We start from the raw sequence: 57671 nt of genomic DNA, 5'->3' as shown, positions 1-57671 counted from the left end.
TCGTCTGCGAGGTGAAGCCGCCCGCACCCGCGACCCCGCCGAGGTCGAACTCGAGCACGTAGTCGTCGGGCACCGCTCCCGCGAACGTGTACGCCCCGGTCGACGAGGTCGTGGTCACCGCCAGCAGGGTCGTGCCGTCAGCGGCGTAGAGACGCACGACCGCGCCCGCGACGCCGGGTTCATCGGGGTCCTGAAGCCCGTCCCCATCGGCGTCGAACCAGACGAGGTCCCCGATGATCGCATCACCGAGGAGTCCGGCATCGATGCTGTCCTCGACCTCGGCTGCGGACAGCGCCACGGCGACCGCACCGGTCGTAGGGTCGACGTCGCTGCCATCGGCCGTGGACAGCGTCTGCGTGGTGAAGGTCGTCCCCGGCGGGGCGAGCACGACGAGCGTGTAGGTGCCCGGAAGCACGTCGTCGATGACGTAGCTGCCGTCAGCGGCGGTGGCGGTCGACGACAGGAGGGTGATCCCATCCGCGGACCGCAGTTCAACGGTGACGCCACCGACACCGGGCTCGGTCGCATCCTGGATGCCATCGGCGTCGATGTCGTTCCAGACGAGGTCACCCACGGACGCATCGCCGAGAACACCGGCGTCGACGTCGGCGTTCGCCTCGCCGGCGGCGAGCGTGACGCCGACCCTCCCGTCTGTGGGGTCGGGGTCGGAGCCATCGGCGGTTCCGGTCGTGCGTGTCGTGAAGCCCGCGGCACCCGACACGCCGGCGAGGTCGAACTCGACGACGTAGTCGCCCCACAACAGGCTGCTGAACCCGTACGTGCCGGTCGCGTCCGTCGTCGTGGTGTCCAGCACCGTGAGGCCGTCGGCGGTCAGCAGGCGGACGGTCACGCCCTCGACTCCGGGCTCCCCCGTGTCCTGGATCCCATCGCCGTCGATGTCGTTCCAGGCCAGGTCACCGATGGAGGCTGAGCCGACGACGCCGGCGTCGATGTCGCCGCTGGTCTCGCCAGCCCCGAGGACGATCACGTCGGTCAGGCCGGTGACCGGATCGGGATCGGAGCCGTCGACCGTCCCGATCGTCTGTGTCGTCAGCGACCCGGTTGGCACGACGAACGCGACGATGTAGTCGCCCGGCAGGAGGTTGGCGAACGTGTAGGTGCCGTCGGCCGCCGTGATGGTCGACGACAGGACGCTGGACCCGTCGGAAGCACGCAGCTCGACCGCGACGTCCTCGACCGCTCGTTCCGTGGGATCCTCGATCCCGTCCTCGTCGGCGTCGTGCCACACGGTCCCGGTGATGGCCGCGTCGCCGAGGACGCCGGCATCCCAGGTCATCGCCTGCTCGCCGTCCGACAGCGTGAAGGTGGTCGTCTCGGCCGAGACCGGATCGGGGTCGCTGTCGACATCGTCCGCCCCGGCGTCCTGGGTCGTGAACCCGGCGACGCCCACGACTCCACCGAGGTCGAACGCGACGGAGTAGGTGCCGGGGGCCACCTCGCTGAACCGATAGGAACCGTCCACCGCGGTCGTGGTGGTCTTGACCAGGGCGGGATCGAGCAGCGACACCACGACCCCGCCCACGCCCGGCTCGCCCGCGTCCTGGACACCGTCGGCGTCGATGTCGTTCCAGACGAGGTCGCCGACCGCGGGGAGGGCGAAAGCGACGTTGTTGCCGGTGGAGGTGGTGGCGAAGCCGCTGAACGGGAGCACCGCGGGACCGGGCGGAGGGGGATCGGTCAAGGCGGCGCCGGCGGGAAGGGCCGGGTCGCTGTCGTCGACGACGATGAACCCGTCGACGTCACCCGAACCGAGGAACGCGTAGGTCCCGTCACCGCCGGTCGTCGTCACCTGTCCGAGCTGGTCCCCCACGGGGTCGAACGCCCCGTCGCCGTCATCGAGCCACAGCTCCACGGTGACGCCCGCGATGCCGCCTTCCCCGGCGTCGAGCGCCCCGTCGCCGTCGTCGTCGAGGAAGACCGTCCCGGAGACGGTGTTCGCGGGTGCGGCCATGCAGGCCAGCGCCTCGTGGTCGGCCCCGACCTCGAAGTTGAGGTCCCCGGTGTCATCGTCTGCGTCGATCTGCGTCGCTGCGCCCGTCGCCTTGTCCACCTGGAAGAAGGCGCTCTGCAGGTCCGGGGGGTTGACCGGATCGCCGCCCGTGCTGGCGTAGAGCGTCCCGTCGCCAGCGAAGTCGAGACCTTCGACGTCGAGCAGGTTGCTTCCACCGACGGTCAACGTCCCGACCACCGACGCGACCCCGGTGGCCACGTCGATCGTGACGAGCTGGTCCGAAGCGGCGCTGCCGCTGGCGATGCCGTACAGCACGCCCGTCGTCGGGTCCATGGCGAGGTCGTCGATGTCGGTCTGCGTCCCGGTGACGACGGCGTAGTCCTCGAGGGTCGAGTCGCCGTTGACGTCGAACCGTCCGGCGATAGGGGTGCCGGTCGCGCGGTCGATCGCGATGAGCAGGTCGGCCGCGCCGTTCCGCCTGACCGATCCCCAGAGCAGGTCGCGGAAGGCGTCGTACGTGAGGCCGTCGGTGTCGGCGAACGACTGCGATCCGTCGGGACCGGACCCCGATCCGAGCGAGCCGATGCTGGTCCACGCCGCCGTCGTGTCATCGATGCGGCCGAGCTCGCCGCCCCCCGCGTGCACCCCGTAGATCCGCAGCTCGTGCGGAGCCGCCGGGGCAGGCGCGATGGCGATCGCCTCGATGTCGGTCTTGACGGTGGCCCCGGCGGCGACCTGACCGATGTCGGAGGTGCCTCCACCGGAGCGAGGGACCGACACGAGGTGGTCGATGTCGTCGGCCACGGCGTAGCAGAGGCCGGGGTCCACGGCCGCCGCGGCGGGGAGCACCACGATGGCGGGCACGACGAGGAGCAGGGCGAGCACGCTCGCCAGGACGCGGACCGGGGGCCCCCACGTGCCCTCCTCGCGTACTCCCACCGTGACCCCTCGTGTCCGTGGCGACCAGCCCGGGGTCACCACGCTGCGCTCCTGCGTTCATCACTCGGCGCTGACGGGCAGCACCAGCCGGACCGGATATGCCGGTCTCCACCTACGTCATCGGTCAGGAACCCGCCTCACTCAAGCAGAAGCGGCATGATCGCGGGCGGAAGCGCGCACGCTCACCGCCCCGAGGTGGCTCCCTCGAGGTCACCCTCACGATCGAGGACGCGCAGCAGGTCACGTTCGGCGGGTACGCCGCTCGTGCGAGCCAGGATCTGACCGCGGCGGTCGAGGACGAACAGGGTCGGGACGCGGAGCACGTGGTGCGTCCGAGCGAGGTCGAGGTGATCCGCGGCGTCCACGTAGACCCAGCGCAGGTCGCTGCGACGCTGGCTGACGCGCTCGAGCACGCCCCGGACCGTCGCACAAGGGGCACAGGTGGGCGACCCGAGCAGCACCGCGAACGCGTCCGCGGCGCCCGGTTCGAGCCCGACCGCTCGCAGCTGCGCCGGTTCGAAACGGCCGTCACCCGCACGGACGCGCCCGTCACGCCGCTGCCACCACAGGCCGAGCGTGGCCGCGACCACGACGACCCCGAGCACGATCAGCAGGCGTACCAGCACGCTCAACCCGCGGTCGAGGGCGTGCGCAGGCGCTTGCCGAGCAGGTACAGCTCGCAGCCGACGCAGATGCCGGTCAGCGCCAGCAGGGCGGACAGCGCCAGCACGATCCCGACGAGGATCCAGCCGAGCACCTCAGCCCCCGCCAGCAGGGCCACCAGACCCGCGCCCGCGACGACCAGCCCGCACAGCTGAGCGAAGCGCGGCGGCGCCTCAGGCTCGACCTCAGGTGGAGGCCCGAGGTCGAACCGGTGCTTCACGGCGCGGAAGAGGTTGCCGTACGGCGAGTAGCGCAGGCCGAACAGGGTCGGGACCGCGAAGGCGAGCACCTGCCAGCCCACGAGGGCGGTGCCGACCGGACCCTGGACCGTCAACGCGATCGCGAGGACGGTCATGGTCAGCGCCGCCGCGAAGCGGGGGCCGCGGACGTCGATGAGCAGGTTGCCGTCGTCGTCGTAGGCGAGTTGTCGGGCCACGGGTCCCTCCTCCGATCAACCAGGGGTGGTGGTGCGTCGCACCACGGCGTCGTCACCGGCGAGGTGGATGCCGCACTCGGTCTTGCCCAGGGCTGCCCACCGTCCCCCGCGCGGATCCTCGCCGAGCGCCGTCGGGCGGGTGCAGGGCTCGCACCCGATCGAGCGGTAGCCGTCGGCGACCAGGGGATGCTCGGGCAGATCGTGGTCGCGCACGTAGGCGCTGATGTCGTCATCGGACCAGGTCGCCAGCGGGGCGACCTTGACCAACCAGCGGTCGTCGTGGCGGCGGGCCTCCACGACGGGGGTGCCGGCTCGTTCCGGGGTCTGCGCTCTCCGCACGCCCGTCGCCCAGCCGTCGAAGTTGGCGAGCATCTTGCGCAGGGGCAGGGTCTTGCGCAGACCGCAGCAGGTATCGGGATCGCGCTCGTAGAGCCGCTCGCCGTAGCGCTGGTCCTGCTGTCGCACGCTCAGCTCGGGGCGCACATCGAGGACGGTCAGACCGAGCTCGCGGGCCAGTTGGCGCCGGTACGCGAGCGTCTGGTCGAAGTGGAAGCCGGTGTCGAGGAACAGCACGGGGACCTCGGGTGCCACCTGCGCGAGCAGGTGCAGGAGCACCGCGCTCTCGGCGCCGAACGACGAGGTGGCGACGAACCGTGGGACGACGTGCGCGGCCCAGGCCACGATCCGGTCCGCCGGCTTGTCTTCGAGCGTCTCGGCCGCTTCCTCGGCGAGTGCGCGGATGAACGAGGCCTCGGTGTCGTCCTCGACGGCACGGAAGCGGTCGTCCTCGTCCGGCGCCCCGCCGTTCAGCGTCGCATCGACCGACGCACGGAGCGCGGCACGGTCGGCTGCGGTGATCAACGTCACGTCGGTCTCACGTTGTCGCGGAGGTCAGGGTCACGTCGTGCCCGGTGAGCAGGTCGGCGAACCGGTCGCCGGGGATCAGCTCGACACCGGACACGAGATCACTCGTGCTCAGCCCGCGCACGGCGACGTCCTCCGCCAGCGCGAACACCTGGACGCCGCTGGCGAGCAGCGCGCGCACGTCCGAGCCGGGTGTCGCGGCGGGGACCTCGACGCCGGCGACCGTGACCCGGGCCACGCGCGGATCGTCGAGCGCGAGCTCGACGCCGCGACCAGCCAGGACGATCGTGAGCTCGAGCTCCTCGGCCAGCGCGTACGCGTTGAGGTCCAGGGTGGGATCGGTCTCCCGGGCGGCGCCGGCGTCGGCGCCGCGGACGACGGACAGCACGCGCTTCACGGCGCCACCCCCAGAGCCACGTCGCCGTCGAGGATGAACCTCCACAGGTCACCGCCCGAGCCCTCGACGACCCCGGCGACCGGTCGCCCGGCGGCGCAGCGTCCGAACGCCTCGCCGTCGACCACCCAGGACGTGAGCCCGCCGTGCACTCCCTGTCGGAGCAGGCCCTCGACCGCAGGCGCGGTCGACGCACCCTCGGCGCCGACCCGAGCACCGTCGCCGTGAGCGAAGACAGCGACCCGGTGGCCGCGCGCGACCGCGTGCTCGGCCAGCCGCAGCGCCGCGATGGTGGCACCGTCCTGTGGGCCCGTGCCGATCACGAGCGTCAACGTCCTGCCGCTGGTCCTGGTCATCGTCTACGCCTCACAGCCACACCTGCCGGTCCGACCAGTCGAAGAGCAGATCGACGACCTCGCCGAGATCGGTCGGCTTCACGCCATCGCCGGGACGGTCCACCGCGCGCCGAGCCAGGGCCTCGCCGTCGGCCAGGACCCGGACCCCCGCGCCGATCGCGGCACGCAGACCATCCGCGCCGCGGTGATCGTCGCGTGCGATGGTCACGGCCTCCTCGAGCAGGACCAGCACGACCTCGTGCCCCGCGCTGGCGAGGTGGGACGCCACCGCGGGCGGGGCGGTCCCGTCCACCGACTGGAGGGGGTCGCGCGCGGAGAGCAGGACGACGTTCACGCCGCGACCGCCTTGCGGAGCAGCAACCGCACCGCCTGCGTGCCCTTCAGGTCACGGACACGGGCGACGTCGATCACCTGGTGGCCGGCGCGGTCGGCCCAGCGCGCGAAGGCCGCCGGGGCGCCCTGCGTGTCGGTGAGGACCTCGAGGTACTCGCCCGGCCGCAAGCTCATGATGGCCCGCATCGTGGCGACGACACCAGCCTGGTAGGTCTGGCCCCGCGCATCGACGCTGTCGGCGACCACCGGAGCCTCCGAAGCGGCCGCGGCGAGCCGCGCCGTGAGCCGACCCTGGTGGGCGTAGACGTCGGTCGTGGCACCGGCCGCGGTGAGCGCCCCGCGCAGCAGCCCGCGTGCGAACGCGTCGCCGAGGTGGCCGTCCGCCTCGCCGACCAGGCGCAGCCCCACCTCGAGGCCCTCGACCGCGATCTCGTCGTGGTCGCTCTCGGCGAGTCGCACCTCCGGGAACGCGTTCCGCAGCGCCTCGACCGCCACCACCGCGGCGGCGTTGAGATCGCGCCGGTCGGCGCGACCGGCGGCCGCGTCGACGAGGCGGCGGCCGTGGTCCTCGGCGAGCACCTCCGCCTGGGCCTCCGCGTCGGGGAGCTGGCTCACCAGGGCTACGAGCATCGCCACGGCGAGTTGGCTGCCGGTGGGGACGGTGGCGGACCGGTCGCTGCCGGCCTGCTCCCGCGCGACGTAGACCTTGGCGGGCCGGCCGCCGCCGGGGTGCTTGCGTCGCCCGGTGACGACGAGCCCGGCCTCGGCGAGCGTGTCGAGGTGGTTGCGCGCGACGTTGGGGTGCAGCCCGAACATCTCGGCGGCCTCGCGTGCGGTCACCGGTTGGCCCTCGGTGCGCAGTCGGCGGTAGATGCCCGCCCGCGTGGGTACCGACAGCGCGCGCTCGACCGCGTCCCCGGCGGCCTCGCCGGGGTCGTGCACGGCTGCCACGGTGGCCACGGGACCCCTCCTGGGTTGTCACCGTAAGGAACGCGATAGTGACGCTAGAGTAGTGCTAACAGGCAACGGGCAAGTGTCAACAGTGCATACTAGAGCTGCCGCCGCTGAACGGGGGCAGCAGCACCACGCAGGCGCCATCAGCCAGCGGCGTGCCCGGGTCGGTGACCGGGTCCTCGTCGAGCACGACCGTCGCGCGACGCGATCGCGACGCGAACGGCTCGCCGTAGCGGGCCGCGAGCTCGTCGAGCAGCGCCCCGACGGTGGCGGCCTCGCTGGTGGTCCGCGCGGTGCCGGCCGCATCGCGCAACGCCGCGAACAGCCGCACCTCGACGCTCACCTGGCCACCTCGTCACGAGGGGGGAAGTGGCCGTGCCGGTACGCCGCGGCGAGCGACTCGGTGAGCGCACCGACGAAGGCGGGGCGCAGGCCGTCCTCGGCGTGGCCGAAGCCCGGAGGCTCGCGCCAAAGGGTCGCCTCGGCCGCCGTAGCGATCGCGTCGCCGTCCTCGGGCCCGAAGAAGTGATCGTCCTCGCCGTGCACGACAAGCAGGGGGCGGTCGATGCGTGCGGCAGCCTCCGCCGGGTGCGGCGGCGCCTGCCACCGCTCCGGGGCGACGACCCGGATACCGGTCGATACGCGCATGGCGGCCCGCTTCAGCGGGCTGCGCCACACCTCGTCCAGGAACCTCATGGCCGGGGTTCGGTGTGTGGAACGCAGCCAAGCTGGCGTCGAGACGACCACGGCGGCGTCGGCGTCGATGCCCTTGTGCAGGGCGTGTAGCGCGGCCGTGCCGCCCATCGAGAACCCCACGAGCGCGACCCAGCGGTGGCCGTACGCGCGCATCCACCTCACGGCGGCGTCCGCGTCGAGGCGTTCGCGGTCCCCCAGGGTGCAGGCGCCGCCCGAGCGTCCGTGGCCGCGCAGGTCCAGGGTGAGCACGTGACAACCCAGGCTCAACGCGTCCGCGAGGTAGGCGTACGACGGCTTGCGGCGGTGCGCCCCGAAGCCGTGGAGCAGCACCACCGCCGGTGCGTCCCACACGGGCCCGGGGAGGTAGGTGGCCGCGAGCCGGACCCCGTCGTCGGCCAGCAGCTGCGTCTCGACGTGGGGACGCTGGAACTGCCCGACCACCCCGCGCACCTCCAGGAACCGCCGCAGCGCGGTGCGGCGGTCGTGGTCAGGCGCGACGAGCGCTTGGAGTGCCGTGCTCACGGTGGCATCCTGCCAGCTCGGTCCGCGCGGACCCGAACGCGAGCGAATCGTGCACCTGCTGGTCCTGACCGATCGCTCCGGCGGGGGCAAGTCGCTGTTGCCGTCGTTGGAGTACCTCGACCACACCCTCCAGGACGCCCCACTGGACCCCGCCTCCCTGGCTGGACTGTCCTCCTGCGACGTCGTCGTGGTCGACGCCAGCGGCGATCTGCGCGCCGCCGCGGCGTGCTGTCGCTCCGTCGCGGTCGGCGAGCTGACCCGTCCGCTGCTCGTGGTGATCTCGGAGGGAGGGCTCGCCGCGCTCAAGGTCACCTGGGGCTTCGACGACTGGCTGCTGCCCCACTCCAGTCCGGCCGAGGTCGAGACGCGCCTGCGTCTCGTCGCCGACCGCCACGAGGTCGAGGGATCACGCCGTGCCGCCAACGTCGGCGACCTCATCGTCGACGAGGACAGCTACCAGGTGCGCCTGCGGGGCCAGCCGCTCGACCTCACCTTCAAGGAGTTCGAGCTGCTCAAGGCGCTGGCGAACAGTCCCGACCGGGTGTTCAGCCGCGAGCTGCTCCTGCAGGAGGTCTGGGGCTACGACTACTACGGCGGTTCCCGCACGGTCGACGTGCACATCCGGCGCCTGCGCGCCAAGCTCGGCCCCGAGTACGAGTCGATGATCGTGACCGTGCGGGGCGTGGGCTACAAGCTCGTCCCTCCGCGTGTGCGCCGCGACGAGCAGTAGCCGCATCGATGCAGGCACATCGCATCCTCTGGGGTTGCGATGCACCTACATAGAGGGGCGAGGGCCCCGAGACCTCACAGGCTCCGCGCGAACGAGGCGATCGACCACCGCGGCTCGAAGCCGACCGACTCGTACAGGCGGCGTGCTGGCTCGTTGTCGTGCTCCATCCACAGCAGCACGTCGGTGGCGCCCCGCCGCTGCATCCGCGCCAGCCCCTCGTACAGCAGCGCCCGACCCAGACCCGTCCCGTGCGCGCGGGGCGCGACGCCGAGCAGGTGCACCTCGCCGACGTCGTCCCCACGGTCCTTGGTCCAGTGCACGCCGGCGATGCCGCCGCCGTCCTGCGCGACGACGAGGCCATCGGGATCGAACCAGGCCCGGCGGCGGCGGCGGGCGAGACGCTCGATCGTCCAGTCGGGGTCGGGGTGGTCCGCGAACGCGCTGTTCAACACCGCCACGACACCGTCGTCGTCGACGCCGGGGCGGTAGGAGCGCAGGGAGACCCCGGCAGGAGGGTCCGGCTCGGGGACCGGCGCGGTGCGTCTGCCGAGGATGTCCAGCTGCCGATCGACCGCGTAACCGAGCGATGCGGCGAACGCGCGACTCACGTCGCCAGCACGGGCCCACACCGACAGGCGAGTCGCTCCGTCGGTGGCGAGCGCTTCGAGCTCGCGCACGAGCGCGGTCCCGACGCCGCTGCGCTGGCGGTCCGGCGCGACCACGACCTCACCCGTTGCCGTGCCCCCGCGGTCATCGGGCAGAACGGTGCTGGCGAAGCCCACCAGGCCGTGCTCGTCGCGGGCGACGAGAGGTCTCCACTCGCCGTCGACCTCCGCGGTCGTTCCTGCGGTGCGCAGCTCCTCGACGCGCTGCCGCTCGCCCTCGTCGACGACCTCGTGGCCGGTCGCGTCCTCGACGCGCTCGATGAGCCCGAGGATGTCGGGCGCGTCGCGGGGCGTTGCGGGGCTGGTGGAGAAGGCCACGGTCGGGGCGCCTCGGCTCTCGGGAAGGCGAGCGTAGGAGGGTACGCCGCAACGGTTGGCAGCCCTCCGACGACGCAGGTACATTCCGCCGCGTTCCCCGGTGGGCGCATCGACTCGGGCCGCTAGCTCAACTGGCAGAGCAACGGACTTTTAATCCGCAGGTTGTAGGTTCGAGTCCTACGCGGCCCACCAGCGGAACGTGCACGACTCACGGACCTGTGGAGCAGTTTGGAGTGCTCGCCACCCTGTCAAGGTGGAGGTCGCGGGTTCAAATCCCGTCAGGTCCGCACCTGGGGTCACCCGTCGCCGAACCGACGCGACGACGCCCCGAGGTCGGGTAGCTCAGTAGGTAGAGCACACGACTGAAAATCGTGGTGTCGGCAGTTCGATTCTGCCCCCGACCACCCTCCGCGAACCGCCCCGCAGGGCCGCGTAGCGGCCCGTTCGAGGCGGTTTCCCATCTCCTCCCATCTCGGGTTATCCACAGCCGCGTGACCACTCCGTGACCACTCGCGCGGACGCCTGCGTACCGTCGTGCTCACGACGGGCATCCAGGGGAGGCGCGAGATGGGCATCGATCGGTTGTCGTCGGGAGCGTGGCGTGTGCGGGTGCAGGTCGAAGGCCGCCGGGTGGCGGCCACCTTCGTCACGAAGCGCGAGGCCGAGGAGTGGGAGGTCCTCACCCGAGCGAAGGCGATCACGACCGGGCTGCCCGGCCGCATGACGGTCGCCGAGTACGCGTCGCGGTGGATCGAGGGCTACCGCAACTCACCCGCGAACACGCGCCGGTTCCACCAGGTCAACCTCGACCACTGGATCCTGCCACACCTGGGCCCGCGCCCCGCCGCAGAGGTCACCCCGACCGACATCACCACGCTGCTGAACCGCGTCACCGATGCCGTGTCGGCCTCCCGGGCCGACCGCGTGTACCGGACCCTGTCGGTGCTGTTCCGGTCGGCCGAGGCCGACGACGTCATCACGCGTACGCCGACTCGCGCCAAGCGCCACCGGCCTCGACGCCAGAAGACACCCCACGCGGTGCTCGAGCGCCCCGCGGCACGAGCGGTGCTGCTCCAGATGCGCGGCTGGCAGCGCGACACCGGGCTGCTCCAGCTCTCGCTCGGGGCGCGGTTCGGCGAGATCGCCGGCCTCACACCCCACGACGTCGACCTGCGCAGCGGCACCATCACCATCCGCCGCCGCGTATCGCGTGGCACCGTGCGGGCCACCAAGAACCACCGGCAGCGCACGCTCGAGCTCCCGCGGTCCGCGGTCGCGACCTGCGAGCGGCTGATCCGTGAGAGCTGCGACGCGCCACCCCTGCCGGACCTCGGTGACCGCGAGCACGCCGCCACGGAGTTCGACCGACGCTGGCTGATCCAGACCAGCACGGGGCGCTCCGCGTGCCTGACCTCGTTCAACCGCGCCCTGCACGCCGCCTGCGAGGCCGCCGGCACGCCCGACCTCTCGAGTCACGGCCTCCGCCACACCTACGTCTCCTGGATGATCGACGAGGGCCACTCCGCCGACAAGATCGCCTTCTGGATCGGCGACACCCCTCAGACCGTCCGAGCCGTCTACGCCCACATGCTCGAGGCCTCGTCCGCCCCCGCCGCGGCCGCCATCGACGCCGCCCTCGGTGACCTCGCGTAGAGGCCCGACCGACCGTCTGTCGACTCCCTCAGGCAGCCTGGCCGCTCGCCTGCCCGCGGGTCCCGTTGCGGCTCCGAAGCCGAAAGCAGTGGTTGCGCGCGGCGGGTGTGACGGCCGGAGGCGCCCACACACCACATAGTGGCGCCCTGCGTGGATTGTCTGGGAGCTGCGTGGATTATCTCGGAGGCGCATGCCGAGAAGGTCAGCGCCGCCCGTTACGGAGTGCGGTAGTCCGACCTCTGCGTCGTAGGCTTTCGTGAGATGAACGAACAGGCTGCGCTGGACCGCTACCTGGCTCCGCCATGGGTCACCTGGGCATGTTCACCTTCCTCCACGTCGTCGAACCCGGCACCTTCCCCCTCCCACCCGCCCGGCTCCATCGACACCCTCGCACAGGCCGCCGCGGGAGCGGCACTGTCCCAGACCGGCACCCGCTACCGGGGCGCCAGCCAACTCCCCCCCATCCAGTCCGGTCAAACCGACCTCGGCTACTACTGCTCGCTGCCGCTGTCCGACTGGGACCAGGCCCGCAACGCCGCCTGATCCTCGCCCAGGGCGGAGCGGTCACGGTACGTAGAGGCTACGGACGATGTCCGTAGGACCAACGGGGAACCTGGACGTGTAGACACCAACAGAGGGGATCTCAAGATGTCCACGTCCGACCGGATCCGAGACCGCATCCCGACGCTGATCGCGACCCTGTGCATCGCGTCCACGGTGGCGGCGGCCCCGCTGGCAACGCCAGGGGAACGGTCCGTCGACATCGCCGCATCCCTGGATGACCACCTCGTCGTCGTCGGCGCGGACGATCCAGGGTCGCCGTCTCTGCCGTCGCTGGCGGACCGGCTCGAGTACCACGCCTACTACCCCGACACGCTGCAGGTCTACCGCGGCGACGTCGTGCGGTTCCGCTACGAAGGCGAGCACTCCGTGACCTTCTACCCCGGAGGCGAGCGGCAGGACACGCTCCTGGTGCCCGACGAGCTGCCGACGCAGATCCGTCTCGACGGTCTGTTCCCGTCGCGTGACGACTGCAACCTCGGAGCCAGCCGCGAGCACCTCCCGCCGTGCGTGCTGTCCAGCCCCGACCAGTACCTAAACGCCGGCGCCAGCCCGCCGAACCTCGACTACACCGCGCGCGTACAGGTCGACCTGCCGCCCGGCAGCTACGCCTACTTCTGCATCTTCCACCCCGCCATGCGCGGCGAGGTCGAGGTCGTGGCGGATGAGGAGGAGATCCCGACACCCGCCGAGGTCGAGGCGGAACGACGCGCTCAGGTCCAGGCCGACACCGCCGCGGCCGAAGCGGTCCTCGCCGCCTACCAGCAACCACCCCGCGAGATCGTCGGTAACCGCTCCCGCTGGCAGGTCCAGGTGGGCGGGTCGACGCCTGACGGTCGCGTCGCGATCCTGGGCTACCTCCCGGCGAACCTCACGATCGAGCCGGGCGACGAGGTCGAGTTCGTGCTGCCGCCCATGCCCGGCGGTGCCGAGGGCCACTCGGTGTCGTTCCTCCCCGACGACCTCCGGCCCTTCACGCCGTTGCACTACTACGAGTTCCGGTGCGACGTCGACGGGCGTGACGCCGGGGCGCCGGGTGCACCGGGAGCGCTGGCGTTCCTCGCGATCGGCAACGACTGCCCCGAGGGCGAGCTCGAGATGCTGTGGGCACCGCAATCCTACGCCGCGCCCCTGCGGTCCCAGGGGAACGTCGTCGCCGGGCCGCGACCGGTGCACGACTCGGGTGTGCTGCTCACCCCCCGGGAGGTCTGCGACGACTCGTGCGACCCGTGGACCGGACAGCCGCTCCCCGACCGCTTCGAGGCGACGTTCCCGCGGGAGGGCACGTTCGGCTACTGGTGCTTCCTGCACGATCGGCGGGGGATGGCCGGCAACATCACGGTGAGTGGTTGAGGTAGGCGCGCGTGAGGTCGCGCCGGGACCGCACGCCGACCTTGCGAAAGATCCGTGCGACGTGGGTCTCGACCGTCCGCCGGGAGATGAACAGCCGCTCGCCGATCTCGCGGTAGATCAGACCTTCGGCGACCAGCGGCACGATGCGCTGCTCGGCCTCGGTGAGCGCCTCCCAGCCGACCGTCTCCCGCGGCTGGCGCGGCCGGAACGCCATCACGCCGAGGTCGCGCAGCGCCGCGTCGAGGCGCGCGATGTCGCTGGTGGCGTCGACCTCGACCGCGATCTCGCGCGCCTGGGTCAACGCCTCGACCGCCTCGTCGCGGTGACCGTTCTCTCCCAGGGCGATCCCGGCGAAGGTGTACGCCTCCACCGTCGTGGGGAACACCGGGACGGTCGCGGTCAGCTCCAGCGCCTGGCGGGCCGCGTCGGGATCGCGGTCGATGAGCGCTCGACCGGTAGCGACGACGCAGTCGAACGCGGGATGTCCCAGGTGCGCCGCGACCTCCTCGAGGACCGCGAGGTAGCTGCGGGCACGGTCGTCGTGACCCAGCCGCACGGCGAGGTCGAGGTAGGGGACCCCGTGGATGTGGATCACAGGTTTGTCGACGGTCTCGAAGTGGGCGCGGGTCTGCTCAGCGAGGCGCCACCCCGCGTCGGGTTCGCCGTTGATCTCGAGCACCCACGCCTCGAGCATCCCCAGCCCGCGGCGGTAGAAGCCCGCCCCGGCGCTGGGCGCGTCCTCGGCCGCGAGCGCCCGACGGAACGTGGCGAGGTCGCCACGACGCCCAGCCATGAACAGCAGCGTGAACCACGCCGTGAGCAGCGTCGAGGCGTGCAGGACGGTGTCGGCGCGCAGGACCGTGGTGGCGTGCGCATCCGCCGCCGACCAGTCGCCGCGCCACGCCAGTGCCTCAGCGAAGTGGGCCTGCGCCAGGAGAGCGGCAGGCCCGAAGCCGGCGCGTTCGGCGTCGACCAACGCCTGCTGCAGGACGGCGGTGCTCAGGTCGTCGCCGGGCTGCCGCGTGAAGATGAACAGCTGCATCGCTTCCAGGCCCGCCCACGTCGACAGCAGCCCCGCGGCCCGGATCAGCTCGAGACCTGCGGCCGCCGTCTCCGTCCCGTCCTGCACCCTGCCAGCGCTGAGGTGCTCTATCGCTGCGACGGCCAGGGCCACGCAGCGCGCGGTCGGATCGTCGCAGGTGTCGGCACGGAACGGTCCGACGACCTCGACCGCCTCGTCGACCCGTCCGACCTGGACCAGGGCGAGCGCAGCCACGGTCCGTGCCTGATCCGCGGCGTCGGTGTCGTCGAGCGAGGCGACCAGCAGATCGATCACGTCGTCGTCCTCGCGGCCACGCATGAGGTTCACCATCGTGAGGACCATCGCGACGTCGGCCCGCGCGGTCGCGTGGATGGGGGCGTGCAGCAGTGGCCGCACCACCTCCAGCGCGCGGTCGTACTGCAGACCCAGAGCGCTCGCGCGAGCCTCGGTGAGTCGGGCGCGCACGATCGCAGGGTCCCCGTCCGTGAGGTGCTCGCGGGCGGTCCGGGCCCAGTCCGCTGCGGCGGCGGGGGCGTGGTCGGCGACCGCGTCCGCAACCTCGAGCAGCTCGAGCGCGCCCGTCGGGTCCATGGCGGACCGGGCCAGGTGGTCCCCGATCGCGTCGGGTCGCGCGCCGGCGTCCCGCAGCGCGACCGCGACCTCGCGGTGCAACGCCCCCTGCGCGGCGCTCCCCAGACGGCCGTAGAGGTGGTCGCGCACGAGCGCGTGTCGGAACAGCAGATCGCCACGGTCGTCACGCACCAAACCGGTGTCGAGAGCGGGGCGCAACACCTCCGTGGTCTGCGCCACCGACATGGCGCGAACGGTCGCGAGGTCCGCGAGCCGGAAGCGCTCGCCGAGCACGGCTGCGGTCTCCAGCACGCGGACGCACCCGTCGGGCAGCCCCGCGAGGCGGCGGGTGACCGCCGCGGCCAGCCGGTTGTCGGCGGTCGCGTCCACTCCCGCGGTCAGCAGCTCGGTCACGATCAGCGGGTTGCCACCCGCCGCTGACAGCCACCGCCGCATGTCGTCGTCAACGGCGCGGCCCAGATGCTGTTCCGCGAGTGCCTCGACCTCCTCGGGACCGAGCTCGCCCAGCGTCACCTCGGCGCACCCCGCGTCCCGCAGCGCCTCCCGGGTCGCGCCCAGCCCCGACGGTCGCGGCTGCGGACGCGCCGTGACGAACATCGTCAGGTCGAGCTGCCCCGCGGCATCGGCCAGCCGCTCGAGCGCGACCAGGGTGTCGGCGTCGCTCCAGTGCAGGTCCTCGAGCGCGAGCACGACCGGCACCCGCAGCGTGCGTCGCTCCAGGTCGTCGAGGATGCCCTCGATGACCCGCCACCGCAGCTGGCCGGGGTCGAGCTGCTCCGAGGTGGTGCCGTTCAGGAGCGCCCCGACCTCGGCTCGCCCCGGATCGTCCGCATCCGGTTTCAGCCCTAACGCCTCGGCCAACGGCGCGAACGGCAACCGCGACCGCAGCTCGGTGGCTGCGCCCACCAGCACCGCCGCGCCCCGGTCAGCCGCCTCGTCACAGGCGACCTGCAGCAGCACCGTCTTGCCCACCCCCGGCGGACCCTCGATCACAGCGCCCGGCACCGACGGGTCGCCGATCACCGCGACGACCCTCGCCACCTCCTCCGTGCGCCCGACGAGCCCACCCATCGGTCACGAGCCTAGGCGGTTCAGGTCGGCGTGAGGTGGGTCGCGGGCGCGCAGCCGAACCTGCGCCGTCGGCGGCTCGCGAACTCTCGGCTCGGTCGCAGTCGGGAGTCCGGGGTTCTCCGATATCCGTAGGGACCTAGGACCGCCATCCCGGGCGCTGCTCCCGCCCCGAGACCACGTGGCCCTGAGAGGCAGGAACCGACGCTCGACGGGGAGCGGCCGAGGGGATGGTCATGGGTCACCACATACGCGCAGGTCAGCCGGCGCGTGAGCGACCCATCACGTACGTGCTCGGGGCGCTGCTCGGGGTGGCGCTGCTGCTCGGACTCGCACCGCCCGCGTCGGATGCCGCGCCGCCGCGTTCGTCGTTCCCCGGCGTGACGGGCACCGTGGTCGACTGGTCCGGCGACGGCCTCGTCCGCTCCGAGCGCTATCGCGGCTCGACACGCTTCGATACGGCGAGCCTGATCGCACGGGACGGCTTCGACCCCTCCGATGGGGTCCTCATCGCACGCGGTGACAAGTTCCCCGATTCCCTCGCCGGCAACTACTCGCCGGTCAACTCGGGGCGCCGGTGCTGCTCACGCACACCACCTTCGTGCCCGACGAGACACGAGCGGCGATCGCGGACCTCGGGGCGAGGAACGCGTTCGGCCAGAGCGTCGCGGATGCCGCTGACAGGCTTCCACCCGCGGCTTCGAGTTCATCACCGACCCAGGGTCCGCCGCATGGCTCCGGATCGGCGTGACCATTCCGTGACCACTCGCGACCACAACGGGCGCTCTCGGGCGAGCTGAAATGCCTCAGTTCGCCTGTAGAGGCCCGGATTCGTGCGCCAGGCGCTCCTGAAAATCGTGGTGTCGGCAGTTCGATTCTGCCCCCGACCACCCGCCAATCCGGTCGCTACGCCGCCTGTGCGTCGGTGTGCCGTCTCGCTCGGTCGCGTCGGTGTGCCGGGTTGGGTGCTAGAAGGCACCAGGACCGGCACATCGACCAACGTGCGACGCTCTCCCGCGTCTAGCAGAACGGCTCGCAGGGGCCCCACCATTCGCCGCCGCCGACGAGTTCGTCGCCGTAGCCCCACCGCTCGGTCCCGGTGCGGCCGTCGCGTACCGCGACGCGCGACTCGTAGGTCTCGCCGTACGCGTACCCCGAGACCACCAGGTCGTCGCCAACGTCGCCCGCGAGGTCCTGCACCGGGATGGGCCACAGGTCGTAGGCGTTGACGGTCGCGCTCCACAGCGGGGCGCCGTCGGGGAGGGTGGTGACCTCGAGTGAGATCGTGTCCGCGGACGTGACGGGGTCCCAACCCCACGTCATCGTCAGCAGGTCGGTGGCGCCGTTAGCGTTCACGTCACCGGCGGCGAGGCTCCAGCCCGTCATCGGGGCGTCGTGGATCGCATCGCCGGTGCGGCCCGACTCGAGCGTGACCGTCCCCCCGTTCCACGACGCCACCTCGAACAGGATGTCGCCGACCCCGTCGGCATCGCCGTCGCCGAACGTGCTGATCATCATCCAGTCCCAGTCCTCACGGCCCGGGGACCCGGTCACGAACAACAGGTCGCCGGTGGCGCCGTCCACCCGCTCCGAGGTCACCAACGTCGACCCGCGGTCGTCGAGGTCGAACACGATGAGGACGAGGTCGTCGCCCGGCGCACCACCGATGGGGCCGACCGGGACCGTCCACGAATCGACGTCGCGCGTCCAGAGCGTGGCACCGGTCCGGCCCGACACGACGCCGGTCCGGACCCAGGGCTCGTCGTCCAACCACACGTGGAGCATCAGATCGGTGGCGCCGTCGCCATCGAAGTCGCCGCCGGGGAACACCCACGTGTACGCCCCGAACGTCGACGACCACAGGTCGGCGAACGTCGCGCCGTCGACCCCCACAACCTCGAGCGACGATCCGCCGCCGGGGGTGGACCCGCACTGCCGTAGGACAAGGACGTAGGCGCATCCCCCGGCCCACGCGGGGGTCCAGGAGTCCGTCTCCCAGGTGAGGTCCCCGCCACCGTCGCCGTCGAGGTCGCCGGCCGGCCACAGCAGACCGCCCTGCGGCCCCCACTCCGACGTCCGGGTGTGCCGGCTCGTGCCCGTCGCGCCGTCGAGGACCTCGCCGCTGGTGGCCACCAGCTGCGTGATCCCCTCTCCGAACACGGCCGCGGGACCGAACAACTCACCGTAGGTGTCGTCGTACACGAGGTCCCAGCGATTGAGCAGCAGCTCGGCCGCCCCGTCGCCGTCGAGGTCGCCGGCCGGGATCGCGAACACCCCGGCGTTGGTCGCGACCACGGCTTCCTCCCAGACGTAGGTCGGGCCGGTGCCGCCCTCGCCGAACGCTGCCCCCAGCTGTCCATCGAACTCGTGCGACCAAAGCTCGCTGCCGTCGCCACCGCGGCGTGCCTGGAGCGACCAGGAGTAGGTCAGGCCATCCGCGAAGAGGCACGCCTGCGGTAGGCACTCCCCGCCGCCCTGGGCCTGATCGACGACGAGGCTCTCGACCACGATGTCGTCGGCGTCGTCGCCGTCGAGGTCACCGGCCGGGTACGCGAAGGCGTCGTAGGCCGTCTCGGGCAGGGTGCTCCGCCACAGCTGCGAGCCGTCCGCACCGCTGAGGGCGACGACGTGCACGGTTGCGGTGTCGAAGACGTACTCGGTGACGAGCACGTCGGTCAGGTCGTCGCCGTCGAGGTCGCCCGCCGGGACACCGAAACGGTTGGCCTCGGTCGGCTCCTCCGCCGCGGTCTCCCTCGCGAGGGTGGTCGGGATGGGCAGGTCGGTCGTCGCCGCTGCCAGAGCTCGGACCGCGCGCGCGTGGGTAGCGGGATCGTCCGGGGCGCCAGACCTCGCCACCAGTCGGCCCGGGCTCGTGGTCGGACGGTCGACGCGCGCCCCGTCGTCACCACGGGTCACCGTGACCGCATCGGGGCGCGCGTGGCGCGCCCGATCGCGCACCGGCGGTGCGGAGGTCGTCGCGGCCAGGAGCACCGGTGCAGCGACGAGGAGCGCAAGGATGGTCGTGGCGGCACGATGACGACGAGGTCGCTGCATGTGGGACACCCCCGAGGTCCCGCCGTGCAGAGACCCGATCCCGTGACCGGCGCCGTGCGGCTGTGGGAGGATTTCGCCCAGAGCGGGAGGAGCACCTCCCAGCACCGAGCGCTGGGCGCGCGCTCCTCACGACGGCAGGACCGTGCGCCCGGGTCCCTCGTAGGCAGGGGGTTCGCTCGAGGCTGTCCCGCGCTGCTCGTGGAAACGCCACCACGGAGCGGGCGCGCGCGCCGACGGAGCGCGGTCCGTTCCCACGTTTCACCCTCGTGCAGGTGGTCCCCCCGAGCCGGGATCGCCACCCTGGGATCGCAACGCGGTGAGTGGGCGCCGCAGAACGCGTCCCGACGTCGGGATGACTCCGGGGAGTCGGTACGACCACCAGTCGGGGACCGACCGGAGGAGGAACCGTGACTATCGAGTCCGTAACGACACCCGACACCCGCGACCGAGACGTGCACGTGGCGCTGGCCTTGCGGCAACAGCTCCGCGACAACGCCTGGCTGTTCGAGGACGCCGCGGCGTACCGGGCCGGCGTCGACGACGCTCTAGAGGCCGTCGCCGGTCTGCCGTTCGCCGCGGCCATCCGCGATGCGCTGACCCATCCGCCTGGTGACCGCGGCGTCGCGGACGCATGACGCCCCCGGCGGGAGCCGACGGCGTCTGCTGCTGAGTCGGTCAGGCCGGCACGACGTCGGACGTTCCTCGTTGCGGTGGGGTGCGCCGCGCGATCGTCCTCGGCGTCTGTGATCCCTGGTCTGTTCGCACGCACGTCCGACGTGCACGATCGGTGCGGTCGGGCAGGATACCGGCTCCGTTGGGGGGCTACGGGGGGCTACGGGGCGATCCAGGCGGTTCTGAGCCGATCAGGACTCGTCATCGGGAGGACGCTCGGGAAGCCCCGACGCGGGTCCGTCTCGGAGGAACCGCACCCAGGAGCGGTAGGCGCGCTCCTCGTCGTCGAGGTCCTCGTCGGGGCGGTCGTCGAGGACGGGGTGCGGCACGACCGGCCCAGCGTGGACGTGGCCCGCCGCTGCCCCGATGGCGGTCCGGGGACGCCGCAGCGCCGTCGTCGCCGCGAGCGCGGTGGTGAACGGCACCGCCGAGATGAGCCCGAGCGAGCCCACGACGGTCTTGACGATCTCCTCGGCGAGCACCTCGGTGTTGACGATCTCGCCGGTGCTCAACCCACCGGTCGCGAACAGCACGAGTAGGGCGAGAGACGCTCCGGCGTACGCGAGGAACAGCGTGTTCACGGTGGAGGCGATGTGGTCGCGACCGACCGTCATCGCACGCCTGAACAGTTCGCCCCAGCCCTGGTTCGGGTTGGCGTCGTGTAGCGCGAACACGGTCGAGGCCTGGGTGACTGTCACGTCGTCGAGCACGCCGAGGGCTGCGATGATCAACCCCGCCAGCACGAGTCCCTTGAGGTCGAGACCCTCGATGGCGAAGCGGGCGAGGTTGGCCTCCTCGCTGGCGAAGCCGGTGAGCTTCCCGAGGTCGATGAACAGGGTCGCGAGCGCGATGGTCAGCGTGAGGGCCGCGGTCGTGCCGAGCACGGCAGCGGTGGTCATTTCGTTGACGCCGTGCGCGAGGTAGAGGGTCAGGAGCATCACGGCCATCGCCCCGACGAGCGCCACGAACTCGGGGTTCCCGCCGGTGACGATCCCAGGGATGATGAACTCGGTCACCACCAGCAGCGAGAGGCCCAGGCCGATGAGGGACCGCACCCCCTTCCAGCGGCTGATCGCGACGACGGCGATGACGAAGAGCAGACCCAGCGCCACCAACGCCCCGGTCCGGTCGAAGTCGACGACGAAGTACATCACCTCGCCCTGGATCTCGGAGGTCGCGAGCTGGACCGCGTCGCCGACCTCGAACTCCGGGTAGCCCTCGACCGGAGCTTCGATGGTGACGGTCTCCCCCCGGTCGGCTCCATCGGTGAGCTCGACGTCGAGCCGAACCATCTCGCCCGACATCCCGAACGACGGGTCCGCCTCCTCCTCGAACAGCTCCACCGAGACGAGTCGTCCACCGACGAGGTCCTCCGGCGGATCGACCTCGGGCAGGCGCCCCGCATCGGGCCACAGGACGACCAGTCCGAGGATGGTCAGGCCGACGAGGACGCCGACGAGCAGCAACTGGTTGCGGTGGTGACGGTCCATGCCCCGACGCTAGTCACGCTGCACGGCCATCCCGAACGCCGCTCAGGCTCGACGATGTGTGGTTGACGCGAGATGCCGCGCCAACCTCGCACCGTTGGGATCAGGTCAGGTGAGCGGGCAGAGGTAGCCGAAGGTCGTAGGTCGCCAGCCGCCCGGAGGAGTTGCAGTTCGACGAGATGGCCTCCTCGGTGGCCTTGAGGACCACGCCGTGTGAGCCCTCTTCGTCCGGGATGGACAGGGCGAGGTCGCGCTGCGAGTTGTGCATGAGCCGTGACGGGGTGGCGCTGCTGGGCGTGCCGCCTCCGCCGTAGGGGATGGGATCGCAGCGGGTGGCTTCGGGGGACTCGCCAGTCGTCGGGTCGACGTGCTCACCCGAGGTCCAGTAGCCGCGCACCCCGCCGGCGCCCGAGACCCGCCGGTCCAGCGGACGTCACAGCCTTTGAGAGGATCCGCCGCCGAAGAGCCCGTGACCTCCCCTGCCCCAAGGATGCGTGGTGGGCGCGGGATACCGCGTCAACCACACATCCCTGTCCTCACACGGTGACGTCGCCGGTGTCGCGCCAACCGACGTAGGGCAGGTGGTCGACGTCGAGGCCGTACTGCTCGATGGCCTTGCGCACGACGCCGCCGTCGATCGCGCCCGCGGTCGCGAGCGCCCCGAGCACGGTGACGACCGTGCTCTCGGCGTCGATGAGGTGGAAACGGCGCATCTTCTCGCGCGTGTCCGAACGACCGAAGCCGTCCGTGCCCAGAACCGCGTAGGGGCCGGGGATCCAGTCCGCGATCTGGGTCGGGGTCGCCTTCATCCAGTCCGTGACGGCGACGTACACACCTGAGGTGCCCTCGAGGAAGCGCGTCACCATGGGCACGCGCTCGGGTCCGTCGGGGTGGGTGCGGTTCCAGTTGTCGCACTCGCCGCCGTCGCGGAGCAGCTGGTTCCAGCCGGGGCAGCTCCAGACCGTCGCGGCGACGTCCCACTCGTCGGCGAGCAGCTGCTGTGCCCGAAGGGCCTCCATCATGATCGTGCCGCTCGAGAGGATGTGCGCCTCGTGCGTCCCGCCGTCCGGATCGCGGTAGCGGTACATGCCCTGCACGACCCTCTCGGGGTCGACGTGGTCCGGCATCGCCGGCTGCACGACCGGTTCGTTGTAGACGGTCATGTAGTAGATGCGGTCCTCGTCGTCCTCCACGCCGCCGCCGTACATCTCCTCGAGGGCGTGCTGAACGATGATCGAGATCTCGTAGGCGAACGAGGGATCGTAGGCCCGCACCGCCGGGTTGCTCAGCGCGAACAGGTGGCTGTGCCGGTCCATGTGCTGCAGACCTTCGCCGGTCAGCGTGGTGCCGCCGGCCGTGGCCCCGATGAGGAACCCCCGCGCACGCTGATCCGCAGCCGACCAGATCAGGTCAGCGGTGCGCTGGAAGCCGAACATGGAGTAGAAGACGTAGACGGGGACGAAAGCCTCGCCGTGGGTCGCGTAGCTCGTCCCGACCGCGTGGAACGAACCCATCGATCCGGCCTCGGTGATGCCCTCGTGGAGCATCTGACCGTCCTTGGCCTGCTGGTAGCTCAGCAGCATGTCACGGTCGACCGACTCGTAGGTCTGCCCGTGCGGGTCGTAGAGCTTCAACGATGGGAACAGCGAGTCCATCCCGAACGTGCGGGCCTCGTCGGGGATGATCGGCACGATGCGCTCGCCGAGCCCCTCGACCTTGAGCAGGTCCTTGAGTTGGCGGACGAACGCCATCGTGGTCGCGACCTCGTGCTCACCCGAGCCCTGCTTGAGTTCGCTGTAGACGTCGTCGTCCGGCATCGGCAGCGGCTCGTAGCTCACGCGTCGTCGCGGCAGGTAGCCGCCCAGCTCCTCGCGACGTTGCTTGAGGTACTCGATCTCGTTGCTGTCGTCGCCCGGGTGGAAGTAGGGCGGCAGGTCGCCCTCGAGGTCCTCGTCGGAGATCTCGAGGTAGAGACGGTCGCGGAAGTTCTTGAGCGCCTTCGACGACAGCTTCTTCATCTGGTGGACCGCGTTGCGTGCCTCGAAATCGGGTCCGAGCGTCCACCCCTTGATCGTCTGCGCGAGGATGACGGTCGGCGAGCCGTGCTGCTGCACCGCGGCCTGGAACGCGGCGTAGACCTTGCGGTAGTCGTGACCGCCCCGCGGCAGCCGCTCGATGTCCTCGTCGCTGAGGTGTTCGACGAGGGCGAGCAGACGCGGGTCGGAGCCGAAGAAGTCCTCGCGGATGTAGCTGCCGGGCTTGACCGTGTAGGTCTGGAACTGCCCGTCGGGGACCTCGTTCATCCGCGCGACCAGCAGCCCATCCGTGTCACGCGCCAGTAGCTCGTCCCACTCGCGACCCCAGACCACCTTGATGACGTTCCAGCCCGCGCCGCGGAACACCGACTCGAGCTCCTGCATGATCTTGCCGTTGCCTCGCACGGGACCGTCGAGTTGCTGGAGGTTGCAGTTGATGACCCAGATGAGGTTGTCGAGCTCCTCGCGGCTCGCGACCGTCAACGCCCCGAGCGTCTCGGGCTCGGCCGTCTCGCCGTCTCCGATGAACGCCCACACCCGTTGCTGACTGGTGTCCTTGATACCGCGGTTGTGCACGTAGCGGTTGAAGCGCGCCTGGTAGATCGCGTTGAGCCCGGCGAGTCCCATCGAGACGGTCGGGAACTCCCAGAACTCCGGCATCAGTCGGGGGTGGGGGTAACTCGACAGACCACCGGGTTCCACCTCGCGACGGAAACGGTCCATCTGGTCCTCGGTGATGCGACCCTCGAGGTAGGCACGCGCGTAGATGCCGGGCGAGGCGTGCCCCTGGATGAAGACCTGATCGCCACCGCCCTCGTGGTCACGGCCGCGGAAGAACCAGTTGAAGCCGACCTCGTACAGGCTGGCCGCCGACGCGTAGGTGCCGATGTGGCCGCCGACACCGGCGGTGAGGTTGGCGCGGTGGACCATCACGGCCGCGTTCCACCGGATGTAGGCACGGATGCGTCGCTCGACGTGCTCGTCCCCGGGGAACTCGGGCTCACGGTCGGGCGGGATGGTGTTGATGAAGTCGGTGGACGTGAGCGCGGGCACGCCGATGTTGCTCTGCCGCGCCCGCTCGAGCAGCTTGAGCATGAGGAACCGTCCCCGTGCCTGGCCGTGGTGCTCGACGACCGCGTCGAGCGACGCGAGCCACTCCGCCGTCTCCTGTGGATCGGCGTCGGGGTACTGGCTGGGCAGACCGTCGGTGATGAGGTGATCGGGGCGGTCGCCCGTGGCCTGCTGCTGGTTGATCTCGTGCGCCACAGCCGTCTCCCGGTCGGGACCCTCGACCGTACCGCCAGCGACGCGACCACGGGTCGCCATCTGGGCTGCGGTCTCGTCGCGACCCGTCCGAACGGGTAGCGGCCGGCCTCGGCCGTCGACGTACCGTCGGTGCTCGACCGCTGCCGTCAACTGGAGACCACCGTGCGCTACGTCCTGGCCCCGCTGCTGGCCGTCCTGTTGGTGTCCGGTGTCGGCTGTGACGAGGCTGCCGAGGTGGCGGAAGAGGCGTCGGAGGCGATCGGCGAGGGCGCCGAGGAGGTACAGGAGGGCATCGACCTCGCCCAGTTCTGCGTGGATGCGGCCCAGGCAGCCGACGCCGTCGATGACGGTGACTACGGCGAGGCGCTGGACCACGCGACATCCGCCCTCGAGGACGCCCCCGACGACATCCGACCAGCCCTCGAGACGCTGGTCGATGCCGCCCGCCGGTACACCGAGGGCGATGCCGCCGCGATCGACGAGAACGAGGTCCGTGCGGCAGCCGACGAGATCCAGACCTACGCCGAGGAGCAGTGCGATCCACACTGAGCTTCCCGGGTACCCGCGGCGTGCGCGGCACTAGGCTCCACCCGCCCCCACAACCGGGAAGCCCCGTGCCGACGTACAAGCCCGTCGATCCCAACAAGCGCCTGCGCAAGCTCCGCAAGGACTTCAAGGATCTGCAGCGCGATCGCTTCGGTGCGGGCAAGGAGCGCCTCGAGCGGCTCGCCGAGTTCGTGCGAGAGGCACACGACGAACGTCTGATCAACATGGTCCTGCACGCGGCACCGATCCTACTCGACGAGGATCCGAAGTCCCCGCAGCGCCTGGTCGACGCCTACCTCGGGTCGAACAACACCGAGTCGGTGCTCGAAGGCGTCAAGGAGCTCGAGAGCCTGGCGGGATGGATCGGTCGCGAGGACATCAGCGCGCTCGCTCGTGAGACCGCGACGGAGCTGGCACCGAAGTGGGTGGCCGAGGCCGACCCCGGCGAGCGTCGCCGGCGGCTGCGCGATCTCGGGTCATGGTTCGGCCGTGCGTTCGCCGACGACGTCCGCGATCAGGTGGGCGACGTCTGAGCCCAGCTCACGACGGCCTCACGCGAGCCGACGTCGAGGTTGCGGCCACGCGACTGGAGGGGGTCACGCGCCGTACTCCGCTGTTGCGCTCGGACGGCATCGACCGCTTAGCCGGTGTGCCCGTGTTGCTCAAGGCCGAGAACCTGCAACGCGGCGGGTCGTTCAAGCTGCGGGGCGCCTACAACGCCATCGCGGTCCTGGACGGGCAAGCTCGTGCACGCGGCGTCTTCGCGTACTCGTCGGGCAACCACGCCCAGGGGGTGGCGATCGCCGCCGCGAGCTTCGGTGTGCCGGCGGCGATCCTGATGCCGCACGACGCCCCGCCGGAGAAGGTCGCCGCGACCCGACGTCACGGCGCCCAGGTGCTGACCTACGATCGCTACGCCGAGGACCGTGAGGAGCTCGGCGCCCAGCTCGCGGAGGAACGCGGGGCGACGCTCATCCCGCCCTACGACCACGATCCCACGATCGCGGGTCAGGGGACCATCGCCCTCGAGCTGTTCGCCGACACGGACGTTGACATCGCGACGCTCATCGCCCCGATGGGCGGTGGGGGACTGCTCGCCGGGTGCAGCTTGGCGACGCCGCCCGACGTGACCGTCCTGGGGGCCGAGCCAGAGCAGCGCACGTCCGCTCGCCAGGCACTACGGACCGGCCGGTCGGTGACCGTGCCGGTGCCGCGGACGATCGCGGACGGTCAGCAGACGACGGCGATCGGAGAGCGGCCGCTGCGGGTGCTCTTGCACCGGGCCGAGGGGGCGCTCGGTGTCACCGACATGGCCATCGTCGCGGCGATGCGGCTCATCCACTCCACGTTGGGCCTGCAGGTGGAGCCCAGCGGGGCGTGCGCGCTCGGGGCGCTCCTGGAGCACGAAGGCGTCGACGGTCCCGTCGCCGTCGTCGTATCCGGCGGCAACATCACGCCCCGTCGGTTCGAACGGCTCACGACGGCGTGACCGCCCCGCGGTTCAGGCGCGACCGTTGCGCTGCGGGGTCTCGCCACGGACGCTGCGCTCGAGTAGCGCGTCGACCTCCGAGGCGCGGTAGCGGCGGTGGCCGCCGAGCGTGCGAAGTGGGCTGAGCTTGCCGGCTGAGGCCCATCGGGTGACGGTCTTGGGGTCCACGCCGAACCGCCGTGCCACCTCCCCTGGCGTCAGCAGCTCGTCGTCCTCGACGTCCGAACGCACCTCTTCGCTCACGTGGGTCACCTTCTCGCATCGTCGGATCGGCCGGCCAGCACACCGTCGCAGGACGGCACCGACACGGACGGAACAGCACCCACATGGTGCAGATGGGACTCATCGGACGCTATAGCGCATCACGACCATCACGGCTGGCCCCATCGCACTAGACACCTGGGGCAGCGAGGGGGGGTCCGGTCGTTCAGCTCGCCTGCTGCTTGTGCTCCAGACGCGCCCACCGGCTCCGTGCCGCCCCGTAGAACGCCGCCGCGCTCATGAGGTCGCCCTCCGCCAACCGGTCGATGGCATGCCACAGGTCCTCGCAGGTGCGGTCGGCAGCCAGCGCCTGCTTGGGGACCAGGCCGGCGACGGTGCCGTAGTCGAGCTCGACGATCGACGCGGGGTGGAAGTCGTCGAGCCACTCGCCGAGGTCCGCGAGCACGTTGAGCACGTCCTCGCCGTCCTCGAAGAACGTGTCCACCAGCTCGATCGCCCGCTCGAGGCGCGTGACGGCCGCCGTCGCGCTGGTGAGGTAGCTCAGTCGCGGCGAGGCCGCCTCGGGCGGATCGACGAAGTGGCGCTCGTCGGGATCGAACAGCACGAACCAGTGCAACGGGACCGACCAGGACGCCTCCCGGATGTGCGGCGCCCGTGCCGCCGACGCGATGGAGTCCAGCGCGCGCCGGGCCTCCTCCTCGGCGACGAACGAGTCCGCTACCTGCGACGGCAGCATCTCGCGGAAGGTGACGAGCGCCACGGCGAGGCGGAGCTCGAGGTCGATCGGACAGATGAAGGTGTCACCGTTCACGCGGCGGACCAGCGCCGTCTCGGCGACCGCGGGGTCGCGCCCGGTGAGGACGCGGACCGCGGCGACCCGTGCCTCGGTCTGCAGCGCCGTCCCGAGGGTGATGCCGTCACCACGATCGACGTAGGCACGCCAACGTGTCCGGTCGTCGTTCGGCAGCTCGTCGAGCGGCTCGAACGCGCGCAGGTAGGCCAGCGGCACCATGGTGAGACGGTAGCGGAGCCGACCAGCGACCTTCACCAGGCTCGACGCTGCGGCACGGCGGTACCCTGGCGGCATCCCGGTCCCCTGCTGGAGAGCACGTGAACGGCCCCTTCGCGCACCTCGACGGTCACGAGCAGGTGGTCTACGGCTCCGACCCCGACAGTGGGCTGCGCTGCATCATCGCCATCCACTCGACCCGGCTGGGCCCCTCGCTCGGCGGCACGCGCTTCTACCCCTACGACTCCGAGGAGGACGCGCTCGTCGACGTGCTCCGGCTCTCCCGGGCGATGAGCTACAAGGCGGCCTGTGCGGGTCTCGACCTCGGCGGGGGCAAGGCCGTCATCATCGGCGATCCCGCCACGGACAAGTCCGAACCGCTGTTGCGCGCCTACGGCCGCTTCGTCGACAGCCTCGGCGGACGCTACATCACGGCTTGCGACGTCGGTACCTACCCCACGGACATGGAGATCGTCGGGCGCGAGACGCGGTGGGCGACCGGTGCCGACACCGTCCATGGCGGCAGCGGCGACTCGGGGATCCTCACCGCGTACGGCGTCTTCGTCGGCATGAAGGCCGTGGCCGAGCGGCTCTGGGGCCAGCCGACGCTCGCCGGCAAGCACGTCGCCGTCCAGGGCCTGGGCAAGGTCGGGGCGCGGCTGGCGGAGCACCTCATCGACGACGGGGCGAAGCTGACCGTCGCCGACGTATCGACCTCCAAGATCGAGGGCGTGGCGGACCGCCTCCCCGTCGACGTGGTCGACCCCGGCGACCTCCTCGCGGTGGATGCCGACGTGCTCTCGCCCAACGCGCTCGGGGCGGTGCTCAACGAGGCCACGATCCCCGAGCTACAGGTCGATGCGGTGTGCGGTGGGGCCAACAACCAGTTGAGCGAGCCGCTCGCCGATGCCGAGCGGCTCCGCCACCGCGGGATCCTGTACGCCCCGGACTACGTCGTGAACGCCGGCGGGCTCATCAACGTCTCGGATGAGCTCAACCCCGCGGGCTACAACCCCGACCGGTCCCTGGCGAAGGCCGAGCACATCGGCGTGACGCTGCGCGAGATCTTCCACCTGGCCGACGAGCACGGCGTCAACACCGAGGTCGCCGCCGAGCGTGTCGCGGAACGGCGCATGGCGCAGGTCGGCGGCCTGCGGAGGCTGTGGCGGGCGTAGTCGCGTTCGCCCCGCGGGGACCGCCAACGTGCCTTGAGGAAACCACCGCAGACGCGGGTTCCTCGCGGGTTCCGAGGAACCCGCGTGTGGCGGTGGTTTCCGGGATATGGCGCACGCGTCTACCCCAGGCTGACCCCTGCTTCGGCGGTCACCTCGCCGATCCGCCACGCCGGGCAGTCGCGGTCGATGAGGAGATCACACGCGTCGTCGGCGCGGTCGGCCGGCACGATCGCGGCCATGCCGACCCCCATGTTGAACGTGCGCCACATCTCGTCGTCGGGTACGTGGCCGCGTTCGCCGAGGAAGGCGAACACGTCGGGGCGCGGCCACGCGGTGGTGTCGATCACCGCCCCGACCCCCTCGGGCAGCACGCGCGGCAGGTTCCCGGGCAGCCCCCCGCCGGTGATGTGGCACAGCGCGTGGACGGGCAGCGCCTCCATCAGCGCGAGGCAGTCGCGCGCGTAGATCCGTGTCGGTTCGAGCAGGACATCCCCGAGTGGACGCCTCATGCCGTGCGGATCGGCGAGGTCGAGGTCCTCGATGATGCGTCGCACGAGGCTGAAGCCGTTGGCGTGGACGCCGCTGGACGCGAGTCCGACGATCGCGTCGCCGACGCTCACCCGGTCCGGACCGAGGATCGCGTCACGGTCGACGATGCCGACACCGAAGCCGGCGAGGTCGAACTCGTCGGGCTCGAGCAGTCCCGGGTGCTCGGCGGTCTCACCACCCACGAGGGCACAGCCGGCGAGCTCACAGCCGTCGGCCACGCCCCGCACGATGGCGGCAACGCGCGATGGATCGAGCCGTCCGACGACGAGGTAGTCGTTCATGAAGAGCGGCTCTGCGCCGGTCACGACGAGGTCGTCGACCACCATGCCCACCAGATCCTGTCCGATGGTGTCGTAGCGGCCAAGCCGTCGCGCGAGGTCGACCTTCGTGCCGACGCCGTCCGACGAGCTGACCAGGACCGGCTCGCGGTAGCGCGTCAGGTCGAGTGCGAAGAGGCCCCCGAACCCGCCGATGCTCCCGAGGACCTCGGGGCGCTGGGCACCCGCGACCGCGTCGCGGATCAGCTCGACCGACCGCTCCGCCGCGTCGAGGTCGACACCTGCGTCGGCGTAGGTGAGTGGCTCGTCGCTCACCGTGCTCCTGCTGCCGGGACGTCGTGAAGCTACCGTCCCAGGGTGGCGACCAGATGAGCCGGGGGGAGGGGACTTCGTGGGGGACCTCGAGCACGACACGACCATCGTGGGTGGCGACGGCCGCTACACGGCGAAGCTGTCGCCGGACTGGGACTTCGCGACGCCGAACGGTGGCTACCTGTCGGCCATCGTCCTGCGTGCCGCAGCGGCGGAGACCGATCTGCCACGTCCGGCGGCCTACTACTGCCACTACCTCACGCCGCCGACCTCCGGCGAGACGATCGAGCTCGAGGTCACCACGCTGCGGCGCACCCGGCGTACGCACTCGTCACGAGTGACGGTGACGCAGCACGGCACGTCGGTGCTCGACGCGATGACGTGGATCGTGACGTCCCCGAGCGACCTGAGCCACGACGCGGCCCAGATGCCCGACGTACCCGAGCCGCTGGCGGTGCGATCGGCCGAGGAGATCCACGAGGGCGAGGACGCCCCGTTCCCGTTCTGGCACAACGTGGAGAGCCGACCCGTCTCGTGGACGGGCCGCTGGGACGAGCGCCCGATCATGCACCCGCTGTACCGGACGTGGCTGCGGTTCCGTCCCCGCGCCACGTTCGATGATCCGTTCGTGGACGCGGCCCGTGCCCTGATCCTCATCGATACGTTCGTGACTCCGGCGGCGGCGATGGCGCACGAAGGGCCCTACCTCGCGGCACCGAGCATGGACCTCGCCGTGCGCTTCCACCATCCGGCCAACGACGCCGAGTGGCTGCTGTCGTCCACCGAATCTCCCGTGGGGATCGGTGGTGTCCTCGGCGGCTACGGGTCGGTGTGGACCCAGGACGGCCGCCTCGTCGCGACCGGCGGCCAGCAGATGTTCCACATCGGGACGCCCGGAGGCTGACCCGCGACCGCGACGCCGAGCGGGACGGACGCGGACGGGTGCGGCCGCCGATGCGAGCGGCTCACTCCTCGACGGGTCGTCCCTCACGCGCATCGGCGAGGCGGCGCTCCTCGAGTTCGACCGGCGACTCGGACAGGCCCTCGGCCGCGAACGCGGCGTGCTCACCCGGTACGGCGATGGGGTACTCACCGTCGAAGCAGGCCCGGCAGAGACGTTCGCGAGGCGTCGGCGTCGCCCCGATGAGGCCGTCGAGGCTGACGTAGTGGAGCGAGTCCGCCCCGATGAACTCGCATACCTCGTCGACGGTGAGGTCGGAGGCGACGAGCTGGGCGCGCGTCGCCATGTCGATGCCGTAGTAGCAGGGGTTCAGGATCGGGGGGCTGGTGATGCGCATGTGGATGCGCTCCGCCCCGGCCTCGCGCAGCATGCGCACGAGCTGACGCGAGGTGTTCCCGCGGACGATCGAGTCGTCCACGACCACCAGTCTGCGCCCGTCGATCACCTCGCGCACGGGCGACAGCTTCAGTCGGATGCCGAGCTGGCGTAGCGACTGGGTCGGTTGGATGAAGGTGCGGCCGACGTAGCGGTTCTTGACGAGTCCCTCGGCGTAGGGCAGCCCGGCTTCCTCGGCGTAGCCGGCGGCGGCCGCGGTCCCGCTGTCGGGGACGGGGATGACCAGGTCGGCCTCGACCGGCGCTTCGCGTGCCAGGACGCGACCCATCTCACGACGGCTCGCGTAGACGCTCGTGCCGTCCTGGCGGTGGTCGGGGCGGGCGAGGTAGACCCACTCGAACAGGCAGAAGTTCGGTCGGGGCTCGGCGAACGAGCGCGCGTGCAGCCCACGCTCGTCGATGGCCACGACCTCGCCCGGCTCGACGTCGCGGACGTAGTGCGCCCCGACGATCTCGAGTGCGGAGGTCTCCGACGCGACGACCCAGCCGCCCCGCGGGAGCCGACCGATCACGAGCGGGCGCACGCCGTGAGGGTCACGGAACGCGTAGAGCCGATCCTCGTCCATGACCACGACCGAGTACGCCCCGACGAACGTCGGGGCGATGCGCGCGATGGCCTCGTCGAGCGAGACGTCCACCTCGCGCGCCAGCAGGGCGGTCATCAGCTCGGAGTCGTTGGTCGGGGCGACGTCGAGCCGACGCGCGAGATCGGCGGTGTTGACGAGGTTGCCGTTGTGGCCGAGCGCGACACCCCCGCCGGCCGGGGTCTCGCGGTACTGCGGCTGGGCGTTGTCCCAGCTGGAGGAGCCGGTCGTCGAGTAGCGCGTGTGGCCGATCGCGACGTGCCCCTGGAGCGCCGCGAGGCTGGTCTCGCTGAAGACCTGGTTGACCAGGCCCATGTCCTTGTGGACGACGATCCCGCTGCCGTCCGAGACCGCGATGCCCGCGGATTCCTGGCCGCGGTGCTGCAGCGCGAACAGCCCGTAGAAGGTCAGCCGAGCCACGTCCTCGCCGGGCGCGTAGACCCCGAACACACCGCACTCATCGCGGGGCGAGTCGTCGTACCGCAGGTCGTGGTCGGGAGGGTCGGGCTCCGGTGAGACGCCGGGGAACGGCGACACGAGCGGCTCCGGGTCGAGGCGACGGCCCGAGTGTACGGGGCGCCCGGTCGACCGCAGCGTTGGCGATCAGTCCGCGTCGCGATCTGCGTGGCGGTGTTCGAGCGAGGCGCGAGCCTCGTCAGCGCGCTGCCTCAGGAAGTCCTCGGCGGCGGCGCGGGCGGCGTCGGCACGAGCGTGGGCTCTTGGCGCTCGGGTCGCCTCACGGACACCGCAGAGGACCCGGCGAGCGGTACGGACGAGAGGCACGATCGTTTCCTGGATCGGAGGGGACAGGTCGGGTGGGGGCGCCCCCGCGCACTCACCGGCTCCGGGCGGAGTGTGACCGGTCGCGGTGTGGGAGTTCCACTCCCCACCCCGGCCGACCGGACGCCCGGCGGTCAGGCAGGGGGGTCCACGGCGGCTGCGAGCCCGCCTTCCAGCGCCTCCCGCACCGCGTTCAGTGGCAGGTCGAGCAGACCGTCCACCCGGAACCGGTCACCGCCCACGGTCCCGGCGACGCGCGCTCCGACCCCCGCCGCGGCGCAGCGGTCGAGCACGTCACCGACGGCGTCGGCGGACACGGTCAGGAGCACGCGGCCGGGCGACTCGCCGAACAGCGCCTGGGTGGTCGCGACGGCAGGCGACTCGTAGGCGACGCCCACGCCACCGGCGACGGCGGACTCGGCGAGTGTCGTGAGCATCCCGCCGGTCGACACGTCGTGCGCGCTCCGGCTCGTGCCGTGACGGGCGAGGTCGAGCAGCACGCCCGCGAGGCGCTCCTCGGCCGCCAGATCGACGGGGGCGATGCGGCCACCGAGCGGGGCGCCGGAGACGCGCTGGAACTCGCTGCCCGCCAGTCCGGCAGCCGCCGCCGGGCCGAGCTCGATCAGGACGTCGGCCTCCCGTTGGAACGCCAGCGGCACCGCCTGAGCGACGTCGTCGATCACGCCGATCACGCCGACCACGGGTGTGGGGTGGATGGCCTGGCCGGCGGTCTCGTTGTAGAAGCTGACGTTGCCGCCGGTGACGGGGATGCCGAGCTCGGCGCAAGCCTCGCCGAGCCCGGCGACGGCCTCGGCGAACTGCCACATGATCTCGGGACGCTCGGGGTTGCCGAAGTTGAGGCAGTTCGTGGTCGCCAGCGGGCGGGCGCCGGTGCAAGCGACGTTGCGGTAGGCCTCCGCCACGACCCGGCGGGTGCCCTCGCGTGGATCGAGCTCGCACCAGCGCCCGTTGCCGTCGGTGGCGCACGCCACCCCCCGCCGCGATCCGGGCAACCGCACGACGCCGGCGTCCGCGGCTCCGGGCGGCAGGACGGTCCCCGATCCCACAAGCGCGTCGTACTGCTCGAAGACCCAGCGGCGCGATGCGATGTTGGGACTCGCGAGGAACCGCAGCACGAACGCCTCGAGTTCGTCGGGCAGCGAGAGCGCCTCCGCATCGGTGGCCGTGTAGCCGTCGAGGTGGGCGGGGCGTTCGAGCGGCCGGTGGTACGTGGGACCCTCGTCAGCGAGGGACCTGGCCGGTGCGTCCCCGACGACCTCGCCGCGGCGTTCGAGCAGCAGCCGGTCGCCGCCGACGACCTCGCCGATCACCGATGCGGGCACGCCCCACTTGTCGGCGATGGACAGCACCTCGTCGAGGTGATCGGGGGAGACGAGCGCGAGCATGCGCTCCTGGGACTCGGAGCAGAGGATCTCCCACGACTCCATGTCGGGCTCGCGCAGGTGCACGGCGTCGAGATCGACGCGCATGCCCAGGTCGGCCTTCGACGCCATCTCTGCGGTCGAGCACGCGATGCCCGCGGCGCCCATGTCCTGGATGCCGGAGAGCAGATCGCGGTCGTATAGCTCGAGGCAGCACTCGATGAGTAGCTTCTCGGCGAACGGGTCGCCGACCTGCACGCTGGGGCGCTTGTCCTCGCCCTCGGCGCTGAACTCGGCCGACGCCAGCACCGAGGCGCCGCCGATGCCGTCGCGACCGGTCGCCGAGCCCAGGAGCACGGCGACGTCGCCGGGGCGCTCGGCCTTGGCGAGCTGAAGCCGGTCCTGCGGCAGCACGCCGATGCACAGCACGTTGACGAGGGGGTTGCCCGCGTAGCAGTCGTCGAAGGCGACCTCGCCGCCGATGTTGGCGACGCCGACGCAGTTGCCGTAGCCACCGACGCCACGCACGACCCCATCGATCAGGTGGCGCTGCTGAGGGTCCGCGGGCAGGCCGAAGCGGAGCGGATCCATCACCGCGATGGGGCGTGCTCCCATGGTGAGGATGTCACGGATGATCCCCCCGACGCCGGTCGCGGCGCCCTGGTAGGGCTCGACGTAGCTGGGGTGGTTGTGGGACTCGAGCTTGAACGTGACGGCGAGGCCGTCACCGACGTCGACCACGCCGGCGTTCTCACCCGGTCCGACGAGGACCTGCGGCCCCTCGGTGGGCAGTCCCCCGAGGTGGACCTTGGAGGACTTGTAGGAGCAGTGCTCGGACCACATGACCGAGTACATGCCGAGCTCGGCGACGGACGGCAGCCGACCTAGCGTGGTGACGATGGCGTCGAACTCGTCGGAGGCGAGACCCAGCTCGGTGGCGAGCTCGCGCGCTCGGGGCTCGTCGAGCTGCTCGTCGTCGGGGAAGGCTGGGGCGGTGATCTCGCTCACACCGCCACCACCTGTCTAACGCTGTCGAACACCGGGCGACCTCCCGTGCCTCCGCTGAGTTGCGGATCGACCGCGTGCTCGGGGTGGGGCATCAGGCCCACCACGTTCCCGGCCTCGTTGGACACGCCCGCGATGTCGCGGGCGGAGCCGTTGGGGTTGTGGCCCGGCGCGTAGCGGAACACGACCTGACCGGCGGCCTCGATGCGGTCGAGGGTCTCGGCGTCGGCGTGGTAGCGGCCCTCGCCGTGCTTAACCGGCAGCCGGTGGGTGCTGCCCACCTCGACCGCACGGGTCCAGGGGGTCGAGCGCTCGACCGTGACGCCCGCGGGGCGGCAGACGAACCGCAGCGCCTGGTTCCGCAGCAGCGCGCCCGGGAGGAGACGCGCCTCGCACAGGATCTGGAAGCCGTTGCAGATGCCCAGCACGGGTCCGCCGTCTTCAGCGAACGCGGCGACCGCTTCCATCACGCGGGCACGGTGGGCGATGGCACCGGCCCGGAGGTAGTCGCCGTAGCTGAAGCCTCCCGGAAGGATGACGGCGTCGACGCCGCGCAGGTCGGGATCGGCGTGCCAGAGGGGGATCCCCTCGGCCCCGCAAGTCGCGACGGCCGTGAGCGCATCACGATCGTCCAGCGACCCCGGGAAGGTCACGACCCCGATCCTCATCGCCACCCTCCTCGCCGCGGGAGCAAGGGGTAGCCCGCTCCCTCGAGTTCCTCGATGGGTCGTTCGCTGTCGAGCAGCTCCGCAGCGTCGCGACAGCCCCGCGGGGGGTCGTCGCCGAACGTCAGCAACTCGCACGCGGCGCGCTGGGCCTCGACCGCCACGAGCTCGTCCGCCGCCACGACGGGGGTCGGCACCAGATCCTGACCGAGGTGCGTCAGCTCGTGGATGATCGCCGGTGCCGCCCGTGTGGCGTCCTCGAACTGGAACTTCGCGTTCAGCTCGATGATGGGCCGGCCGTCATCGACGCGGGCGCTGCTGTCGACCCCGGTGAGCTCGAACACGGCCATGCGTAGCAACCCGTTTTGGACTGCGAGCCGTTCCAGGCCCACGCGGGCGGTGTCGAACCGCGGGCGTTCGAGCAGCAGACAGGCCGATCCGGCCGCCCGCGCGAGCGCGGCTCGCGCCGAGGCATCTCCCCGAAGCCCGACGTCGGCGAAGCAGGCGGGGCCGGGAGTCGTGGTCGTGTCCTGGTTCAGGATGGCCTCGCCACGATCGTGGGTCTCGCCCTCCACGCCGGGAGGACGCCGCGCGGCGGCATCGACCTCGGGGCGGCCGAAGCTGGTCAGAGCCCACGCGGTGACGGCGATGCCGGCTGGGACGAGCAGGAGCATGAGGATCACGAACCAGCGGTGGAGGACGGGCTCGCCGGTGGGGAGGCTGGGCAGGCCGTCACCCACGCCGCCGGGGCCAGGCGGAGCGGTGCGCTGTCCCCTCACGCGCCCCTCACGCCCCGCCGCCGTCGAGAACACGCCACGAGTAGGACTCGATGACGGGGTTGGTCAGGAAGTCGGCGCACATCTTCTCCACCCGAGCGACCAGCTCGTCCCCATCCGCATCGACGTCCAGCTCGAGGTGCTTGCCCACGCGCACGTGGCTGACACCGTCGAAGCCCATCCCCGGCAGCGCACGCTCGACGGCGCGACCCTGCGGATCGAGGATCTCGGGCTTCAGGAGGACGTCGATCGCGACGCGGGGCATGCACGCTCCGGGCGGTCGGTGGACGCCGAGTCTACCGACGACCTCACCAGTCCCCTTCACCCGCGGCCTTCACCGCCAGCACCGGGACCGGGGCGGCCAGCAGGATCTCCTGGGCGTTGCTGCCCATGACGAGCTTGCCCACGGGTGTGCGCTTGCGCAGGCCGAGGACGATCAGCTCGCCGTCCTCGGCAGCGACCGCCGCGACCAGGTCCTCCGCAGGCGAGTTGCCGCGGGCGTAGTCGTGCACCCTGTGCTCGACGCCCGACGCCGCGAGCTCGCGACGGAGTTCCTCGAGCGCATCACGGAGCGCCACGAAGCGCTCCGACCGCTCGTCCCCCTGCATCGAGTTCACCACGACCAGCCGTGTGCCCCGCCGCCTCGCCTCCTCGATGCCCGCCGCGACGGCCGCCCGACCCTGGGCGGTCGGAACGAACCCCACGATGACGCTCACGGCTCTCCTCGCTGCCGGGTGAGCCGAGGTTAGGAGACCGTGGGCAACGAGAACGTGAAGACCGAGCCACCGCCGTCGCGCTCGGTGACCGTCACCGCCCCGTCCATCGCTTCGGCGAAGGCACGCGCGATGGACAGCCCGATCCCGGCGCCCCGGGTGGTCATGCGCATCGGTGCCTCGAGCCGGTGGAACTGCTCGAAGATCTCCTCGCGCTTGTCACCGGGAACCCCGGGACCGCGATCGCACACATCGAGGTGCACGGTCCCGTCGTCGCCGGTCCGGACCTCGACGTCGACGGCGCTGTCGGCGGGTGAGAACTTCACCGCGTTGTCGAGGAGCTGTCCGAGCACCTGCCTCGCACGGTGCGGGTCGGCGAGCACCCTGGCACCTGGCACGGCAGGGTCCTGGACGAACGCGGCCCGCTCGGGGTGTTGGGTCGCGAACCAGCTACGGGCCCCGTCGAGCAGCTCGGCCACCTCCACCGGCTCCACCGAGAGTTCGCCGGACAGGTCCACGTCCTGCGCGGTGAGGCGCGAGACGAGCAGCAGATCCTCGATCAGGTGGCCCAGCTCGTCCGCCTGGGCAGCGATGGACGCCAGGGCGTGTTGACGCTGGGCGGCGTCGACCTGGTCCCCCCGATCCAGCAGGGCGTGCGCGAAGCCCTTGATGGGGGTCAGCGGCGTCCGCAGCTCGTGGGATACCCGCGCGACGAAGTCGGCCTTGAGTGCCTCGGTCTCCCGTTCCCGCGTGACGTCGTGCACCACGATGACGTCACCGGTGACGCGTCCGCGATCGTCGACCAGCGGGCGATGAGCCGCACGGACGACGCGCACGGCGCCATCGGGGCGGGTGATCGTCTCCTCGACGGTGCTTGGGGTGGTGGCGAGAGCCAGCATCGTCGGGTGACCGCACACGTCGGAACCGATCCCACCGACCGCCGTGGAGACGGGAACGCCGAGGATGCGCTCGGCGGCGCTGCTCCACAGCTCGATGCGGCCGTAGCGGTCGAGCAGGACGATGCCATCGGAGGCGTTCTGCACGATCCGCTCGAGCCGCGCGTGCTCCGACCGCACCTCCGTCACCAGCGCCATGGTCCGTAACGTCCCGCGTGAGGAGACGTACATCGCGGCGAGTGGAGCCAGCAGCAGCACGATGAGCTCGGGGCGCAGGTCCCACACGACCGCCGCGAGGATGCCGACGGCGGTGTTCCCGACGATCGACCCGACGAGGTGCACGCCGTGCCGCCGGATGGCGACGATGGCGGAGTCGTGGGCGAGGATCGAGACCAGACCGGACATGGCGACGACGTTGACCACGGCGTACAGGACCATGCCGCCACCGGCGGCGACGAGCACCGGCCCGTCGAGGCGGAGGTCGGGGCGCGCGACGGTCCCCAGGACCGCGAGCGCCGCCGCCATCCCGACGGCGACCTGGCCGAGGTTGAAAGCGACCTTCAGCAGGTCGCGCTGTCGCACGCTCTGCGCCATCGCGAGGCCCAGCAGCGAGACCGACAGCGCGACGGCGGGTGGCAGCATGAGGAGGTTGACGACGACGACGGACTCGCCCAGCGTGAACGCGTTGCTGGTCTCGTCGGTCGTCAGGCGGACCTCGAGGAACTCGGCCACCGCCGTCGCCACGAGCAGGACGGCGGCCACCGACCACGTTGCGGGAGGTTGCTGGACCGGCGCGAGCGTCGCCCAGGCTAGGGCCACGATGCCGAAGCCGATCCACGCGAGCACGTAGCGGCGGGGATCGACCGGCGTGGCGGCGACGGTCCCGCTGGCTGCAGGTGCGTCGTCGAGGGGTCTCACGCGGGCGGCCCGTACGTCGCGGCGCTCCAACGCCAACCGCTCCAACGCCAACCGCTCCAACGCCAACCGCTCCAACGCCAACCGCTCCAACGCCAACCCGCCCAGCGCCAACCCGCCCAGCGCCAACCGGTCCACTCGCCTTCGGCCCAGCGCCAGCCAGCGACGTCGACGGCCTCGGACTGATCGGACGTGACGTCGGCCGCAGCGCGAGGCAGACCAGCACGACCCGCCACCTGGTCGAGGTCGGGGACGGCGGCGTGACGGCCGTTCCCGGTGACGGGCGGCGACGCGACCGCGCCGGGGACGTCGAGCACGCCTCGCGCTGGTGCCGCGCCCGCAGGTGCCGGGGCGGCACCCTCGAGGAGTTGGCCCTTGACACCGTCCGGGGACAGCCCCGTCGACGCGCCCAGGACCGTTGCGGCGGCCCCGGCCGTCAGCGCCGCGGACATCGACGTACCCGAGCCGCGGAAGTAGCTCTCGCCCACCCGCGCCTGGGGATGATCGGCGTCGAGCGTCGTGCCCTCGGCCCGAAGTGACACGACCGACACCCCAGGTGCGACGAGCTCGGGCTTGTCGGCTGCGTGTGCCCGACCACCGCGAGACGACCAGACGGGGATCGAGTCGTCACTAGCCGACACGGTGCCGGCGTCGTCCAACGCCCCGACCGTGATGACGTGGGGGGCCGACCCCGGCGTCCCCACCTGTCCACCGTCGTTGCCGGCAGGCACCACGACGATCAGACCGCGCGCCCAGAGCTGTTCGAGCGCGATCTCGAGGGGGTCGCGGCCGGAGTGGGCCGGGGCGCTCAGCGCGACCAGGAGGACGTCGACGTCGAGGCTGTCGCGGACGCTGTCGACGAGCGCGAGCCCTTCGATGACGCGCGACAGCGTGGTGGTGCCGTCGGCGCCGGCGACCTTGACCGACACCAGGTGGGCGCCCGGAGCGGCGCCGGTACGGGTCCCGGCGACGAGCCCGGCCATGAAGGTCCCGTGCCCGTAGTGGTCGTCGGGATCGTCCTCACCGGACACGTCGAACGCGGCGACGAGGCGACCCTCGATGTCGGAGTGCGGGTGCACGCCGGTGTCGAGGATCGCCACCCCTACACCCGCACCGACGTGGCCGTCCGCTGCCGCCTGCGGCTGTCCGATCGTGCCGAGGGCCGCCGAGCCGTCGACCGTGAAGTCCCCGGAGGAGACCTCGAGGGCGATGTCGGGGGTCACGGCGGCGATGCGGGGGTCGCCTTCGAGCACCCCGATGCGATCGGCGGGCAGGTCCGCCGCCACCATGCCGAGGCCGCCGAGCGGACGTATCGCCTGCCCGCCGGCCTCGGCGATGGCGGTCGCCGCGGCATCCAGCGCATCACTGGCGGCCACCACAACCGGTAGGAGCGCGGAACCGGTCGAGGTAGGCAGGAGTACCGCCAGGAGCGCGGCGATCGCAGCGATCGCGATGCGACGGGCAGGGCGTCGGATCGAGGAGGCAGCCACGATCACGCCACCCCTGGGATGTGCGCGGCCGCGAGGCCGTTCAGGACCTCGCTGATGATGACGGCGTTGTCGAACGGCTTGGAGACGTAGGAGGTGGCCCCGGCCTGGTAGCCGGCCCACACGTCATCGGAGCCGGCGAGGGCGCTGCAGAAGATGATGGGGGTATCAGCGGTCTGCGGTGCTTGGCGCAGCAGCTCGGCGACCTCACGCCCGCTGAGCCCGGGCATCATGATGTCGAGCACGATCACGTCCGGCTTGAGCGCCTTCGCCTGCTCGATCGCGGAGAGCCCGTCGGCGGCGGTGTGGACCTCGAAGCCCTCGAGGGTGAGGACCATCTCGAGCATGTCGCGGATGGAGGCGTCGTCGTCCACCACGAGGATGCGATGGTGCATGACCGTCCCTTTCGGTGACCCGGCCGACCCCGACGGGGTCCCGTGGCTTTGCGTCCCCGCCTCGCGACGGGTTTGCCGTTTCGCTGGAACTGCTCCTGTTAGTGAACGGATCGCGGCTGGCCCCGCTGGATGGCGAAGCAGGGCCAGATCGCGATCACACCTTGGGACTAGTCCCCCCGTGAGGCGACCAGGAACAGGCGGCGGAACGGCAGCAGGAAGGTGCCATCGGGTTCGGGGGGGTAGGCGGCGCGGATCCGTGCCCGGTACTCGGCCTCGAACGCGGCGGCCTCGGGCTCGTCGAGCGCGGCGAGGAGGGGCCGGAGCAGCGACCCACGGGTCCACGCGACGACGGGATCCTCGCCCGTCAGCACGTGCAGGTAGTCGGTCTCCCACACGTCGAGACGCTGCGCCAACGGCGCCAGCAGGCGATGGTAGGTGCGGGGCGATGCCACCGGTTCGGGCCGCAGGAGAGGCTTCAGGCGCTCCGCCCACGGACCTGCCGCGGCCGCCTCGAGCGCGCACGTGTGCGAGGGGCGGGCGTGGTTACGGGGCATCTGGATCGCCAGTTCCCCACCCCGCGCCAGGTACCCCAGCCAACGCGGGAGGAGCCGGTCGTGCTCGTCGAGCCAGTGCACGAGCGCGTTGGAGTAGATGACGTCGACGTCGCCGGGGGGCTGCCACACCGACGCGTCCGCTTCGACCCACTCGACTCCGAGCTCCCAGTGGTCGCGACGGGCCCGTTCGAGCATCTCGGGGGAGGAGTCGATGGCGACGATACGTGCCTTGGGCCACCGCGAACGCAGCTGCACGGTGACGTTCCCGGCGCCACAGCCGAGGTCGACCACCAGCGCCGGCGTCTCGGCCTCGATCCGCGCGAGCAGCTCGAGGGCCGGGCGGGCACGGTGGTCCGCGAAGCGCAGGTACTGCGCGGGGTCCCAGGTCACGGGAAACGATGGTAGAACCGTCGCCGCGGCAGCGAGGACGACTCCGGCGCAGTTCGAGGGGGCGGTCAACTCGGCCCCCGAACCTGCCGACGTAGCCAAGGACCGGCGTGTGAGCCGACCGATCCGGCACGCCCCGAGGAACTGCGTGGAAGCCGTGACCGAGCACCAGCACGCGACGCCTACGAAGGACGGCCGTCGTGCGCTGGCGGTGACCCTGCTCGGGGTCCTGTTCCTGGGGCTGGCAGCGGTCCTGTGGATGCTGGCCGATGCGAGCCCGTTCCCGGACCGGCCCTACGAGTTGCCGTGGTGGGCCATCGCGCTGATCCGCGCGGGACTCGGGCTGCTCCCTGCCGCGGCGGTGATCCGTTCCGAGGCCGTGACCACCACCCTCAACGACTTCGCGCTCATCCTCGGGCTCGCCCTCAGCGATCCCATCGATCTGATCATCGGCCTGGGGGTCGGCCAGCTACTGGTCAACGTCCACCGGCCGCGGCTGTGGGGCAAGAGCGCCTTCAACGCCGCGACCTCCGTCCTCGAGGCCACGGTCGCGCTCGCGCTGGTGGCGGTCCTCCGCGTCGACGCCGCTGCCGTGGAGCCGCGGAACCTGCTCGCGATCGTCGTCGCAGCCATCGCCGCCAACGCGACGTCGTACCTCGCCGTGCTCGCGGTGATCCGGGCCGTGTCCGGCCGTGTACCGGTCACAACCGCCCGCCTCGCGGGCCAGCTGGGCGCGGGAACGGCCCTCCTGACCGCGACCGGCGGCATAACGCTGGTCGCGGCGCTGTGGCTGGAGCCCTGGGTCGCTGCGGCCGCGTGCACCTTCGTGATCCTGCTCGCCCTGCTCGTGCGGTTCGTGGGCGCGGCGACGCAGCGCTCGCACCGTCTGTCGCTCCTCGACGACGCCGTCTCGGACCTCCACCACGCCCCCACCGAGGACGAGGTCCGCTCGACGCTGCTGCAGCGTGCGCGGGATCTCGTCAACGCCCGAGGGGTCGCGCTCGTCGTGGACGGGTTCGACGACGACCCGCTCCGGGCTCCCGAGTTCGGTCTCGGCCGGGCCGCGACGACGCTCGACGTGCCCGTCGAGGCCTACGACGCCGTCCGGATGGCCGCAGAGGAGGTGGGCCGCACCGCTTCGACGTCCCTGCGTCGTCGGGGCGAGGGTCGCCCCCACGACACTATCGCTGTCCCCGTCCGCGACGGCGACGGCGCACCTGCCGTGCTTGTGGTGCTGGACAACCGATCGGACGCCGACCGCTTCGACCTCGGCGACGTCCACGTGCTGACCGACCTCGCTCGTCACGCGGGCAGCGCACTCGCGCAGCACCGGCTGGTGGAGCGTCTGCGGGAGGAGGCCGACACCAACGACCGCCTCGCCCACTCGGATTCCCTGACCGGTTTGCCGAACCGGCGGGGGCTGCGCAACCTCATGCGTGACAAGGGTGACGCGGCGATGCTCGCGACCGTCGATCTGGACCGGATGGGCGCCCTCAGCGCGGCGTTCGGCGAGACGGTGTCGTCGACCGTGCTCCTCGAGCTGTCGGCGCGACTGCGCGACGTCGCGGGCCGGGGGGGTGTCGTTGCGCGGATCGGCGACCGCGGTTTCGCGGTGACGACACCCGGCCGTTTCGAACCCGCCGTCTTCGGACGGCTGCTCCACGACACGTTGCTGCGCCCCGTCCGTGTCGGGGACCTGCGCGTCGATCCGGAGGTCGCGGTCGGTGTGGTGGTCATCGATGCGACCGACGAGCCGTCGGAGGTCCTGCGTCGTGGCGCGGTCGCCGCCGCGATCGCCGGGGAATCCGCCAGCAGCCAACGGATCTGCGTCTACGAGCCAGAGCACGACGATCAGCACATGCGACGGCTGCGGCTGACCTCGGACCTGCGCGACGCTATCGCCCGCAACGAACTCGAGCTGCACTACCAACCCAAGGCCGATCTGCGCACGGGCAAGATCGTCGGGGTCGAGGCGCTGTCGCGTTGGACCCACCACACCCTCGGGCCGGTGTCGCCGCTGGAGTTCGTCGGGTTGGCCGAGCAGGCGGGTCTGATCGGTGACCTGACCCGGTGGTGCCTCGCCACGGCCACAGGGGATGCCGCGCGCCTGTCCGTCCCCATCCCCGTCGCGGTGAACCTGTCCGCCAACGACCTGATGGACCCCGAGCTGCCCACCGTCGTCCACGGCGCCTTGCAGGCGGCTGGCCTGTCACCGGAGCTGCTCCGTGTCGAGGTGACCGAGTCGGTGATGGTCGAGGACTTCGAACGCAGCCGGGCCGTGCTCGGGGACATCGTGGGTCTGGGCGTCAACGTCTCCATCGACGACTTCGGCGCGGGGTACGCCTCGTTCGCCCACCTGCGTCGCCTGATCGCCGATGAGTTGAAGCTCGACCGTTCGCTGGTGATGACGCTGGACGACGACGGCGAGGCGATCGTCCGAGCCGTCGTCACGCTGGCCGGTGAGATGGGGTTGCACACCGTCGCCGAGGGGGTCGAGGATCGACGGACCTGGGATCAGCTCGCGGGTCTGGGCGTCGACGCCGCCCAGGGGTGGTTCCTCGGCAGGCCGATGCCCGTCGACGGGCTCCACCACTGGCTCGGCGCCTACACCGCACCCTCTGGCGACGGTGCATCCCTCGTCCGGTAGCTTCCGGCCGATGGCCCTGCCCGCGAGCAACCGACGTACGACCACGAGCCGTGGTCGTCGCCTTCCCCTGGTCCCGGGGATCAAGCACGAGCAGCTCTGGTGGGCCGAGGGAGCGGTCGTCGCGGGTGTGGACGAGGTGGGACGCGGGGCGTGGGCGGGGCCGGTGACCTACGCCGCGGTGGTGCTGCCGGCCGCGCGACGCATGTACAAGCTCCGGGACAGTAAGGCGCTCGACCCGCAACGTCGGCAGGAGCTGTGCACGCGCCTCCACGGCTTCGCCGAGGCCATCGGCATCGGTCACGCCTCCAACGGCGAGATCGACGAGCTGGGCATGAGCGATGCCATCCGGCTCGCCGCTCGACGCGCTGTCGATGCGCTCGAGCTGCGCCCCGACGTGCTGCTCATCGACGGCAACTGGGACTTCCTGGCGGGCTACGGCACCACCAACGAACGCATCGTCCACGGCGACGCCTACTCGGCCTCGATCGCGGCGGCGTCGATCGTGGCGAAGGTGACCCGCGACACGCTGATGGCGGATCAGGACCCGACGTTTCCCGTCTACGAGTTCGCGTCGAACAAGGGCTACCCCTCGCCGCCGCACCAGCAAGCCCTCCGCCGGCACGGTGCCTGCGTGCTGCACCGCCACAGCTGGGCGCCGATCCGCGCCCTGGACCAGCTCGAGCTGTGGGACGAGGAGCAGTGGGACGCCTGGGAGGTCGCGTCCGAGGCGGACGCCGACATCGAGATCAGCTGACCAGACCGCGCCCCGTCACCTGCGGCAGGTCGAGCGCCGTCACGAGCCCCGGCTCCGCCGCCACGACCGCAGGGATGGCGTTCACCAGGCGCATCGCCGTCGCCTTGAGACCCGCGGTGTTGTGGTCGCCGTCCTCGCCGAGGAGCTGCAGGTCCACGGTGTAGTTGGGTTGGCCGGTCACGACCACGCGGTAGCAGCCCTGGCCGGTGGGCTGGGGCCACTCGGGGGCAAGATCGTTGTGGAGCCGGGTGACGTGCTCGAGCACGACGACGTCGCGACCGTCCTTCTTGCCGCGGACCTCGAAGTGCAGTCCGGCCGCGGTGCCCTCCTCGACCGTGCCCGCGGCGACCTCGATAGTGGCGGTGGCGGGTCGGCGCTCGTACCACTCCTCGACCTCGTCGAGTTCGACGTCGAGCCCGGCTGCGATCTGACGGACGACACTGCCCCAGGCGAGGGTCAGCACGCCGGGGTAGAGCAGCAGGGGGGTCTCGTCGAGCGGCTTGCCGAAGCCCATGATCTCGAACAGGACCTTGCCCTGGTCGTAGGTGTCGTAGTTGAGGATCTCGAGGCAGCGCACCTGGTCGATGCGCTCACTGATGCCGGTGATGGCCAGCGGCAACGCGTCGTTGGCGAAGCCGGGATCGATGCCGTTGACGAACAGCGACGCGCCGCCCTCGAGCGCCGCCTCCTTGACCGGGGCGATCAGCTCGGGTGGAGCGACGTCCTCGGGGAACTGCAGGAACACCGGCGCGCTGGACACGACGTTGGCGCCGCTGCGCAGGATCCGGGCGAGGTCGTCGATCGCCTCGGGAAGCCGGTCGTCCGCCATCGCGGTGTAGACAACGCAGTCCGGTTCGAGACCCAGCAGCGCTTCGGCGTCGGTCGTCGCGGCCACGCCGAGTTCGCGGTCGAGGCCCGCGAGTTCGCCGGCGTCCTTGCCGGCCTTTGCATCGGAGGACACCCACACACCGACGAGCGCGAGGTCGGGCCGGGCGTCGATGCCCACGAGGGCGTTGCGGCCGACGTTGCCGGTACTCCACTGCACGACACGGAGGGTCACGGGATGCTCCAGTTGCGGGGACGGATGGCCCGAGACGGTAGTACGGTCGTCCTCACGGCGGGTCACCGCAGCCGGTGCAGCGCGATCGCCGTGGCGACCGAGACGTTCAGGGAGTCGACGCGCGACGACATCGCGATGCGGACGCGGACGTCGACGCCGCGCTGGATCTGCTGGCTGAGTCCGGCTCCCTCGGCGCCCACGACGAGGGCGAGGCGTTCGGGTCGGGCGGCGGCGAGCTCCTCGAGTTCGACGTCGCCGTCGGTGACGAGCGCGACGGTCACGAGATCCGCGAGCGTGCCGAGCAGGTCCTCCGTCTCCGTGAACGGCACGTGCAGCACGTGCCCCATCGACACCCGGACGCAGCGTCGGTAGAGCGGATCGGAGCAACGGGGGCCGAGCAGCACGGCGTCGCCGCCCAGCGCACGGACGCTGCGGAACAGCACCCCCATGTTCTCGGGGTCGTTCATCTCCTCGAGCGCGACCACCGTCCGAGCCCCGTCCAGGACCTCGTCCGGGGAGGGCAGCGGTCGACGGTTCCCGACGGCGACGGCGCCCTGGTGCAGGGGGAAGGCGACCACCTCCTCGATCAGGTCCTGGTCGGCGAGGTAGACGGGGGCGGCTAGCCCATCGAGGTCGAGGCGCTGGTAGCGCTTGTCCGAGACGAGCACCGACCGCGTCCCGTAGTCTGACCGGAGCAGCTCGGCGACGACGTTGGGGCCCTCAGCGATGAACACGCCGACCTTGTTCTCGTAGCGCTTGCGCAGCTCGGGATCCCGCAGCGTGCGGTAGTCGTCCAGCCGCGGGTCGGCGGGATCGTCGATGCGGATCGGGGTGGTCACCGGCGACAGCGTGCCGGTCGGGCGTCGGTCAGGCGAGGAAAACGAGGCTGTCGACCATGCGGTCCATCACGTCCTTGTCACGCTCGTAGTCCGTGTCGCCGATCGAGTACGTCGCCACGATCATCGTCTCCTCGGGGTTGACCTCGATCACGTACACGTACGTGCGCGTCCCCTCCGGCGCCAGTCCCTGCCCGCTCTCGACACGCTCCTCGAGGATGGCGCGGTGACCATCCACCTCGGTGTCCTCGCGGGTCACGATCTCGTGCTGCTCGTCGGAGTTCGCGACGCGATCGAACTCGACCGGGTCGATGTAGAGGCGCACGGCGTAGTGCAGGGCCTCGTTCTCGATCTGACCGAACTCGTCGGGGTGGAACGCGCGGCAGGGAGGAGCGTCCCCGGTGTTGGTCGCCCAGTCCCGGGGATGATCGATGCTGAAGCGGTCGGCTTCGCACGTCGTCATCGCCAGGGTCGGCTCGGTGGGCGTGGTCGCCGTCGGCTCGACGGTCGGGGCGACGGTCTCGGTCGGTGCGACCGTGGGGGCCGGCGTCGCCGTCGCGGTCTCCGTGGGGTCCGGGGCGACGCCGTCGTCGGCGTCTCCGCAACCGGCCGCGAAGAGCGCGGTCACGATGAAGGCGGACAGCAGGAGTCGGCGCACAGCGTTCCTCGTGATCGGGGGCTGGTGCTGAGCAACTTCACCCCCAAAGTGACGGCTCCGGTCCGGTCCCGCACGAGCCAACACGGTCAGCCGGACAGGGGGGTCGAGAGCTGTGCTACTCCTGCACCGGATGGGGATGCGGACCTTCGCGCTGATCGTCGCCGCCGCGGCGGCGGTGACCACGCTTCCCGCTCCTCTCGTGGCCGAGGAGATCGACGGTCGGTACCGGGGATTCGGCGATGCCACCGGCTTCCGCAACCTGCTCCCTCCGGGACAGGACGGCGTGCTGAACGCGGAGGAGCAGTTCCGCTGGCAAGCCGGGGACCGTGGCGACCCCCGGCTTGCGCACGTCGCCGATCAGCTGCCGATCTACGCCGCCCTGCTCGACGCCTCCCCCGGGCTGGCGGAGGCGGACCTCGACACGCTCTTCAAGGACGCGTCGTTCGGCGTGGCTCCCGACGACATCGGCGAGGTCTACGCGCCGGCGGGGCGTGCGGACGTGGTCGTGATCCGCGACGCGAGCCACGGTGTGCCGCACATCGTCGGCGACACGCGCGAGGGCACGTTCTTCGCCAAGGGCTACACCACCGCCGAGGACCGGCTGTTCCTGATGGACATCCTGCGGCACACCGGCCGAGCACGGCTCTCGGAGTTCGTCGGCCCGACGCCGTTCAACATCCAGACCGATCGCGACCAGCTCGCGGTCGCCCCCTACACCGAGGGAGACCTGACCGCCCAGACCATCCCCGACGAGTCGGCGGGCGAGCTCGGACGCCAGATCCGCGCCGACGGGGAGGCCTACATCGCGGGCGTGAACGCCTACGTCGCCGAGGCGCAGCTCGACCCGAGCAAATTGCCGGCCGAGTACCCCGCGCTGCAGAAGGTGCCGGAGCCGTTCGTCCTCGAGGACATCGTCGCGATCGCCTCGCTCGTGGGCGGCATCTTCGGCGGAGGAGGCGGTGGCGAGCTGCGCAACCTGTGCGGCATCGACGCCATGGCCGACGAGCTCGGGGCCGCCGGAGCCCGGGCCGTGTTCGACGACCTCAAGTTCGCCGACGACGCCGAGGCACCCGTCACCACCCCCGACCCGTTCCCGTACATGTCACCGGAGACGCTCGGTGAGCCGGACCCCGCAGCCGTCCCACCGATCGACTGCGCCTCGCTCCGACCGATCGAGTCGAGTACACCGAGCCTCGAAGACGTGCTCGACGCGGTGGAGTCCAAGGTCCCGACCCGGGTCGTGGAAGGCCCGTTCGGGCCGCTCGTCCTCGACTTCAGCGGGGCGAGCAACGCGCTGCTGGTCGCGGGCGACCGCACCGCGACCGGTACCCCGCTCGCCGTCTTCGGGCCGCAGACCGGCTACTTCGTCCCCCAGCTGCTGACCGAGGCCGACGTGCACGGCCCCGACATCGACGTGCGCGGGATCGGGTTCGCCGGCATCGACGTCTACGTGCAGATCGGCCGCGGCGCCGACCACGCGTGGTCGGCCACCACCTCCAGGGCGGACGCCAAGGACACCTTCATCCTCGTCCTGTGCGAGCCGGACGGAGGCGAGCCGACGACCGACTCGACGGGTCACCGCCACGACGGCGAGTGCCTCCCGATCGAGGGCTGGAACCACACCCAGATCGCCGTGCCGACCGCAGCGGGAGCACCCGAGGACCCTGAGGACGTGCTGCTGTCCTGGCGGGTCGAACGCTCACCCATCTACGGCCCCCTCATCGCCCGCGGCACGCTCGAGGACGGCACCCCGGTCGCAGTGGCGGTGTACCGCTCGACCTACTTCCGCGAGACCCAGTCCGCCCCGTCGTTCCACTTCCTCAACTCGACCTCGCACATGGCCCGCGGGTTCGAAGCGTTCCGCGAGGCGTTCGGCGACTGGAACGAGTTCAGCTTCAACTGGTTCTACGTCGACGACGAGCACATCGGCTACCAGTCCTCGTGCCGCTGCCCGCGCCGGTCGCCCGGCGTGGATCCCTACCTGCCGACGTGGGGCACCGGCGAGCGCGACTGGAGCGACTTCCTGGACAAGGACGAGCTGCCGTGGGACCTCGACCCCGACCGCGGCTGGATCATCTCCTGGAACAACCGTCAGGCTCCCGCCTTCTGGACCGACGACCGCCACTTCACGAGCGGGCCCGTCCACCGCAGCCAGCTGCTGCAGGCCCGCACCGACCCGCTCGTCGAGCGAGGAGGGGTCACCCTCGCCGAGGCGGTCGAGGTGATGGCGGAGGCGGCGACGACGGACCTGCGTGCGCAGGAGCTGCTGCCGCTCCTGCGCCGCCTCCTCGGAGCCCAACCGCCGGGCGACGCGGACCCTCGAGTGGGGCAGATGTGGGACCTGCTCGTGGCCTGGGACCGATCCGGTGGGCAGCGCCAGCTCGGCCCGGATGGGACCACCTACGACCACGCCTCCGCCATCGTGATCCTGGACGCGTGGTGGCCGCGACTGATCGCGGCCGTATTCGCCGCCGGGTCCGCCGATGCGTTCACCGCGCTCGACATCGACCTGCACGACCCGCCCCAGCTGCACCTCGGGTCGGCGTTCAACCTCGGGGCGTGGGGACAGCTGCACAAGGACCTGCGCCAGGTCCTTGGTGAACCGGTGACCGACCGGTTCCACCGCACCTACTGCGGGGGCGGTGACCTCGAGACGTGCCGAGCCGACGTCTGGGCCTCACTCGCAGCGGCGATCGCCGACCTCGAGGCGGAGTTCGGCAGCGGCGACGTTGAGGCGTGGCAGCGCACGTGGGAGGACGACGCCATCGTCCACATCCCGGCGGGCATCACCTCGGTGCCCGACATCCCGTGGCAGAACCGACCCACGTTCCAGCAGATCGTCCAGCTTCCCGCCCCGGACCCCGGATCTCCTCCTGGGGTCGAGCCAGCGCCCCGACCCCCGCTACCGACGACCGGTGGCGGGCTCTGGGCGGCGGTGCTCGGGGCGCTGCTGCTGACGGGTGCGCTGGTCAGGTCGCGGGGGCCGGGGCGGTGACCCGTGCCTGGTCGACGGGTCAGGTGCCACCATCGGAACGTGGAGATCGCAGGTCGAGGACCGGCTGCCCTTCGGCGCCGCGCACGACGCGGCTCCCGTACCGGCGGCTGATCCGCGCGAGGGTGCCCGTGAGCCAGGCGCGGTCCACGTCGGTGGCGTGTTCGAGCCGCATCCGCCGCGCCTGGAGCACGACCAGCCGCAGCCGCCTCAGCGCACCGGTGCCCGGGTCGAGGGTCGCCAGGTACATCGGCCGCAGGTCGTCGCGGTAGTCCTCGTAGCCGCTGATCCCCTCGTAGTCGTCGATGAAGTCCCCGCAGCCGTACAGGATGAGCCGGTCGCGGTACACCTCGATGGGGCGGGGATGGTGCGACGAGTGGCCGTGCACCACGTCCACGCCGCCGTCGATCAACGCCCGAGCGAACCGCTCGTGCACGGCGGGGACCGTGTAGCCCCAGTTCGAGCCCCAGTGGATCGAGGCCACGACGACGTCTCCGGCGCGCGCGTGCTGCTGCACGTCCTCGATGACGTCCGCCGCCGTCCGGGTCGACGGCCCGACGAGCCGCACGCCCGACACCTCGACACCGGCGGCCCACGATGCGGGGATGCCGCTGGACGCCATCCCGATCCCGAAGACCAGCACGCGGCCGTCGCCCTCGAGCGGTACCACAGCAGGCCGTCGTGCCGCGTCGAGGTCACGGCCCGCGCCCGCGGTCCGCAGCCCGGCATCTCCCAACACCTCGAGGGTCTCCGCCAGCCCGCCGCGACCGAAGTCCAGGACGTGGTTGTTGGCGAGCACGCACACGTCGGGGCGCGCCACCATCAGACCCGCGAGGTTGTCAGGGTGCATGCGGTAGTGGACCGCCTTGCCCGGGGCGAAGTCGTCGCTGCGGGTGATGGAGGTCTCGAGGTTGATCACCCGCACGTCCGCCGCATCGAGCTCAGCGATCGCCTCCCCCCATGGCCAGGTGGGGTCGGCGGGGCGCGGGATCGGCCCGTTGATGCGTTCGGCGAGCTCGATGTAGCCGCGGGCGTCTTTCAAGTAGCCCTCGCGCAGCGTGGGGTCTCCGGGATGGGGCAGGATCTGGTTGATGCCGCGTCCCAGCATCACGTCACCGCACAGGAAGAGCGTGACCACCGTCGACGTCGCCTCACTGCCGATGCGAGAAACTTAGGCCACACCATCCCGACGACGCCGAGGGCGTCCACGAACCCGGCTGGATCGGGGCTCAGGTGTGCCCGCAGATCGCGGCGGTCAGCGTGGGAGGTCCGAACCACGGGAACGGGAGCGTGCAGGCGGCCTCTGACCACGCCCCGGGCCCCGCCGCGTTCACGCCCCGGACGCGGTAGGTGACGGGCTGGCCCGGTGTCAGGTCGTGATCGTCGAATGCCAGCTGCTCCGGTCCGACGGAGGCGATCACCTCGCCGTCCCGTTCGACCTCGTAGCCGAGCAAGGCGGCGGGGGTCTGGGTGGCGGGCGGCTGCCAGGAGACGTGGACCGACCCGACGTCCGCTCCCGGGGCCGCGGATGCGGATGCCGGGGCTGCTGGGGGCGGGGAGGGCACGCCCGTTCCCGAAGCCATGAGGCCCGAGCCTCGGTGCGTGACCGCGGTCACGGTGATCGTCTGCTCCTCGCCGTTGACGAGACCGCCGATCTCGACCGCGGTCGCGTCCTCGACGTGACGCTCGATCCCCGCAGGGTCGACGGTGACGTCGTAGCCGGTGATCGTCGCCCCGCCGTCGTCGTCCGGAGGTTCCCACGAGACCGCCAGCGCCGCGTCACGCGGCTGTACCTGCAGGCTCGTGACGGTGTCGGGCACACCCAGGGCGATGACGGCGTGGCTGAGATCGATCGCGTGGTTCGCGGGTGCCTCGATACCCGCAGGCTCTGGGGTGACCGCGCCCGAGGTGTGGTAGGTGGCGCGGTTGTCAGCGCCGTCGACCAGCGTCACGGACGTGACCCGGTACAGCCCCGGCGGGTAGGCGTCGTACGGGAACGCCAGCCACCGACCCTCGGAGTCCCTGAACGTGGTGAGGGTCAGGCCACCCGGACCGGTCAGCTCGAAGTCCCCCCACCACAGGCCGAGGCCGTTGCCGTCATCAGCATCGATCGTGAACTCGACCAGGGTGCGCCACCGCACGGATCGGTCGGAGGGGGGTTCGACCCGCACGAGGCGCGGGGCGGTGACGTCCTCGTCCGGGTTGGACAGCTCGATCGAGATGGACGCGAGGTCGAGATCGTGCATCGAGGTGGCGCCGCCCGGCTCGGTCGTCACCGTGCCGTCGCGGTGGTAGGTGGCCGTGTTCCACGCGTGATCGACGACCTGGACGTTGTCGACGACGTACTCGCCGGCGCGCCACACCTCAGTCGAGTGACGGCGGGCGAGCATCGAGGGATCGCGCCCGGACACGGACACGGTGCCGCCCCGCGCGTCCCTGAGGGTGAAGGTGGTCCGGTCCAACCCGGCGCCGCCGCCGTCGGACGCGTCCCACTCGAACGCGACCAGGTCACCCACCTCGATCTGCGTGGACGAAGCCAGGGTGACGTCGTGGAGCTGGGGCGCCTCGGTGTCCGCCGTGGGGTTGTCGACCTCGAAGCCAGGGAGCGTGAACCCGTGCGAGCCGCTGGCACCCGAGGGGTGGTAGGTCACGGTCCCGTCCCGGTGGTACGACGCGCCGTTGTCGTTGACGTCGTACGTCACGATCCGGACGAACTCGTAACGGCCCGGTGGGGTGTGCTGACCGATGTAGACCTTGGCGCTGCCTTCGCTGACGTCGCCCGAGTGATCGGTCCAGTCCCAGATAGCCGTCCATTCGCGCCCGTAGGGGTCCTCGAAGACGGCAGCGATGGAGGGGTCGGCGTCGCCGCGGACGTCGACGGAGAATTCGAGGACCTCACCGGCGCGGAGCGTGGTCGCCGCCGGGGCGCCGACGGCGACGATCTCCGGCGGCTCGGTGTCGCGGTCCGGGGCCGGCGATGTGGGTGCGAGGGTGGCTACCAGGACCACACCGAGCGCTGCCAGACTGCTGAACGATCGCACGTGGCCCCCCCGATCCTCCCCGATGAGGGGATGTCTTCGACGTCCGGTGCCCTCGCACCTTCCCGTCGCCTCCGAGCGCTTGCCGCACGTGGGGCTGACGATCGTGAACCCGGTCATGTCGTCTACTTCGCGACGATCGTTCTCGGTTCAGGTCTCGCCAAGGCACCTGCTCATCCTCGCGATGGCGGCCCGACTCGTCATCGGCCAACTCAGGAACGGGCGCTCCGACGTCGCGGACCTCGGGCGCCACCTCGTGTCCGGTTGGAGTTGCTCCGGCGCCGTGGCGTCGAGGTCGTGCGGTCGCGGCCCACTCGCTGGTGGCTCTGACCTTCGCGGCTCGTGGACGGAGCCGGCTGCGCACCGGTCGTGATCAGGTCGAGGTCGAGCTGGTGCAGACCACGAGGCAGCTGCAGCGTCCGCTGGAGGCGGTCGACGGTCCCACGCTGCTCTCCGGCGACGAGCGAGACGACGAGGCCGGCCGCCCCGGCCCGGCCGGTACGACCGGAGCGGTGGAGGTAGTCCTTGTCCGTGCGGGGTAGGTCGTAGTGGATCACGACCCCAACGGCGTCCACGTGGATGCCCCGGGCTGCGACGTCGGTGGCCACCAGCGTGGTGACGCGTCCCTCGGTGAAGTCGGCCAGCGCGCGCTCGCGCTGGCGCTGGTTGCGGTCACCGTGGATCGCTGCGGTGGAGATGCCGGCCTGGCTCAGCTGCTTAGCGAGCCGATCCGCCCCGTGCTTGGTGCGGGTGAACACGATCGCCGGACCCGACCGGCGCACGATGTCGGCCGTCAGTCCCCGGCGGTCGTGGCGCTCGGTGAGCCAGAACACGTGGCGCACGTCGGATAGATCCTCTTCCGGCTCGACGTGTCGGCGCACCGGCTCGTTCTGGTAGCGACGCACCAGCTCGTCGACATCACCATCGAGGGTCGCCGAGAACAGAAGGGTCTGACGCCGGTTCGAGGTGCGATCGAGGAGTCGCTTGACCTCGGGTAGGAAGCCCATGTCGGCCATACGGTCGGCCTCGTCGACGACCACCAGGTCGACGTCGCTCAGGTCGCAGTTGTTGCGCCGCACGAGATCGGCGAGACGGCCGGGCGTGGCAACGATGATGTCGACGCCCCGTGCGAGGTGCCGCAGGTCCCGACGGAGGTCGGTGCCACCGTAGAAGGTGGCGACCCGACGCTGCCGGACCTCGGCGAGCGGCCGGACGGCCTCGGCGACCTGCGCCGCGAGCTCACGCGTGGGCACGAGCACCAGCGCACGTGGCCGGCCCGACCGCGCCCGGCCGGCGAGCGCCGCCAACGGGATCGCGAACGCCAGTGTCTTGCCGGCACCCGTCGGGGCGCGCCCACACAGGTCGCGACCCGCCAAGGCGTCGGCGAGGGTCAGGGTCTGGATCGGGAAGGGGTCGGTGATGCCGTCGGCGGTGAGTCGCTCGACGAGATCGGTGGGGACGCCGAGATCGGCGAAGGGAAGCTTCAAGGTTGCTCCGTGGGCCCGTCATGGGACGGGTCTTGCAGGTCACCCCCGAGGGTTCTCGTGGGGTGAGCACCCGGTCGCCGTGGGGCTGCGTGGCAGCGGGGCGAGAGGACGCGTGTGTGGTGAACACGCGATGGGAGGCGCAGCGGGCTGCAGCCGGGGATCGTCTCCGAGGGGCGAGATCCAACGTGGACCGGCGGGCTCGGATCGTGTTCGGCGACGGCTCAACCGCCGCACTGCGCGGGATGGTACCGGGTACAACGCGTACCTTCTGCGGAGCCCGGCTCCTGCGCCGACCGGTCCGGGCCTCGTCGTGCAAGAGGAGCCCCGACTTGAGATCGACGTCACGACCCGTACGGTCCGACGTACACGAGGTCTGGGAGGAGAGATGGACGACGCCGGAACGACCGATCGGTTCGCCTGCACCCTCGACCCGAGTGCAGCCGAGCGGCGCCGGCCACAGCTCCGCGCTCTGACTGACCGCCTACGGCGACGCGAGCGCTTCGACGACCGGCTGCGGCTGACGTTCGATGATCAGGATGGCACCATCGAGCTCGTCGAGGATTTCGTCGACGATGAGGCACGTTGCTGCGGGCACATCGCCCGAGGGATCGTCACCCCCGGGAGATGACCTGACTGGCGGGGCCGGTTAGTCGACCCGCGTCTGGATGACGGCGAACCCATCGCCGAACCTGTCGCGGAGTGCCTGCTCGAGCCGCGCCGTCACGTCGTCGCGCCGCTCGTCGAGGTCGTGGCCCTCGAACGCGACCAGGAACTCGTTCATCCCCTCCAGCTCGGAGACCACGATGGGATCCAGCTGACGGGAGAGGACGTCTTGGAGGTCCTGAAGGGATGGTCCACGTGGGATCGTGACGCTGTACTCGAGCCTGGTCATCGCGACTCCAGGGTGTGGCGATGGTCATGATGCACACAGCTCAGCCGATGCCAGGCCCCGAAGCGGCGCCCCACTCGATCCGGGTGACGGCGCTGGCGGGGTAGCTCGTCTCGCCATCCTCGTGGCGCACGTGCACCCAGCCCACCTCGAGCGCCACCTCCACGTCGTGGAGGGTCGATGGGCGACCCGATCCGGACATCGTGTCCCAGTGGATGGTGGCGGTGCGGTACTCCATCGCGCGCTCCAGGTCTCGGTTCGTGGCATGAGACCATCTCGCTCGGGAGCTTGACGCGTTTGCGGCCGGGGCAGGCGACCGGGCCGCGCTCGCAACTCGTGGATCACTGTACGGCGAAACCGCCGCCGTAGCGCGGGTCTGCGGTGCGCGCTGGGAGGGGTTCGAACCCCCGGCCGCCTGATCCGTAGTCCAGGAACCTGCCTCGAACCCAGCGAGATACGTCGAACCGGGACAGTTGAGGCAGCCTCGCGACGTGCGCGGTTGGCACGACTTGGCACGGTCAGGTCGACCTTGATGCCGAAGTCCTCGTGACCTGAGCAGTCCAACAGCGTGACCTTGACGTGGGTCCCAGGGGAGGACAATCCGGTCGTAGACTGCCTCATCGACGCCCCTGCGAGTTGGTGTTCTCGACGTCCATCACTCGACGGCAGTGGGGTGGATGATCGTGATGCCACGTCGCTTCCCAGTCGAGCCATGTCGAACCGCACCGTCCTGTAGCGACGCCCGGGGCGCGCACGGGGAGACGGCGCTCAGCTTCCCAGCGGCTGGACATCGCGACCGATGCCTCCCTGCGCGTCCAACGAGCCGGACTGCGCGAGCGCTAGGAACGCTGGCGCGAGTGGCGGTGTTTGGTTCAGGTGGCGTTGCGGGCCTGGTCCCACGCGGACAGGGGTAGGGAGCAGTAGTAGCCCAGGTCGGGTTGGCCCGACTGGATGGGTGGGAGCTGGGAGGCGCCCCGGTAGCGGGTGCCGGTCTGGGCCAGTGCGGCGCCTGCGGCGGCGTGTTCCCGCGTGTCGATCGACCCGGCGGGTGGGAGGGGGAAGGCGCCCGGCTCTACGACGTGGAGGAAGGTGAACATGCCCAGGTCGGAGTGGCGTTGGACGTGGCAGTGGATCATCCAGTCGCCGTTGCCGACCGAGGCGCCGGCGACGATCTGGAACCCGAAGCTGGCCGAGGGCCCCAGCGGGATGA

The 57671-nt window shown here is 71.3% G+C and carries 50 protein-coding genes, 3 tRNA genes, 1 pseudogene and 1 riboswitch (1 of these 55 running past the window's edge); of the genes and pseudogenes, 17 read left to right on the top strand and 37 right to left on the bottom strand.

Annotated elements, in window-relative coordinates; translation table 11 throughout:
* From KY469_17780 to KY469_17735, 10 genes are all read right to left on the bottom strand, one after another.
* On the bottom strand, window positions 1-2911 hold part of the coding region annotated (locus KY469_17780; protein MBW3664948.1) for a carboxypeptidase regulatory-like domain-containing protein (this coding region is incomplete at its 3' end). Its footprint begins 2036 nt before the window's first position; 2911 of 4947 annotated nt are visible.
* A gap of 182 nt (window positions 2912-3093) precedes the next feature.
* A complete protein-coding gene (locus KY469_17775; protein MBW3664947.1) occupies window positions 3094-3537 on the bottom strand; it encodes a thioredoxin family protein in 444 nt (147 codons plus the stop codon).
* A gap of 2 nt (window positions 3538-3539) precedes the next feature.
* On the bottom strand, window positions 3540-3974 hold the full coding sequence (locus KY469_17770; protein ID MBW3664946.1) for a DUF4395 domain-containing protein: 435 nt from the start codon (window positions 3972-3974) through the stop codon (window positions 3540-3542).
* A 51-nt stretch (window positions 3975-4025) separates the two neighbouring features.
* Window positions 4026-4751, bottom strand: a complete 726-nt coding sequence (locus KY469_17765; protein ID MBW3664945.1) for a phosphoadenylyl-sulfate reductase — start codon at window positions 4749-4751, stop codon at window positions 4026-4028.
* A 133-nt stretch (window positions 4752-4884) separates the two neighbouring features.
* A complete protein-coding gene (locus KY469_17760; GenBank protein ID MBW3664944.1) occupies window positions 4885-5271 on the bottom strand; it encodes a DsrH/TusB family sulfur relay protein in 387 nt (128 codons plus the stop codon).
* Entirely contained in the window at window positions 5268-5624 is a 357-nt protein-coding gene (locus KY469_17755; protein MBW3664943.1) for a DsrE family protein, read from the bottom strand. Before KY469_17755 ends, KY469_17760 begins: the two co-directional genes overlap by 4 nt.
* A gap of 10 nt (window positions 5625-5634) precedes the next feature.
* On the bottom strand, window positions 5635-5958 hold the full coding sequence (locus tag KY469_17750) for a DsrE family protein (protein MBW3664942.1): 324 nt from the start codon (window positions 5956-5958) through the stop codon (window positions 5635-5637).
* Window positions 5955-6917, bottom strand: a complete 963-nt coding sequence (locus tag KY469_17745) for a helix-turn-helix domain-containing protein (protein MBW3664941.1) — start codon at window positions 6915-6917, stop codon at window positions 5955-5957. The genes KY469_17750 and KY469_17745 overlap by 4 nt, the downstream gene beginning before the upstream one ends.
* A gap of 76 nt (window positions 6918-6993) precedes the next feature.
* Window positions 6994-7254 (bottom strand): MoaD/ThiS family protein, encoded by a 261-nt coding sequence (locus KY469_17740; protein MBW3664940.1) that lies wholly within the window; start codon window positions 7252-7254, stop codon window positions 6994-6996.
* Window positions 7251-8129 carry a lysophospholipase gene (locus KY469_17735; GenBank protein ID MBW3664939.1) on the bottom strand — a complete coding sequence of 293 codons (879 nt, stop codon included), beginning with the start codon at window positions 8127-8129 and terminating at the stop codon, window positions 7251-7253. Before KY469_17735 ends, KY469_17740 begins: the two co-directional genes overlap by 4 nt.
* 46 nt (window positions 8130-8175) lie before the next feature.
* Here KY469_17735 and KY469_17730 point away from each other — a divergent pair, with 46 nt between their 5' ends.
* Window positions 8176-8859: a response regulator transcription factor gene (locus tag KY469_17730; protein ID MBW3664938.1), complete on the top strand. Its 684-nt coding sequence runs from the start codon at window positions 8176-8178 to the stop codon at window positions 8857-8859.
* A gap of 74 nt (window positions 8860-8933) precedes the next feature.
* Here KY469_17730 and mshD read toward each other — a convergent pair whose 3' ends face one another.
* On the bottom strand, window positions 8934-9842 hold the full coding sequence (mshD, locus tag KY469_17725) for a mycothiol synthase (GenBank protein MBW3664937.1): 909 nt from the start codon (window positions 9840-9842) through the stop codon (window positions 8934-8936).
* 116 nt (window positions 9843-9958) lie between these two features.
* Here mshD and KY469_17720 point away from each other — a divergent pair.
* From KY469_17720 to KY469_17695, 6 genes are all read left to right on the top strand, one after another.
* A tRNA-Lys gene (locus KY469_17720) sits at window positions 9959-10034 on the top strand.
* A 20-nt stretch (window positions 10035-10054) separates the two neighbouring features.
* Window positions 10055-10129: transfer RNA gene (locus tag KY469_17715), tRNA-Asp, on the top strand.
* Between the two features lie 44 nt (window positions 10130-10173).
* Window positions 10174-10246, top strand: a tRNA-Phe gene (locus tag KY469_17710).
* 163 nt (window positions 10247-10409) lie between these two features.
* Window positions 10410-11495 (top strand): site-specific integrase, encoded by a 1086-nt coding sequence (locus tag KY469_17705; GenBank protein MBW3664936.1) that lies wholly within the window; start codon window positions 10410-10412, stop codon window positions 11493-11495.
* A gap of 261 nt (window positions 11496-11756) precedes the next feature.
* Complete coding sequence (locus tag KY469_17700) at window positions 11757-12038, top strand: hypothetical protein (protein ID MBW3664935.1); 282 nt, start codon at window positions 11757-11759, stop codon at window positions 12036-12038.
* A 105-nt stretch (window positions 12039-12143) separates the two neighbouring features.
* Complete coding sequence (locus KY469_17695) at window positions 12144-13409, top strand: hypothetical protein (protein ID MBW3664934.1); 1266 nt, start codon at window positions 12144-12146, stop codon at window positions 13407-13409.
* Here KY469_17695 and KY469_17690 read toward each other — a convergent pair.
* Together KY469_17690 and KY469_17685 are read right to left on the bottom strand one after the other, a co-directional pair.
* On the bottom strand, window positions 13393-16083 hold the full coding sequence (locus KY469_17690) for an AAA family ATPase (protein MBW3664933.1): 2691 nt from the start codon (window positions 16081-16083) through the stop codon (window positions 13393-13395). The two genes, KY469_17695 and KY469_17690, sit on opposite strands and share 17 nt — an antisense overlap.
* A 1047-nt stretch (window positions 16084-17130) precedes the next feature.
* Complete coding sequence (locus KY469_17685) at window positions 17131-19164, bottom strand: hypothetical protein (GenBank protein MBW3664932.1); 2034 nt, start codon at window positions 19162-19164, stop codon at window positions 17131-17133.
* 407 nt (window positions 19165-19571) lie between these two features.
* Between KY469_17685 and KY469_17680 the strand changes: the two genes are divergently transcribed.
* Window positions 19572-19799: a hypothetical protein gene (locus KY469_17680; GenBank protein ID MBW3664931.1), complete on the top strand. Its 228-nt coding sequence runs from the start codon at window positions 19572-19574 to the stop codon at window positions 19797-19799.
* 228 nt (window positions 19800-20027) lie between these two features.
* Here the strand turns inward: KY469_17680 and KY469_17675 are convergent, their stop codons facing one another.
* From KY469_17675 to aceE, 3 genes are all read right to left on the bottom strand, one after another.
* A complete protein-coding gene (locus tag KY469_17675) occupies window positions 20028-21326 on the bottom strand; it encodes a YibE/F family protein (GenBank protein ID MBW3664930.1) in 1299 nt (432 codons plus the stop codon).
* 100 nt (window positions 21327-21426) lie between these two features.
* Window positions 21427-21720 (bottom strand): hypothetical protein, encoded by a 294-nt coding sequence (locus KY469_17670; GenBank protein ID MBW3664929.1) that lies wholly within the window; start codon window positions 21718-21720, stop codon window positions 21427-21429.
* A gap of 139 nt (window positions 21721-21859) precedes the next feature.
* The gene (aceE, locus tag KY469_17665; GenBank protein ID MBW3664928.1) at window positions 21860-24685 is read right to left on the bottom strand and encodes a pyruvate dehydrogenase (acetyl-transferring), homodimeric type; all 2826 of its coding nucleotides are present in this window, start codon (window positions 24683-24685) and stop codon (window positions 21860-21862) included.
* A 102-nt stretch (window positions 24686-24787) separates the two neighbouring features.
* On the opposite strand from aceE, the gene KY469_17660 reads away from it, so the two are divergent.
* The 3 genes from KY469_17660 (at window position 24788) to KY469_17650 (ending at window position 26660) form a co-directional block, all read left to right on the top strand.
* Window positions 24788-25174 carry a hypothetical protein gene (locus KY469_17660; GenBank protein ID MBW3664927.1) on the top strand — a complete coding sequence of 129 codons (387 nt, stop codon included), beginning with the start codon at window positions 24788-24790 and terminating at the stop codon, window positions 25172-25174.
* Between the two features lie 65 nt (window positions 25175-25239).
* On the top strand, window positions 25240-25704 hold the full coding sequence (locus KY469_17655) for a hypothetical protein (protein MBW3664926.1): 465 nt from the start codon (window positions 25240-25242) through the stop codon (window positions 25702-25704).
* Window positions 25650-26660, top strand: a complete 1011-nt coding sequence (locus KY469_17650) for a pyridoxal-phosphate dependent enzyme (GenBank protein ID MBW3664925.1) — start codon at window positions 25650-25652, stop codon at window positions 26658-26660. Before KY469_17655 ends, KY469_17650 begins: the two co-directional genes overlap by 55 nt.
* 12 nt (window positions 26661-26672) lie before the next feature.
* Here the strand turns inward: KY469_17650 and KY469_17645 are convergent, their stop codons facing one another.
* Together KY469_17645 and KY469_17640 are read right to left on the bottom strand one after the other, a co-directional pair.
* Window positions 26673-26903: a BldC family transcriptional regulator gene (locus KY469_17645; protein ID MBW3664924.1), complete on the bottom strand. Its 231-nt coding sequence runs from the start codon at window positions 26901-26903 to the stop codon at window positions 26673-26675.
* Between the two features lie 184 nt (window positions 26904-27087).
* Window positions 27088-27969 (bottom strand): hypothetical protein, encoded by an 882-nt coding sequence (locus KY469_17640; protein ID MBW3664923.1) that lies wholly within the window; start codon window positions 27967-27969, stop codon window positions 27088-27090.
* Window positions 27970-27992: 23 nt separating this feature from the next.
* Between KY469_17640 and KY469_17635 the strand changes: the two genes are divergently transcribed.
* The gene (locus tag KY469_17635; GenBank protein MBW3664922.1) at window positions 27993-29066 is read left to right on the top strand and encodes a valine dehydrogenase; all 1074 of its coding nucleotides are present in this window, start codon (window positions 27993-27995) and stop codon (window positions 29064-29066) included.
* A 119-nt stretch (window positions 29067-29185) separates the two neighbouring features.
* Here the strand turns inward: KY469_17635 and purM are convergent, their stop codons facing one another.
* Window positions 29186-30313, bottom strand: a complete 1128-nt coding sequence (gene purM, locus KY469_17630; protein ID MBW3664921.1) for a phosphoribosylformylglycinamidine cyclo-ligase — start codon at window positions 30311-30313, stop codon at window positions 29186-29188.
* Between purM and KY469_17625 the strand changes: the two genes are divergently transcribed.
* Window positions 30285-31109, top strand: a complete 825-nt coding sequence (locus KY469_17625) for a thioesterase family protein (protein ID MBW3664920.1) — start codon at window positions 30285-30287, stop codon at window positions 31107-31109. The genes purM and KY469_17625 overlap by 29 nt on opposite strands.
* 61 nt (window positions 31110-31170) lie before the next feature.
* Here KY469_17625 and purF read toward each other — a convergent pair whose 3' ends face one another.
* The 9 genes from purF to KY469_17580 form a co-directional block, all read right to left on the bottom strand.
* On the bottom strand, window positions 31171-32631 hold the full coding sequence (gene purF, locus KY469_17620; GenBank protein MBW3664919.1) for an amidophosphoribosyltransferase: 1461 nt from the start codon (window positions 32629-32631) through the stop codon (window positions 31171-31173).
* Window positions 32632-33059: 428 nt separating this feature from the next.
* Window positions 33060-35306 (bottom strand): phosphoribosylformylglycinamidine synthase subunit PurL, encoded by a 2247-nt coding sequence (gene purL / locus KY469_17615; protein ID MBW3664918.1) that lies wholly within the window; start codon window positions 35304-35306, stop codon window positions 33060-33062.
* A gap of 5 nt (window positions 35307-35311) precedes the next feature.
* Window positions 35312-35980, bottom strand: coding sequence for a phosphoribosylformylglycinamidine synthase subunit PurQ (purQ, locus tag KY469_17610; protein ID MBW3664917.1), 669 nt, complete (start codon window positions 35978-35980; stop codon window positions 35312-35314).
* Complete coding sequence (locus KY469_17605; GenBank protein MBW3664916.1) at window positions 35977-36756, bottom strand: hypothetical protein; 780 nt, start codon at window positions 36754-36756, stop codon at window positions 35977-35979. Before KY469_17605 ends, purQ begins: the two co-directional genes overlap by 4 nt.
* A 7-nt stretch (window positions 36757-36763) precedes the next feature.
* Complete coding sequence (gene purS / locus KY469_17600; GenBank protein MBW3664915.1) at window positions 36764-37018, bottom strand: phosphoribosylformylglycinamidine synthase subunit PurS; 255 nt, start codon at window positions 37016-37018, stop codon at window positions 36764-36766.
* A gap of 43 nt (window positions 37019-37061) precedes the next feature.
* Window positions 37062-37469 carry a universal stress protein gene (locus KY469_17595; GenBank protein MBW3664914.1) on the bottom strand — a complete coding sequence of 136 codons (408 nt, stop codon included), beginning with the start codon at window positions 37467-37469 and terminating at the stop codon, window positions 37062-37064.
* 29 nt (window positions 37470-37498) lie between these two features.
* Window positions 37499-39415, bottom strand: a complete 1917-nt coding sequence (locus KY469_17590; protein MBW3664913.1) for a PAS domain-containing protein — start codon at window positions 39413-39415, stop codon at window positions 37499-37501.
* 1354 nt (window positions 39416-40769) lie between these two features.
* On the bottom strand, window positions 40770-41159 hold the full coding sequence (locus KY469_17585; GenBank protein MBW3664912.1) for a response regulator: 390 nt from the start codon (window positions 41157-41159) through the stop codon (window positions 40770-40772).
* 10 nt (window positions 41160-41169) lie between these two features.
* Window positions 41170-41246, bottom strand: a riboswitch (cyclic di-GMP riboswitch).
* A gap of 80 nt (window positions 41247-41326) precedes the next feature.
* Window positions 41327-42103, bottom strand: coding sequence for a methyltransferase domain-containing protein (locus tag KY469_17580; protein MBW3664911.1), 777 nt, complete (start codon window positions 42101-42103; stop codon window positions 41327-41329).
* Window positions 42104-42212: 109 nt separating this feature from the next.
* Between KY469_17580 and KY469_17575 the strand changes: the two genes are divergently transcribed.
* Both KY469_17575 and KY469_17570 read left to right on the top strand, forming a co-directional pair.
* Window positions 42213-44747, top strand: coding sequence for an EAL domain-containing protein (locus tag KY469_17575; GenBank protein ID MBW3664910.1), 2535 nt, complete (start codon window positions 42213-42215; stop codon window positions 44745-44747).
* 10 nt (window positions 44748-44757) lie between these two features.
* The gene (locus KY469_17570; GenBank protein MBW3664909.1) at window positions 44758-45501 is read left to right on the top strand and encodes a ribonuclease HII; all 744 of its coding nucleotides are present in this window, start codon (window positions 44758-44760) and stop codon (window positions 45499-45501) included.
* Here KY469_17570 and KY469_17565 read toward each other — a convergent pair.
* The 3 genes from KY469_17565 to KY469_17555 form a co-directional block, all read right to left on the bottom strand.
* Complete coding sequence (locus tag KY469_17565) at window positions 45494-46561, bottom strand: diacylglycerol kinase (protein ID MBW3664908.1); 1068 nt, start codon at window positions 46559-46561, stop codon at window positions 45494-45496. The two genes, KY469_17570 and KY469_17565, sit on opposite strands and share 8 nt — an antisense overlap.
* 62 nt (window positions 46562-46623) lie before the next feature.
* Window positions 46624-47400 carry an RNA methyltransferase gene (locus KY469_17560; GenBank protein ID MBW3664907.1) on the bottom strand — a complete coding sequence of 259 codons (777 nt, stop codon included), beginning with the start codon at window positions 47398-47400 and terminating at the stop codon, window positions 46624-46626.
* Window positions 47401-47428: 28 nt separating this feature from the next.
* A complete protein-coding gene (locus KY469_17555; GenBank protein MBW3664906.1) occupies window positions 47429-48055 on the bottom strand; it encodes a hypothetical protein in 627 nt (208 codons plus the stop codon).
* A gap of 112 nt (window positions 48056-48167) precedes the next feature.
* Here KY469_17555 and KY469_17550 point away from each other — a divergent pair, with 112 nt between their 5' ends.
* Window positions 48168-51050 carry a penicillin acylase family protein gene (locus KY469_17550; protein MBW3664905.1) on the top strand — a complete coding sequence of 961 codons (2883 nt, stop codon included), beginning with the start codon at window positions 48168-48170 and terminating at the stop codon, window positions 51048-51050.
* A gap of 19 nt (window positions 51051-51069) precedes the next feature.
* Here KY469_17550 and KY469_17545 read toward each other — a convergent pair whose 3' ends face one another.
* The 3 genes from KY469_17545 to KY469_17535 form a co-directional block, all read right to left on the bottom strand.
* A complete protein-coding gene (locus KY469_17545; protein ID MBW3664904.1) occupies window positions 51070-52155 on the bottom strand; it encodes a CapA family protein in 1086 nt (361 codons plus the stop codon).
* A gap of 121 nt (window positions 52156-52276) precedes the next feature.
* Complete coding sequence (locus KY469_17540; GenBank protein ID MBW3664903.1) at window positions 52277-54088, bottom strand: fibronectin type III domain-containing protein; 1812 nt, start codon at window positions 54086-54088, stop codon at window positions 52277-52279.
* 209 nt (window positions 54089-54297) lie between these two features.
* Window positions 54298-55572 carry a DEAD/DEAH box helicase gene (locus KY469_17535; protein ID MBW3664902.1) on the bottom strand — a complete coding sequence of 425 codons (1275 nt, stop codon included), beginning with the start codon at window positions 55570-55572 and terminating at the stop codon, window positions 54298-54300.
* Between the two features lie 385 nt (window positions 55573-55957).
* Between KY469_17535 and KY469_17530 the strand changes: the two genes are divergently transcribed.
* Window positions 55958-56200, top strand: a complete 243-nt coding sequence (locus tag KY469_17530; protein MBW3664901.1) for a hypothetical protein — start codon at window positions 55958-55960, stop codon at window positions 56198-56200.
* An 18-nt stretch (window positions 56201-56218) separates the two neighbouring features.
* Here the strand turns inward: KY469_17530 and KY469_17525 are convergent, their stop codons facing one another.
* From KY469_17525 to KY469_17515, 3 genes and pseudogenes are all read right to left on the bottom strand, one after another.
* Complete coding sequence (locus KY469_17525; GenBank protein ID MBW3664900.1) at window positions 56219-56464, bottom strand: hypothetical protein; 246 nt, start codon at window positions 56462-56464, stop codon at window positions 56219-56221.
* A gap of 40 nt (window positions 56465-56504) precedes the next feature.
* Window positions 56505-56699, bottom strand: a complete 195-nt coding sequence (locus tag KY469_17520; GenBank protein MBW3664899.1) for a hypothetical protein — start codon at window positions 56697-56699, stop codon at window positions 56505-56507.
* 856 nt (window positions 56700-57555) lie between these two features.
* A pseudogene (locus KY469_17515) lies at window positions 57556-57671 on the bottom strand (multicopper oxidase domain-containing protein).

It is taken from the genome of Actinomycetota bacterium, from assembly GCA_019347575.1.
Lineage (GTDB): Bacteria > Actinomycetota > Nitriliruptoria > Nitriliruptorales > Nitriliruptoraceae > JAHWKY01.
The sequence above is the reverse complement of the archived record's forward strand: the minus strand, read 5'-3'. Positions and strand labels throughout refer to the sequence as shown.

Excerpts from the sequence above, each read along its gene's own strand:
- KY469_17545 (MBW3664904.1), bottom strand. The coding sequence starts at position 52,155 with ATGCTGGGACGCGGCATCAACCAGATCCTGCCCCATCCCGGAGACCCC.
- KY469_17675 (MBW3664930.1), bottom strand. The coding sequence starts at position 21,326 with ATGGACCGTCACCACCGCAACCAGTTGCTGCTCGTCGGCGTCCTCGTC.
- KY469_17640 (MBW3664923.1), bottom strand. The coding sequence starts at position 27,969 with ATGCCGCCAGGGTACCGCCGTGCCGCAGCGTCGAGCCTGGTGAAGGTC.
- aceE (MBW3664928.1), bottom strand. The coding sequence starts at position 24,685 with ATGGCGACCCGTGGTCGCGTCGCTGGCGGTACGGTCGAGGGTCCCGAC.
- KY469_17685 (MBW3664932.1), bottom strand. The coding sequence starts at position 19,164 with ATGCAGCGACCTCGTCGTCATCGTGCCGCCACGACCATCCTTGCGCTC.
- KY469_17585 (MBW3664912.1), bottom strand. The coding sequence starts at position 41,159 with ATGCACCATCGCATCCTCGTGGTGGACGACGACGCCTCCATCCGCGAC.
- purM (MBW3664921.1), bottom strand. The coding sequence starts at position 30,313 with ATGGTCGTGTCGTGCTCGAGGTCCCCCACGAAGTCCCCTCCCCCCGGC.
- KY469_17530 (MBW3664901.1), top strand. The coding sequence starts at position 55,958 with ATGGACGACGCCGGAACGACCGATCGGTTCGCCTGCACCCTCGACCCG.
- purS (MBW3664915.1), bottom strand. The coding sequence starts at position 37,018 with ATGCCCCGCGTCGCGATCGACGTCCTCCTGAAGCCCGAGATCCTCGAT.
- KY469_17695 (MBW3664934.1), top strand. The coding sequence starts at position 12,144 with ATGTCCACGTCCGACCGGATCCGAGACCGCATCCCGACGCTGATCGCG.
- purQ (MBW3664917.1), bottom strand. The coding sequence starts at position 35,980 with ATGAGGATCGGGGTCGTGACCTTCCCGGGGTCGCTGGACGATCGTGAT.
- KY469_17570 (MBW3664909.1), top strand. The coding sequence starts at position 44,758 with ATGGCCCTGCCCGCGAGCAACCGACGTACGACCACGAGCCGTGGTCGT.
- KY469_17650 (MBW3664925.1), top strand. The coding sequence starts at position 25,650 with ATGGTTCGGCCGTGCGTTCGCCGACGACGTCCGCGATCAGGTGGGCGA.
- KY469_17525 (MBW3664900.1), bottom strand. The coding sequence starts at position 56,464 with ATGACCAGGCTCGAGTACAGCGTCACGATCCCACGTGGACCATCCCTT.
- KY469_17705 (MBW3664936.1), top strand. The coding sequence starts at position 10,410 with ATGGGCATCGATCGGTTGTCGTCGGGAGCGTGGCGTGTGCGGGTGCAG.
- KY469_17755 (MBW3664943.1), bottom strand. The coding sequence starts at position 5,624 with ATGACCAGGACCAGCGGCAGGACGTTGACGCTCGTGATCGGCACGGGC.
- KY469_17700 (MBW3664935.1), top strand. The coding sequence starts at position 11,757 with ATGAACGAACAGGCTGCGCTGGACCGCTACCTGGCTCCGCCATGGGTC.
- KY469_17520 (MBW3664899.1), bottom strand. The coding sequence starts at position 56,699 with ATGGAGTACCGCACCGCCACCATCCACTGGGACACGATGTCCGGATCG.